This is a genomic window from Rhizobium sp. P28RR-XV, from assembly GCF_012641385.1.
Classification (GTDB): Bacteria; Pseudomonadota; Alphaproteobacteria; order Rhizobiales; family Rhizobiaceae; genus Rhizobium.
Window position 1 is genome coordinate 173,015 of sequence record NZ_JABAIG010000006.1, and the last position, 57,671, is coordinate 230,685.

General features: G+C 60.9%; 50 protein-coding genes (1 of these 50 cut by a window edge). 27 read left to right on the forward strand and 23 right to left on the reverse strand.

Annotation, left to right across the window (positions count from 1 at the left end):
• Positions 1-68 precede the first annotated feature (68 nt).
• From HGP12_RS14575 to HGP12_RS14585, 3 genes are all read right to left on the reverse strand, one after another.
• Complete coding sequence (locus HGP12_RS14575) at positions 69-902, reverse strand: alpha/beta fold hydrolase (RefSeq protein WP_205926465.1); 834 nt, start codon at positions 900-902, stop codon at positions 69-71.
• Between the two features lie 359 nt (positions 903-1,261).
• Positions 1,262-2,194 carry an alpha/beta hydrolase gene (locus HGP12_RS14580; RefSeq protein ID WP_246703409.1) on the reverse strand — a complete coding sequence of 311 codons (933 nt, stop codon included), beginning with the start codon at positions 2,192-2,194 and terminating at the stop codon, positions 1,262-1,264.
• Positions 2,195-2,517: 323 nt separating this feature from the next.
• Complete coding sequence (locus tag HGP12_RS14585) at positions 2,518-3,207, reverse strand: DJ-1/PfpI family protein (RefSeq protein WP_168879143.1); 690 nt, start codon at positions 3,205-3,207, stop codon at positions 2,518-2,520.
• A gap of 85 nt (positions 3,208-3,292) precedes the next feature.
• Between HGP12_RS14585 and HGP12_RS14590 the strand changes: the two genes are divergently transcribed.
• Both HGP12_RS14590 and HGP12_RS14595 read left to right on the forward strand, forming a co-directional pair.
• The gene (locus tag HGP12_RS14590; protein WP_168842210.1) at positions 3,293-4,243 is read left to right on the forward strand and encodes a GlxA family transcriptional regulator; all 951 of its coding nucleotides are present in this window, start codon (positions 3,293-3,295) and stop codon (positions 4,241-4,243) included.
• A gap of 139 nt (positions 4,244-4,382) precedes the next feature.
• Positions 4,383-5,294 carry an acetamidase/formamidase family protein gene (locus HGP12_RS14595; RefSeq protein WP_168842209.1) on the forward strand — a complete coding sequence of 304 codons (912 nt, stop codon included), beginning with the start codon at positions 4,383-4,385 and terminating at the stop codon, positions 5,292-5,294.
• A gap of 4 nt (positions 5,295-5,298) precedes the next feature.
• Here the strand turns inward: HGP12_RS14595 and HGP12_RS14600 are convergent, their stop codons facing one another.
• Complete coding sequence (locus HGP12_RS14600; RefSeq protein WP_168842208.1) at positions 5,299-7,041, reverse strand: cation:proton antiporter; 1,743 nt, start codon at positions 7,039-7,041, stop codon at positions 5,299-5,301.
• A gap of 172 nt (positions 7,042-7,213) precedes the next feature.
• Entirely contained in the window at positions 7,214-8,260 is a 1,047-nt protein-coding gene (locus HGP12_RS14605) for an NAD(P)-dependent alcohol dehydrogenase (RefSeq protein WP_168842207.1), read from the reverse strand.
• 249 nt (positions 8,261-8,509) lie between these two features.
• Here HGP12_RS14605 and HGP12_RS14610 point away from each other — a divergent pair, with 249 nt between their 5' ends.
• Positions 8,510-8,650, forward strand: coding sequence for a hypothetical protein (locus tag HGP12_RS14610; RefSeq protein WP_168842206.1), 141 nt, complete (start codon positions 8,510-8,512; stop codon positions 8,648-8,650).
• 21 nt (positions 8,651-8,671) lie between these two features.
• Here HGP12_RS14610 and HGP12_RS14615 read toward each other — a convergent pair whose 3' ends face one another.
• Complete coding sequence (locus tag HGP12_RS14615; protein WP_205926466.1) at positions 8,672-10,135, reverse strand: DHA2 family efflux MFS transporter permease subunit; 1,464 nt, start codon at positions 10,133-10,135, stop codon at positions 8,672-8,674.
• Between the two features lie 418 nt (positions 10,136-10,553).
• Between HGP12_RS14615 and HGP12_RS14620 the strand changes: the two genes are divergently transcribed.
• Entirely contained in the window at positions 10,554-11,348 is a 795-nt protein-coding gene (locus HGP12_RS14620; RefSeq protein ID WP_168842205.1) for a FadR/GntR family transcriptional regulator, read from the forward strand.
• 137 nt (positions 11,349-11,485) lie between these two features.
• Here HGP12_RS14620 and HGP12_RS14625 read toward each other — a convergent pair whose 3' ends face one another.
• Complete coding sequence (locus HGP12_RS14625; protein WP_168879144.1) at positions 11,486-12,985, reverse strand: MDR family MFS transporter; 1,500 nt, start codon at positions 12,983-12,985, stop codon at positions 11,486-11,488.
• Positions 12,986-13,380: 395 nt separating this feature from the next.
• Between HGP12_RS14625 and HGP12_RS14630 the strand changes: the two genes are divergently transcribed.
• The 11 genes from HGP12_RS14630 (at position 13,381) to HGP12_RS14680 (ending at position 26,726) form a co-directional block, all read left to right on the forward strand.
• Positions 13,381-14,514: an ROK family protein gene (locus tag HGP12_RS14630; protein WP_168841831.1), complete on the forward strand. Its 1,134-nt coding sequence runs from the start codon at positions 13,381-13,383 to the stop codon at positions 14,512-14,514.
• A 7-nt stretch (positions 14,515-14,521) separates the two neighbouring features.
• Positions 14,522-15,964: a M81 family metallopeptidase gene (locus HGP12_RS14635; protein WP_168841830.1), complete on the forward strand. Its 1,443-nt coding sequence runs from the start codon at positions 14,522-14,524 to the stop codon at positions 15,962-15,964.
• A 190-nt stretch (positions 15,965-16,154) separates the two neighbouring features.
• A complete protein-coding gene (locus HGP12_RS14640; RefSeq protein WP_168841829.1) occupies positions 16,155-16,892 on the forward strand; it encodes a FadR/GntR family transcriptional regulator in 738 nt (245 codons plus the stop codon).
• An 83-nt stretch (positions 16,893-16,975) separates the two neighbouring features.
• On the forward strand, positions 16,976-18,484 hold the full coding sequence (locus tag HGP12_RS14645; protein WP_168841828.1) for an ABC transporter substrate-binding protein: 1,509 nt from the start codon (positions 16,976-16,978) through the stop codon (positions 18,482-18,484).
• A 70-nt stretch (positions 18,485-18,554) separates the two neighbouring features.
• Positions 18,555-19,502: an ABC transporter permease gene (locus HGP12_RS14650; RefSeq protein WP_168841827.1), complete on the forward strand. Its 948-nt coding sequence runs from the start codon at positions 18,555-18,557 to the stop codon at positions 19,500-19,502.
• Positions 19,499-20,377: an ABC transporter permease gene (locus HGP12_RS14655; RefSeq protein WP_168841826.1), complete on the forward strand. Its 879-nt coding sequence runs from the start codon at positions 19,499-19,501 to the stop codon at positions 20,375-20,377. The genes HGP12_RS14650 and HGP12_RS14655 overlap by 4 nt, the downstream gene beginning before the upstream one ends.
• 22 nt (positions 20,378-20,399) lie before the next feature.
• The gene (locus tag HGP12_RS14660; RefSeq protein ID WP_168841825.1) at positions 20,400-22,187 is read left to right on the forward strand and encodes a gamma-glutamyltransferase family protein; all 1,788 of its coding nucleotides are present in this window, start codon (positions 20,400-20,402) and stop codon (positions 22,185-22,187) included.
• 4 nt (positions 22,188-22,191) lie between these two features.
• On the forward strand, positions 22,192-22,950 hold the full coding sequence (locus tag HGP12_RS14665; protein ID WP_168841824.1) for a DUF1028 domain-containing protein: 759 nt from the start codon (positions 22,192-22,194) through the stop codon (positions 22,948-22,950).
• 50 nt (positions 22,951-23,000) lie between these two features.
• Entirely contained in the window at positions 23,001-24,851 is a 1,851-nt protein-coding gene (locus HGP12_RS14670) for an ABC transporter ATP-binding protein (RefSeq protein WP_168841823.1), read from the forward strand.
• 80 nt (positions 24,852-24,931) lie between these two features.
• Positions 24,932-25,483, forward strand: a complete 552-nt coding sequence (locus HGP12_RS14675; RefSeq protein ID WP_168841822.1) for a glutathione peroxidase — start codon at positions 24,932-24,934, stop codon at positions 25,481-25,483.
• A gap of 181 nt (positions 25,484-25,664) precedes the next feature.
• The gene (locus HGP12_RS14680; protein ID WP_168841821.1) at positions 25,665-26,726 is read left to right on the forward strand and encodes a class I SAM-dependent methyltransferase; all 1,062 of its coding nucleotides are present in this window, start codon (positions 25,665-25,667) and stop codon (positions 26,724-26,726) included.
• A gap of 41 nt (positions 26,727-26,767) precedes the next feature.
• Here HGP12_RS14680 and HGP12_RS14685 read toward each other — a convergent pair whose 3' ends face one another.
• The 8 genes from HGP12_RS14685 to HGP12_RS14720 form a co-directional block, all read right to left on the reverse strand.
• Positions 26,768-27,853, reverse strand: a complete 1,086-nt coding sequence (locus HGP12_RS14685; RefSeq protein WP_168841820.1) for an ABC transporter ATP-binding protein — start codon at positions 27,851-27,853, stop codon at positions 26,768-26,770.
• A 3-nt stretch (positions 27,854-27,856) separates the two neighbouring features.
• On the reverse strand, positions 27,857-28,765 hold the full coding sequence (locus HGP12_RS14690; protein ID WP_168841819.1) for a carbohydrate ABC transporter permease: 909 nt from the start codon (positions 28,763-28,765) through the stop codon (positions 27,857-27,859).
• On the reverse strand, positions 28,765-29,631 hold the full coding sequence (locus HGP12_RS14695; protein ID WP_246703410.1) for a carbohydrate ABC transporter permease: 867 nt from the start codon (positions 29,629-29,631) through the stop codon (positions 28,765-28,767). The genes HGP12_RS14690 and HGP12_RS14695 overlap by 1 nt, the downstream gene beginning before the upstream one ends.
• A 147-nt stretch (positions 29,632-29,778) precedes the next feature.
• Positions 29,779-31,026 (reverse strand): ABC transporter substrate-binding protein, encoded by a 1,248-nt coding sequence (locus HGP12_RS14700; RefSeq protein ID WP_246703387.1) that lies wholly within the window; start codon positions 31,024-31,026, stop codon positions 29,779-29,781.
• A 204-nt stretch (positions 31,027-31,230) separates the two neighbouring features.
• Positions 31,231-32,352 carry a Gfo/Idh/MocA family protein gene (locus HGP12_RS14705; RefSeq protein WP_168841817.1) on the reverse strand — a complete coding sequence of 374 codons (1,122 nt, stop codon included), beginning with the start codon at positions 32,350-32,352 and terminating at the stop codon, positions 31,231-31,233.
• 11 nt (positions 32,353-32,363) lie between these two features.
• The gene (locus tag HGP12_RS14710) at positions 32,364-33,293 is read right to left on the reverse strand and encodes a sugar phosphate isomerase/epimerase family protein (protein WP_168841816.1); all 930 of its coding nucleotides are present in this window, start codon (positions 33,291-33,293) and stop codon (positions 32,364-32,366) included.
• A gap of 241 nt (positions 33,294-33,534) precedes the next feature.
• Positions 33,535-34,596, reverse strand: coding sequence for a LacI family transcriptional regulator (locus HGP12_RS14715; protein WP_246703411.1), 1,062 nt, complete (start codon positions 34,594-34,596; stop codon positions 33,535-33,537).
• A 488-nt stretch (positions 34,597-35,084) separates the two neighbouring features.
• A complete protein-coding gene (locus HGP12_RS14720) occupies positions 35,085-35,876 on the reverse strand; it encodes an HpcH/HpaI aldolase family protein (RefSeq protein ID WP_168841814.1) in 792 nt (263 codons plus the stop codon).
• A gap of 395 nt (positions 35,877-36,271) precedes the next feature.
• Here HGP12_RS14720 and ggt point away from each other — a divergent pair, with 395 nt between their 5' ends.
• Positions 36,272-37,861, forward strand: coding sequence for a gamma-glutamyltransferase (gene ggt, locus HGP12_RS14725; protein WP_168879169.1), 1,590 nt, complete (start codon positions 36,272-36,274; stop codon positions 37,859-37,861).
• Between the two features lie 58 nt (positions 37,862-37,919).
• Here the strand turns inward: ggt and rhaI are convergent, their stop codons facing one another.
• Together rhaI and HGP12_RS14735 are read right to left on the reverse strand one after the other, a co-directional pair.
• Positions 37,920-39,212 carry an L-rhamnose catabolism isomerase gene (gene rhaI / locus HGP12_RS14730; protein ID WP_168841813.1) on the reverse strand — a complete coding sequence of 431 codons (1,293 nt, stop codon included), beginning with the start codon at positions 39,210-39,212 and terminating at the stop codon, positions 37,920-37,922.
• 219 nt (positions 39,213-39,431) lie between these two features.
• Positions 39,432-41,528, reverse strand: a complete 2,097-nt coding sequence (locus HGP12_RS14735) for a bifunctional rhamnulose-1-phosphate aldolase/short-chain dehydrogenase (protein WP_168841812.1) — start codon at positions 41,526-41,528, stop codon at positions 39,432-39,434.
• 221 nt (positions 41,529-41,749) lie between these two features.
• Here HGP12_RS14735 and HGP12_RS14740 point away from each other — a divergent pair, with 221 nt between their 5' ends.
• From HGP12_RS14740 to HGP12_RS14770, 7 genes are all read left to right on the forward strand, one after another.
• Positions 41,750-42,562, forward strand: a complete 813-nt coding sequence (locus HGP12_RS14740; RefSeq protein WP_168841811.1) for a DeoR/GlpR family DNA-binding transcription regulator — start codon at positions 41,750-41,752, stop codon at positions 42,560-42,562.
• Between the two features lie 54 nt (positions 42,563-42,616).
• Positions 42,617-43,612 (forward strand): rhamnose ABC transporter substrate-binding protein, encoded by a 996-nt coding sequence (gene rhaS / locus HGP12_RS14745; RefSeq protein WP_112342357.1) that lies wholly within the window; start codon positions 42,617-42,619, stop codon positions 43,610-43,612.
• Between the two features lie 70 nt (positions 43,613-43,682).
• Positions 43,683-45,218 (forward strand): sugar ABC transporter ATP-binding protein, encoded by a 1,536-nt coding sequence (locus HGP12_RS14750; protein WP_168841810.1) that lies wholly within the window; start codon positions 43,683-43,685, stop codon positions 45,216-45,218.
• A 112-nt stretch (positions 45,219-45,330) separates the two neighbouring features.
• Positions 45,331-46,335, forward strand: coding sequence for an ABC transporter permease (locus HGP12_RS14755; RefSeq protein ID WP_168841809.1), 1,005 nt, complete (start codon positions 45,331-45,333; stop codon positions 46,333-46,335).
• Positions 46,332-47,348, forward strand: coding sequence for an ABC transporter permease (locus HGP12_RS14760; RefSeq protein WP_168841808.1), 1,017 nt, complete (start codon positions 46,332-46,334; stop codon positions 47,346-47,348). The genes HGP12_RS14755 and HGP12_RS14760 overlap by 4 nt, the downstream gene beginning before the upstream one ends.
• Positions 47,345-47,671: an L-rhamnose mutarotase gene (gene rhaM / locus HGP12_RS14765; RefSeq protein ID WP_168841807.1), complete on the forward strand. Its 327-nt coding sequence runs from the start codon at positions 47,345-47,347 to the stop codon at positions 47,669-47,671. Before HGP12_RS14760 ends, rhaM begins: the two co-directional genes overlap by 4 nt.
• Positions 47,668-49,050: an FGGY-family carbohydrate kinase gene (locus HGP12_RS14770; protein WP_168841806.1), complete on the forward strand. Its 1,383-nt coding sequence runs from the start codon at positions 47,668-47,670 to the stop codon at positions 49,048-49,050. Before rhaM ends, HGP12_RS14770 begins: the two co-directional genes overlap by 4 nt.
• On the opposite strand, the gene HGP12_RS14775 is transcribed toward HGP12_RS14770, so the two are convergent.
• Both HGP12_RS14775 and HGP12_RS14780 read right to left on the reverse strand, forming a co-directional pair.
• Positions 49,047-49,871 carry an aminoglycoside phosphotransferase family protein gene (locus HGP12_RS14775; protein WP_168841805.1) on the reverse strand — a complete coding sequence of 275 codons (825 nt, stop codon included), beginning with the start codon at positions 49,869-49,871 and terminating at the stop codon, positions 49,047-49,049. The genes HGP12_RS14770 and HGP12_RS14775 overlap by 4 nt on opposite strands.
• Before the next feature lie 104 nt (positions 49,872-49,975).
• Positions 49,976-50,245: a hypothetical protein gene (locus HGP12_RS14780; RefSeq protein ID WP_168879145.1), complete on the reverse strand. Its 270-nt coding sequence runs from the start codon at positions 50,243-50,245 to the stop codon at positions 49,976-49,978.
• Between the two features lie 34 nt (positions 50,246-50,279).
• Between HGP12_RS14780 and HGP12_RS14785 the strand changes: the two genes are divergently transcribed.
• The 3 genes from HGP12_RS14785 to HGP12_RS14795 all read left to right on the forward strand — a co-directional run bounded on the left by HGP12_RS14785 (position 50,280) and on the right by HGP12_RS14795 (position 52,341).
• Positions 50,280-51,386 carry a branched-chain amino acid ABC transporter substrate-binding protein gene (locus HGP12_RS14785; RefSeq protein WP_168841804.1) on the forward strand — a complete coding sequence of 369 codons (1,107 nt, stop codon included), beginning with the start codon at positions 50,280-50,282 and terminating at the stop codon, positions 51,384-51,386.
• Between the two features lie 212 nt (positions 51,387-51,598).
• Complete coding sequence (locus HGP12_RS14790; protein ID WP_168841803.1) at positions 51,599-51,892, forward strand: type II toxin-antitoxin system Phd/YefM family antitoxin; 294 nt, start codon at positions 51,599-51,601, stop codon at positions 51,890-51,892.
• 167 nt (positions 51,893-52,059) lie between these two features.
• Complete coding sequence (locus HGP12_RS14795; protein WP_168841802.1) at positions 52,060-52,341, forward strand: hypothetical protein; 282 nt, start codon at positions 52,060-52,062, stop codon at positions 52,339-52,341.
• Positions 52,342-52,470: 129 nt separating this feature from the next.
• Here HGP12_RS14795 and HGP12_RS14800 read toward each other — a convergent pair whose 3' ends face one another.
• The 4 genes from HGP12_RS14800 to HGP12_RS14815 all read right to left on the reverse strand — a co-directional run bounded on the left by HGP12_RS14800 (position 52,471) and on the right by HGP12_RS14815 (position 56,605).
• Positions 52,471-53,295, reverse strand: coding sequence for a sugar phosphate isomerase/epimerase (locus tag HGP12_RS14800; RefSeq protein ID WP_168841801.1), 825 nt, complete (start codon positions 53,293-53,295; stop codon positions 52,471-52,473).
• A gap of 131 nt (positions 53,296-53,426) precedes the next feature.
• Positions 53,427-54,602, reverse strand: a complete 1,176-nt coding sequence (locus HGP12_RS14805) for a dihydrodipicolinate synthase family protein (RefSeq protein WP_168841800.1) — start codon at positions 54,600-54,602, stop codon at positions 53,427-53,429.
• Between the two features lie 12 nt (positions 54,603-54,614).
• Complete coding sequence (locus HGP12_RS14810; RefSeq protein WP_168841799.1) at positions 54,615-55,769, reverse strand: Gfo/Idh/MocA family protein; 1,155 nt, start codon at positions 55,767-55,769, stop codon at positions 54,615-54,617.
• Positions 55,770-55,897: 128 nt separating this feature from the next.
• Positions 55,898-56,605, reverse strand: a complete 708-nt coding sequence (locus HGP12_RS14815) for a TetR/AcrR family transcriptional regulator (protein WP_168841798.1) — start codon at positions 56,603-56,605, stop codon at positions 55,898-55,900.
• A gap of 289 nt (positions 56,606-56,894) precedes the next feature.
• Here HGP12_RS14815 and HGP12_RS14820 point away from each other — a divergent pair, with 289 nt between their 5' ends.
• Positions 56,895-57,671 carry the 5' portion of a TIGR03862 family flavoprotein gene (locus tag HGP12_RS14820; protein WP_168841797.1) on the forward strand. Its footprint extends 435 nt past the window's final position, so 777 of the gene's 1,212 nt are visible here — the first part of the coding sequence; it begins with the start codon at positions 56,895-56,897; its stop codon lies beyond the right edge, outside the window.

The window sequence follows — 57,671 nt, forward strand, 5'->3', positions numbered from 1 at the left end:
CAGCACTCGGCAGGCTGTGAAGCGCCCGCCTTTTGGCGGGCGCTCTGTTTTCAAGTTTCAAGACTGCATCAGGCCTTGAAGAAGGCCAGCAAGTCCGCATTGATGACATCCGCATGGGTGGTGGCCATGCCGTGCGGGAAGCCCTTGTAAACCTTCAGCGTGCCGTTCTTCAGCAGCTTCGAGGAAAGAAGGGCCGAATCTGCGATCGGCACGATCTGGTCGTCGTCGCCATGCATGACGAGCGTCGGCACTTCGATCTTCTTCAGATCTTCGGTGAAATCGGTTTCCGAGAAGGCCTTGATGCAATCATAATGGGCCTTTGTGCCGCCCATCATGCCCTGACGCCACCAATTGTCGATAATGCCCTGCGACACAACGGCGCCGGGACGGTTGAAGCCATAGAACGGTCCCGCGGGAACATCGCGGAAGAACTGAGCGCGATTGGCTGCAAGTGCCGCACGGAAGCCATCGAAAACTTCCAGCGGCAAGCCGCCGGGGTTCTTCTCGGACTTGACCATGATCGGCGGCACGGCTCCGATCAGCACAGCCTTCGAAACGCGGCCATGACCGCCATACTGCGCCACATAGCGGGCAACTTCGCCGCCGCCCGTGGAATGGCCGACATGGATGCCGCCCTTGAGGTCGAGATGCTCGGTAAGCGCGGCCACGTCGGCGGCGTAGGTATCCATCTCGTTGCCGGTTTCCGTCTGGCTGGAGCGGCCATGGCCGCGACGGTCATGGGCGATGACGCGGTAGCCCTGATGGAGGAAGAAGAGCATCTGGGCGTCCCAATCGTCGGAGCTCAAGGGCCATCCGTGATGGAAGACGATCGGCTGGCCTGTTCCCCAATCCTTGTAGAAGATCTGCGTGCCGTCCTTGGTGGTAATCGTGCTGCTGCTCATTGTGTCCTTACCTTTCGAAGTTGGTTGCTTTGTAGAGGCTTGTGCAGGTTGAGCGAAGGGAGCGACGGCTGCAGCGGCGGCAAGGCCGAGCCCGGCTGTCATAACGCCCCGACGAGTAGCTTGAGGGATCGACTGGCTCATTTCAATCTCCATAAAAAGTTATTATGCGATTTATTATCGCGATAAGCATCTGCATAAAACCTTTCGTTCGTTTTGTCTACCCAAAAAACTGCTCCACAATCATTTATCGCGATAAACAAATGACACAGTGATGACAGCACAAGGACAGGCAAAAGCAAACACTCGCCGTTCCTCGATCTCAGACGGATCAAGGCTTGGCATGTCCTTGCGCATGAAAACTATTGCACCGGCTTGTCAGCGAAATGCGATATCGCGAATTCCGCAACTCTCGCATTCGACTTTCTTGCGTCATCGAGCCAGAAGGGGAAAATCTGCCATTGATGGATCATGCCCGGCCAGATTTCCAGATTCACGCTACCGCCTGCCTGACGCACCTTGTCCGCCAGCCTCGTACTGTCGTCGAGCAGCGCCTCGCGCGAGCCGACCTGGATCAGCAGCGGCGGAAAGCCGGAGAAATTGCCATAGAGCGGCGATATGTCCGGATCGTCGGGGGATCGATCCCGAACGAATGCATTGCGGATGAGGCTCAGCTCGTCCTTGCCCATGAACGGATCCTCGGATGCATTGGCCGCCAGCGAGGCACCCGTTGCCGCAAAATCGGTGACGGGGCTCATTGCGACGACTGCCGCGGGAAGCGCGCCCCTCAGATGGAGCTGGTTGAGGACGATCTCGATAGCCAAGGTTGCGCCGACCGATTCGCCGGCAACGACGATATTGCCAGGCTTGTATCCCGACGTCAGAAGCCAGCGATAGGCGGCAACTGCATCGTCTCTTTGCGCGGGAAAGCTATTTTCCGGTGCGAGGCGATAATCGATCAGCAAGACATCGGCCGACGCCGCCTTGGCGAGCGCGCCGGCGATGTTGATATGCGTTCTGAGCGAGCCGCTGTAAAAGCCGCCGCCATGCAGGTAGAGAATGGCGCGCCGGCCGATCGGATGATGCAATCGCGCCGGCCAGATCAGATCACCATCCACACCATTGGCATCGACGCGCCGTATCTGCACGCGCGACGGATCCGGCGTCGACGCCATGAGCCTCTCGAAACCGGCACGCCGCTGACCAAGATCCGGGCCTGACATGGCATTGCTGTCACGCAATGTGCCGATGAGTTTTTCCACCTGTTCGCTCGAAGCCTTGGTCTGCGGCGCCATCTCGGACGCCTCGGCAGCCGTCGCCGGCGGTATCGAGCAAAGGCCTGCACTGATCAGGATTGTCAGCGCTTTGAGGAAGCGTGACACGCAGTGAAATGATCGGAATTCGTTCATCAAATGAGCCTTTTCCCAGTAAGGCCGGGGACGCTGTCATGATCCCACGGTCGCAGAAAAGCTATTTGTGTCAAGCATGATGGGCGACGTGAAACTGGAATTCCATTCTTCCGCCTGCCCATCACCACCTCGACATGATCAATCGACGATCGCCTCCCTATCGGCGCTCCATTTCATCGAGGTGACAGTGCCGGTGGACAAACCGGTGCTCACCCGGGCTCGTGTCCGGCAGCCGCAAGACGAGCCATGATCGCCTGCCGCGCCGTCCTCGAGCCGGCAAGGCGTGCCTTGGTTCTGGCCAACACCTCGGCGCTGGCCTTCTCGGGTAATCCGGAATGAAACGGCGGCTCCGGCGCATATTCCAGCGACAACTGGATCCCTTCGGCTTCCTCCCGGTCACGCAAGGCGGCAACGATCGTCAGTCCGAAATCGATGCCGGCAGTCACGCCGCCCGCCGTGAAGACATTGCCATCCCGCACGACGCGCCCCGGCGTGGCGATAGCGCCGAAATTCTCGAGGAAATCGCACGCATTCCAATGGGTCGTCGCCTTCTTGCCCTTGAGCAGGCCAGCCGCGCCGAGGACGAGGGAGCCTGTGCATACCGATGTCACGAAGCGGGCTTGGGCTGCCTGCTTCCGGATAAAACTGAGGACCGCGTCATCCTCCAGCAGCGCATTGACGCCGCCGCCGCCAGGCACGCAGATCACATCGAGCGGCGGGCATTCGGCAAAGGTCGTCGTCGGTTGCAGCACCAGCTTCGTTGCCGAAACGATGGGCGAGAGATCCTTCCAGACGAGATGCACCTCGGCATCATCCATGGAGGCGAATACCTCATAGGGTGCGGTCAGATCGAGTTGCTGGATACCTGGAAAGGCAAGCAGGCCGAAGCGAATGGTCATGATATGTCTCCGATGGTTGACTTTTGCGAGCTTATGCGACAACGATCTGGCACATTTGCCAAACCACCGTCATTTCTTGCCAATCATGCGCCGCATCGAAATTCTCGCCTTTGACAATGCGCAGCTGCTTGACATCACCGGCCCGCTGCAGGTTTTCACCAGCGCCAACGAGGCAGCGCTCGAGCTCGATCGGCCGAAACCCTACGAGGCCGTCGTGGTCGCGGAACACACTCAGACCCGAACGAGCTCGGGTCTCGCGCTCATGACCGCGCCGCTTGTCGATACCGATCATCCGCTCGACACATTGATCATCGCCGGCGGCTGGGGTGTCAATAAAGCCTGCGACAATCTCGGCCTGATCGAATGGGTGCGCCGGCGAGCCGCGAGTGCCCGGCGAATAGCCTCCGTCTGCAGCGGCGCCTTTCTGCTTGCGGAAGCCGGTCTTTTGGACGGGCGCCGGGCGGCGACCCATTGGAACCGTTGCGAAGAATTCGCCAAGCGCTTTCCGCATGTGAAGCTCGAGCCCGATCCGATCTTCGTTCAGGACGGGCAGATCTGGAGTTCTGCGGGCGTGACTGCCGGTATCGATCTTTCCCTCGCCTTGGTCGAGGCCGATCTTGGCCGCACCCTGGCGCTTTCAGTTGCCCGCGCACTCGTCGTCTTCCTGAAGCGGCCAGGCGGCCAGGCGCAATTCAGTGCGGCGCTTAGGCTTCAGGACGGTGGCGAACGCTTCGACCGCCTGCACGGCTGGATCATGGACAATCTGCGCGCCGATCTTTCCCTGCCGGCGCTCGCCGGGCAGGCGAATATGAGCGCGCGCAGCTTTTCGCGCCATTATCTGAAAGCAACCGGGCGGACACCGGCGCGAGCCGTCGAAGAAATCCGCATCGAGGCAGCCCGCCACATGCTGCAAGAAGGCCTGACCGTTCATCAGGCGCGCATGCGCTGCGGCTTCAGTTCGGAAGAAACCATGCGGCGTAATTTCATGCGGAAATTCGGCACCACGCCGCAGGCATTTCGCGATCATTTCGCTTGAGGCGAGCCTGCAATGGCGGGTACTTGCTCGCGTCCCGAGCGAGGTGGCCATCGCACAAATATCGTCGCGGCGCTCTTTCCTAGACGCGCGGAGTCGTCATAGGCTGCCGCAACAGGATTCGACACAAGGCTTAAGCAAAATGGCAACGCACCGTTTCGACCCCACCCATTATCACAATGTCATCGGTTCGCTGCCGCCGGCCCTGCATGTCGCCGACGGCGATACGGTTATCACCGAAACGCTCGACGCCGCCGGCTACGACAAGGACGACATCAATCGCATCTCTGGCCCCAATCCGATGAACGGGCCGATCTTCGTCGAGGGCGCGGAGCCGGGCGATTCCCTCAAAGTCGATATCCTGACCATGGTGCCGACGCGCGATACCGGCTTCACCCGCAGCGTGGTCGCGAGCAATGTCGTCGACCCGCACGACGTCCGCTCCCTGCCCGCGAGCGAAAAGGTGATATGGCGGATCGATCGTGAAGCTCTGACAGCGCGGCTGGCCGAACCCGTCGCCGGTCTCGAAAGCCTTACTCTGCCGTTGTCGCCGATGATCGGCTGCTTCGGGGTCGCGCCGTCGCTTGGCCAGGCCATATCGACCGCGACCAGCGGTGAGTTCGGCGGCAATATGGATTATCGCCTGCTCGGGCCGGGCACGACCATCTGGTTTCCGGTATCAGCACCCGGCGCGCTCTTTTTTCTGGGCGACTGTCATGCGGTGCAAGGCGACGGCGAGATCGTCGGTACGGGCATCGAAACCACCTTCGAGGTGACGGTGCGCCTGAGCGTGGAGAAGAAAAAGACGATCGTCTGGCCGCGCGGCGAGACGGTAGAGGATATCTTCACCATCGGCAATGCCCGGCCGCTCGACCAGGCGCTGCAGCATGCCACCAGCGAAATGCTGCGCTGGCTCGGCGCCGATTACGGCCTCGACAAGACGGCGGCGAGCCACCTGCTCGGCCAGGTCGTGCGCTATGATGTCGGCAACATCTTCGATCCTGCCTATACCATGGCCTGCCGCGTCTCGAAATCCTGGCTGAAGCGTCGCTAGGGATTCAGCCTGCATCCTGCGACAGGTCGCGCCGCTGGCGCGACACGTTGCTCTCCTGTCGCTCCCGCGCCATGCGGCTGACGGCGGCGCGCAATTGCGGATGCCGCGACATGAAGAGATTGAAGTCGCGGCGGTCCAGCACGAAGAGCTGACAGAAATCGACGGCGACGACATCGGCCGTGCGGCGTGCGCCCGTCAACAGTGCCATTTCACCAAAGAAGGCGCCGGCGCCGAGCCGGATCTCGTCATCCTCCACCTGCACCTCGACGGCACCGGAGGCGATGAAGAACATGCTGTCGCCGCGATCCCCGATACGAATGACGCGGTCGCCCGGCGAGGCCGATCGTGGCCGGAAGAGCAACAGCAGCTCCTCATGCTCGTTATCATCGAGTTCGGCAAACATCGGGAAGGTTTCGATGAGCTGCTCGATCTCGAGATGGTGCTGGCGATCCCGCTCCTCGCGCTGCTTGTTGATCGCGGTCAATTGACGACGCAGGCCGTCCTGCTTGGCCATGCCGTATTTGTTCGCCAGGAACGGCCAGCGGGCAAAGGTCCACTTCTCCAGCCTCTCCGTGGCGTAGAAGGCCAGCGGATTGAGCGTGATCGAGAGGATCGCGCCGGCAAGAATGAGATCCTGCCCTTCCCGCGTTAGGAGGCCCAGCGAAACGCCAAGCCCGGCCAGAATGAAGGAGAATTCGCCGATCTGCGCAAGACCAGCCGCAACCGCAAAGCCGATGCTGGCGGGATAGCGCAGCAACAGCACGACGCCGAAGGCAATCAGCGACTTGCCCAGCATGATCAGCGCCAGCACGCCGATGATCATCAGCGGTTCGCGGATCAGTACCGACGGATCGAAAAGCATGCCGACGGACACGAAGAACAGCACCGAAAAGGCATTCTGCAATGGCAGGGAGTCGGCTGCTGCCCTGTGGCTGAGATGCGATTCACTCATCACGAGGCCGGCAAAGAAGGCGCCGAGCGCAAAAGATACGCCGAAGATTTCCGCCGCGCCAAAGGCGATGCCGAGCGCGATCGCCAGAACCGACAGCGTGAACAGCTCGCGCGAGCCCGTGCGGGCGACCGAGGTCAAGAGCCAGGGCACGACGCGCGGGCCGATGAAGATCGCAACGGCTGTGAAGGCAGCCACCTTGACGAGGGTCATGCCGATCGTCAGCCAGATCGAGCCGGAAACGGCATGCTCGCCGGCATCCGCATGACCGCCTAAGACACCGGCAAAGGCGGGCAGAAGGACGAGTGCGAGCACCATGGCCAGATCCTCGACGATCAGCCAACCGACGGCGACGCGGCCATTGGTTGAGCTCACGAGGTTGCGCTCTTCTAGCGCCTTCAACAGCACGACGGTACTGGCAACGGCAAGGCTCAAGCCGAAAACCACGCCGGCGCCGACACTCCAGCCCCATAGCGATGTTAACCCGACACCCAGGAGAGTTGCGATTGCGATCTGTCCGATGGCGCCGGGAATGGCGACGCCGCGCACCGCCAAAAGGTCGGCGGCGGAAAAATGCAGGCCGACGCCGAACATCAGCAGGATGACGCCGATCTCAGCCAATTGCGATGCCAGCGAAACGTCGGCGACAAAGCCCGGTGTCGACGAGCCGATAATGACGCCAGCCACCAGATAGCCGACCAGCGGCGGCAGGTGCAGCCTGTCGGCCAGATAGCCGAAAATGGCCGCGAACACGAAGCCCGCGGCAATCAATGCGATCAATGCAACGTCGTGCGGCACGGCGATCCTTCCCGTTTCACGGCGTTAAAGCCTATTCCCTCTGTTGAAGGCTACCTAGCATCGCTTTTGCCGGGCCGTCTACCGGATCGTGTGCAACTCAGGAAAAACATCGCCTTGCCGATACACGGGGCTGGATATCAGCCTCAAGGCAAGGCGAAGTTGCAATTAGAGCTTACTGATCCAGAACGATCTGCAGCTTGACGTCAGTCGGCCGGGCTTCGACCGCACGATCGAAAGCCTTGATCGACTCCTCGAAGGCGAAGGTCTCTGAGATCAACGGCTTCAGATCGACGCGGCCGGACGCGATCAGTGCGATGGAACGCTCATACTGATGGGCATAGCGGAAGATCGTCTCGATGCGGATTTCCTTGGTCGATGCCGTGGAAACATCGAAGCCGACCGGATTGACCGGCAGGCCGACGGCAACGATGACGCCGCCGGGACGCGGCAGCGTCATGACGGTTTCCCAGGCCTTCGGCGAACCCGAGCATTCGAAGACGACATCCGCACCCCAGCCGTCCGTGAGCCGATTGACCTCTTCCACCAGGTCCCTTTCACGAATGTTGACCGGGATGACACCCTGATACTGGACGGCGATATCGAGCTTTGGCTGGGCCAGATCGGCAACGATCGCCCGCGCGCAGCCGCCGGCAAGGGCTGCAACCGCCACCATGATGCCGATCGGGCCGGCACCAAGAACGACGGCGGTGTCGCCGGGCGTTATCCGGGCCTTGGTCGCGGCCTGCATGCCGACAGCGAAGGGCTCGACCATGGCGCCCTCAGCAAAGCTGACATTATCAGGCAGCTTGAAGGTATAATTGGCCGGATGAACGACGAAGGGCGTTAGCACGCCATGGATCGGCGGCGTTGCCCAGAAGGCGACGGCGGGATCGACATTGTACATGCCGAGGCGGCTCGCCTTGGAGTTGGCATCGGGGATGCCGGGCTCCATACAGACCCGGTCGCCAACCTTCAGATGCGTCACGCCGGCGCCGACTTCGACCACCGTGCCGGCAGCCTCGTGGCCGAGCACCATCGGCGCGTTGACGACGAAGGGGCCGATCTTGCCATGCGTATAGTAATGCACGTCGGATCCGCAGACGCCGACGGTATGGATCTTGATCCTGACCTCGCCCGGCCCAACCTCCTGCGGCAGATCGATATCACGGATCGACAGTTCATGCTGACGCTCCAAAACCAGGGCACGCATCTTGCTCATCGCCTCTTCCTCTTTCCAAGCAACCAACGCCCCGCTGACACAGGGACGAAATCTTTATCCGTTATAACGTGTGAGCCGGCGTCACAAAACGATCTTTACGCGATGCCGATGAAGTCCGCATTCTTGCAGTCAACCGCTCATTATTGGCGCCAATATTAGACATTTCTTATTAGTTAGCTCCCTATTGCCAATATTGACTGGAGTTCCATTTCTTGCCTTCTAATAATTAAAGAGAAGGAGGGGCTCATTATGACAGTATATGATTGGACCGGTCAGCGCGCCCGCCGGATGAAGATGTTGCGTGCGGCAAGCTTCGCAATGCTTCTGATCATCCTGATGGCGATACCCGCGATATTGCTGCACTACAACATCATCGAATACCCGCACTGACCACCTCGCAATACATGATCGTTACGCCGCCTTCCTAGCGCCCAGCTTCGGCTTGCGCGAGACGTTATCGCCTGCCCTACGGTCCAGCGGCAGGCAGTCCAGCACGGCAAACAGCGCAATGATGCCCAGCATCACGAAGGCCAAACGAAATTCGATGGCAACGATGCCGCTTGCACCGAGCGGCGCACTGATCGCCTGGCCGATGCGGATGCCGATGGCGCCGACGGCGATACCCATACCCATGGTCAGCTGAAAAACCGTGCTGAACAGCGTATTGGCGCCCGTCATCTGCTGGGGCGGAATATCGGCAAAAGCGATCGTATTCAGCGCAGTGAAATGCATCGACCGGCACATGCCGCCGATGAACAGCACCGGCAAGATAAACCAGAGAGGGGTGTCGGGCGAAAACAGCGCGCAGGCCGCGATGAAGATGGCGTTGAGGATGCCGTTGACGATCAGCACCGGCTTGAAGCCGAAGCGGCGCAGGATGGGCGTCGTCGCCGGCTTCATCGCCAGATTGCCGGCAAAAACGGCTAAGGTCAGCATGCCCGCGTGAAAGGCGCTGAGCCCGAAGCCGACCTGGAACATCAGCGGCAGGAGGAAGGGCACGGCGCCAATGGCCGTGCGGAACAACGACCCGCCGGAAATGGTGATGGCGAAGGTCGGCAGCCTTAGCCCGGAGAGATCGATGAGCGGATGCTCCGTCCGCAGAAAATGAAACACGGCAACGGCAAGCAGGATGAAGCCGGCGATCACATAGGCCCATGCTTGCAGCCATGCGGGATCGGGGCGTCCGATCAGCTCCAACCCATACATCAGGCTCGCCAGGCCGATGCCGCTGATGGCGAAGCCGAGCCAATCGAAAGGGGGACGCGCCGTGCTCTTGGTTTCGGGAATGAGCGTGAGCGAGAAGACGAAGGCCAGAATGCCGAGCGGCAGATTGAGGAAGAAGATCCAGCGCCAGCTTGCGTGATCGGTGATGAAGCCGCCGAGCGGCGGCCCGAGGATCGGCGCCACCAGCGCCGGCCAGGTGATCGTTGCGATCGCCGAAATCAGCTTATCCTTCGGCGTGTTGTTCAAGACGACCAATCTGCCCACCGGCACCATCATCGCCCCGCCGATGCCCTGCAGAATGCGCATGGCAACGAAGGAACCGACGCCGTTGGCAAAGCCGCACAGGACCGAAGCCAGCGTAAAGATGACGACCGCCGTGGTGAAGACCAGACGGGCGCCGAAGCGATCGCTGATCCAGCCGCTGATGGGAATGAAAACACCAAGCGTCAGCAGATAGGCGCTCATGCCGATATTGAGATCGACCGGGCGGGCACCGAAGGAAACGGCCATCTGCGGCAAGGCGGTCGCGATGACAGTGCCATCCAGGTTTTCCATGAAGAAGGCGCCGGCCACGAGCAGTGCTATCAACAGCGAGCGGGAGCCAGCCTCCCGCGCTTCCTCCCGCTGCCCGGGCCTGGACATGTCATTCATCGATCAGCAACTCCGAATCCTCCTCGCATCCCGCATGCATTTAACCGGTTCGGTAACGTTTACGATAGTCGAAATCGTCCCATCAATCGATTAAGCGATCACGTTTCGCGAGGCGGACGGTGCGCAATTTGATCGGTAAGCCGAGTGCTTTCTCGATCCAAACGCGCTCCGCGCAAAGCGCCTCGGCAGGTTCATGTTGGTGAACAAAGCGATAAATCGGCCGCTAGTAGGCATGCATGCGCAAGACATGCTAGGGTTTTTCGTCGGAAGAATGCCGCAGGAAGAACAACAGGACCGACGCCATAACAATATGGAACAGCCCCAAACCAGCCGAGACACCGGCTTGAAGTCTCGAAATGCAGTGTAAGCTGACGAGTGTCTTCGCGACGGCGCATCAATAAGGAACAAGAGCCGCATAATGAAACATGGCCACGACGCATTGACCATCCCGGCCACGCCGGAGTCGAAACTGATCGTAACGCAATCGCCCTTCGACGCCTTTGTGCGAAAATACGGTACGATCCCGCGGCGCGGCGTCTTCGGTTATTTCGTCCATGAACTCGGCCGACGTATCATCCGCGGCGACTATCCCGTCGGCACGACACTGCCGAACGAACCGGATCTCGTCGAACAGTTCGGCATCAGCCGCACCGTCATTCGCGAAGCGATGAAGTGCCTTGCCGGCAAGGGGCTGGTGGAGATCAAGACCCGCGTCGGCACGCGCGTCAAGGAGCGCGCCAACTGGCATCACCTCGATACGGATGTCATGGTATGGTACTACGAAACAGGCCCGTCGGTCGAAATCATGCGTTCGATCAAGGACTTGCGGCTGGCGCTCGAACCGGAAGCCACGGCGCGCGCGGCTCTGCGCCGCAGCGAGAGCGACATTGCCGCAATGAACTCCGCTTATGCGGAAATGGTTTCCACCATCGGCGACGTCGACAGCAATGCCGACGCCGACCTGCGCTTTCATACGGCGATCTTCGCCGCCACGCACAACATGATCTATTCGCAGCTGATCGACCTGATCGCCGTCGGGATCTACGCCAATCGCACGCTTTCCGGCCAGGAAGACATAGCCGAGGGCCAAAAGCGGGCGCTGCCCCTTCACAAGGCCATCCTCGACGCCATCATCGCGCAGGATACGGACGCTGCAATCAAGGCATCGCGAAATCTGCTGGATGCGTGGCTTGCCCGCGACTACGGCTTCTGAGGCACCGCAACTTGCCCTTGCGGGCTAGAGCGTGATGCCGAAAAGTGTAGGCGATTTTCGGACGACATCACGCCCTACTTCTTTGATTCTAGAGCGGATTCAGATTTTAGGTCGAACAGACCTAAAATCATCCGGCTCTAGTGAGTCATCGCGTCCTGGGCATCCGTCTTGGGCATGGGCGCTCTGCGACCAGCGTCACGCGTGACCGGGATAAGCCAGATCGTCGCGCAGGTGGTCAAGGCGACGATGACGACACCCCAGAAGCTCCAGTGCAATGCGGCATTGAAGACGCCCCGAATCGCCGGATCGCCGACGAGATCGGAAAGGCCGGTCGGCTGGCTGAGGATATCGTGAAGCCTCGCTGCCAGTTCGCCGCTGCCATAATGCGCGATACCGACATTCATGATCGCGCCGAGCGCGGTTGCGCCAAGGGTATTGCCGAGGCTGCGCGAAAAGATGATCGACGCGGTGGCGCTGCCGCGCATCGACCATTCGACGCTTTCCTGTACCAGCACGACGCTGGTGAGGCTGATGAGACCCATGCCGAAGCCCATCAGGAACGAACCAATGCCGGCAATCACCGGGCTGCTCTCCGGCGTCAGGAACAGGAGGAAGAGCGAGCCGAAGGGAAACATGAGGCCGCCGGCGCGGAGAGTCCTGCGGATGCCGAAGGTGCGGAAGAACCGGCTTGCAAGCATGACGGCAAGCGGCCAGCCGACGATCAGCATCGTGAGCGTGAAGCCGGCCTCGAGCGGCGATCGGCCAAGCACGCCCTGTACGTAGATCGGCAGGACCGTCGTCAGGCCGATGAGCGCCATGCCGGCAAGCAGCGTGGCGGCATTGCTGGTCGCGATCAGCCGCCGGCTCCAAAGAGCGATCGAGATGATCGGCTCCGCCGCCCGCCGCTCCTGCCACAGGAACAGGATGCCGGAAACAACGAAGACGATCGCCAGGGGAAAGAGAACCGCAAAGCCTGCATCGGTCTCCGTCAGGATGACGAGCAGCGATACGATCGATATCGAAAACAGGATCGTGCCGAGATAGTCGATCTTCGCCTCGCGCGGGGTGACGGACTCATGCAGGAAGAGGATGAAACCGGCGATGGAGAGCACTCCGACCGGCAGGTTGATCCAGAAAATCCAGGCCCAGGAAAGATTATCGACGATGATGCCGCCGGCAAGCGGGCCGATGACGGCGGATACGGCCCAGACGCTGGCCAGCGCGCCCTGCACTTTCGCCCGTTCTTCCAGCTTATAGAGATCGCCGACAACCGTCATCGTGACAGGTTGAATGGCGCCGGCTCCAAGCCCCTGCAGCAGCCTGAAGGCAATGAGCGAAGCCATCGACCAGGCAAAGCCCGCAAGCGTCGAGCCTACCAGGAAGATGAGAATCCCGCAGATGAGCATGGGCTTGCGTCCGAAAATGTCGGAAAGCTTGCCGTAGATGACGGTTGTCGTGGACTGCGCCAGAAGAAAGGCCGAAAAGACCCAGCTGTAATAGGTGAAGCCGCCGAGCTGACCGACGATGCGCGGCATGGCGGTTGCGACGATGGTCGCTTCCACGGCGACCATGAAGGTCGCCAGCATGATCGAAACGATGACCAACGGGCGTTTCGAGCGATCGACCGTGCTGGACATGGCATTCCTTTCTGACTGCTGCACCCGATGTCGAAGACGCACAGGCTACGATTAAGGCCATGGTCGAGCGCTTAGCTGCTGGGATCAAAGGCTTGGGATCAAAGTCTAGGGACGAGACGATTGGAGGGCGGATGCCTGCGGAATCGTTATAATAAGCTTTGCATATTGGTGCCGGTCGATGTCAACTGTTTAAACGCGAGCACGCTTTGCTTCTCGACGGACGCTTCGGCCTGAAATCTCGGAACAACGGGTCCGGATCCAAGGGCTCGACCGCGGTCCTCAAGCCCATTGACGATATCATATATTTTCGCCTTAATGAATTAACTTCCGCATCTTTGTTCATTTTCTGAACTTAACTGAAGCGGAACCAACCGGAATTCCAGCGGAGCGCCGAATTGCTCACCTCGTCCCAGCAGCAGCTCTTGCGGGTCATCAGCCAGTCAGGCCCCTCGAGCCGCACGGTTCTGGCAGCGTCCATGGGCTTAAGCAAGGCCGCCATGAGCGGAATTGCGCGCGATCTGATTTCCCTTGGCGTCTTGCGGGAGACGGAGACGATATACGGTCAGGGCCGCCCATCGATCTTGCTGGATCTGCATCCGGAGGGCGCCTTCTTCGTCGGCATTTCGCTGCTGGAAGACCCCGCACCCCTGGTGCTCAGCGATTTCAACGGCAACATCGTCGCACGCCAGACCATGCCGCTGTCGCGCGATCCCGATGTCATCGCCGAGATGATCGCCGATACCCTGCCGAAACTGCTTGCCGAACAAGAAAGTGCCGATGGCAAGCTTTCAGGTCTCGGGGTCGCACTTTCCGGCTTCGTCGATGAAAAGCAGGCAAGCTGCGTCAAATCCACCCTGCTCGGATGGCAGGACGTGCCGCTTGCCGGCATCATCAGGCAGAAGACCGGCATCGATACCTTCATCGAGAACGACGCCAAGGCGGTTGCCGTCAGCGAGAAACTGTTCGGCAGCGCCCGCGACGTGCGGAATTTCAGCGTCGTTTCCTTCGGCAACGGCATTGGCTGCGCCCATTTCGTCGGCGGAAAGCTCTATCGCGGCAACCATGGCGGTGCCGGCGAGATTGCCCATTGCACCATAGAGCCCAATGGTTCGCCCTGCCGCTGCGGCAAGCGCGGCTGCCTCGACACCGTGGCTTCGCTAAAGGCAATCAAGGAAATGGCGAAGGCTGAAGGCCTTGCCTGCCAATCCCTCAACGACTTGGAGACGGAAGCATCGCTCGGCAATGCCGTAGCGATCCGCATCCTGCATCGGGCCGGCAGCGCGCTCGGTTTGGCGATTGCCCATCTTATCCAGTTCAACGATCCAGGCCTGATCCTGATCACCCATGTCGAAGGGCGGTTCGATGGCCTGTTCGGTACCGTGATGCGGCAGGCAGCCGAGGCGAACGTCTTGCCGCGCTATGCCGGCCAGACACCAATCCGCACGCAGCGCGTCGATACTGATGTCTGGGCGCGCGGTGCGGCCAGCATCGCCGCCCACAATTTCCTGATTGGTCCCAACCCGAATTGAGGTTCCCATGCGCATCGCCGTCGGAGGCATTCACATCGAATGCAGCACCTATAATCCCGTCTTGAACGAAGAGAAGGATTTTCGCGTCCTGCGTGGCGCGGCGCTGACCGACGCGCCCTACTTCGCTTTTCTGAAGGACTATGACGGCGAGTTCCTGCCGACCATCCATGCCAGAGCGATCGCCGGCGGTCCTGTCGCGCGCCACACCTACGAGGCCTTCAAGGCGGAATTCCTGGAGGGGCTGAAGGCATTGCTCCCGCTTGACGGGCTTTATCTCGCCATGCACGGCGCCATGTATGTCGAGGGCATGGAAGATGCCGAAGGCGACTGGATCAGCGCGGCCCGCGCCGTCGTCGGCGACGACTGCATGGTCTCGGCCAGCTACGACCTGCATGGCAATGTTACCCAGCGCATCATCGATGCGCTCGACATGTATTCCACCTATCGCACGGCGCCGCATATCGATGTCGAGGAAACCATGCGCCGCGCCGTCAAGATGCTGACGGAAAGCCTGAAGACCGGCGTCAAGCCGCTCCTGCTCTGGGCGCCGATCCCCGTGGTGCTGCCAGGCGAACGCACCAGCACGGTCGACGAGCCAGCCAAGAGCCTTTACGACATGCTGCCCGGAATCGATGCCCTCGACGGCGTCTGGGACGCTTCCTTGATGGTCGGCTATGTCTGGGCCGACGAACCGCGCGCCACGGCGGCCGCCATCATGACCGGCACGGATCGCGCCGTTCTCGAGCGCGAAGCAAAACGCATCGCGCAGGCCTATTGGGACGCGCGCAAGGATTTCGTTTTCGGCTCCGAAACCGGCTCGATCGAAGAATGTATCGCCAAGGCAATCGCCAGCACGACTGCGCCCGTGGTTCTGGCGGAATCCGGCGACAATCCGACCGGCGGTGGCGTCGGCGACCGTGCCGAAGTCCTAGCGGAACTCATTGTCAAGGAAGCGCAAGGCGTCATCTTCGCCGGCATTGCCGACAAGGCCGCCACCCAAGCCTGCTACGTCGCCGGCCTCGGCGCCACCCTTGATCTTTCCGTCGGCGCATCGCTCGACACCAAGGGAAGCAAGCCGGTAAAGGGCAGCTTCATCGTCAAATTCCTGCTCGAGGTCGCGGATGCGAGCGATGCGCAAGCCGTCGTTTCGATCGGCGGCATCGACCTCGTCCTGTCGGCCAAGCGCCGCCCCTATCACAACATCGCCGATTTCACCCGCCTCGGGCTTGATCCGCACAAGGCGAAGATCATCGTCGTCAAATCCGGCTATCTCTCACCGGAGCTGGCGCCGATCGCCAATCCGAACCTGATGGCGCTGTCACCGGGCGTCGTCGACCAGTTCGTCGAGCGCCTGCCGCGTCTGCGCAAGCAGAAGCAAACATACCCCTTCGACAAGGATTTCGACTTCACGCCCGAGACGGCGATTTCTGCGCGCGCCGTCGGTCGCTGAGGCTCCTGCCGGGGAGCCATTAGACCGAACATCATCATTTCGCATCTGAAGAAGGCGACCCGTTTTTGCGGGTCGCCTTTCGCATTTCGCACAAATATTGTGCATTGCCAAAATTGCACAAAAAAGCGCTTGACGATGCGGTCGAGTTGAACTTCTATTGAACCAATCTCAAATTGGTTCACCCTTCATCATGACAACCAGCAGCCTCCCGGAAAATTCGGTTCACGCCCTGGAAAGGCTGCGAGGGCTTTTGAAATCGGCCGATCTGCCGGCGGACGGAAAGCTGCCGACGGAGCGGGCGCTGTCGGAGGCACTTGGCGTCAGCCGGCGCGCGATCCGCCGGGCGCTTGAAGTATTGGAAGCAGAAGGCCACGTCTGGCGTCGCCAAGGCTCGGGAACGTATGTCGGGCAACGCCCCGACAACTGGAGCCAGCATGTCAGCACGCTTGTTGCCGGCACGGATCTCATGGAGGTGATGGAAGTCCGCCTGCGTATCGAGCCGCAACTGGCTCAGCTCGCCGCCATGCGCGCCAAGCCCGACGACATCGACCGCATGTATGAACTGGCAAAGAAGATCACCGCCAGCGACGATGCCGACAGCCGCGAACTTTGGGACGGCGCATTGCACCGGCTGATCGCGCAAAGCGCCGGCAACCAGTTCTTCCTGACCATTTTCGATGTGATCAACCACGTGCGACAGGACGAAGCCTGGCAAACCATTCGCGAATTGGCCCGCAGCGTCAACAAGACGCGCCCGGTCTCCTATGCGCAGCATAGAACGATCATCGATGCGATTGCGGCGCGCAACCCGATGAAGGCGGCCGAAGCCATGCGCGAGCATCTCTTGATGCTTCAGGAAAGCCTGATCCGCATCACTTCCCTTGATGCGCGCCAGGCGGAAGAGCCGCTGACTGAAGAGGTGGGCTGACCGAAGCCAGGCCTGCCAGACTACGACCGGAGAGGAAACCGATCGAGACTGCAAAAAACGAAAACGATAAACAGGAGAACGAAATGAAGATCGCCAAATTCCTGACATCGCTTGCCGCCGGCGCTTTGATTGCGCTGCCGTCCCTCGCTGTCGAGCTCAAGATCGGCCTGCAGGACGACGCCGACGCGCTGGACCCCGCCCAATCCCGCACTTTCGTCGGTCGCATCGTCTATACCGCGCTCTGCGACAAGCTTGTCGATGTCACCCCCGACCTGCAGTTCGTACCGCAGCTCGCCACCTCCTGGAAGTGGTCGGCGGATGGCAAGCAGCTGATCATGGAGCTGCGCCAGGGCGTCAAGTTCCAGGACGAGACGCCGTTCAACGCCCAGGCCGTGGTCGATAATATCCAGCGCTACCAGACCATGCCGGAATCGCGCCGCAAGAGCGAGCTTTCCTCCGTCGCCAAGGTTGAAGCATCTGGCGAATACCAAGTCACCTTCACCCTGAAGGCGCCCGACGTCACGCTGCTGGCCCAGCTCTCCGACCGTTCCGGCATGATGGTCTCGCCGACGGCGGCAAAGGCTGCCGGCGCAAAATTCGGCGATCATCCCGTCTGCTCCGGTCCGTTCAAATTCGTCGAGCGCGTACAGCAGGACCGCATCGTGCTCGAAAAATTCCAGGATTACTGGAACAAGGACAAGATCTTCATCGACAAGGTCACTTATCTGCCGATCCCCGACACGACGGTTCGCCTCGCGAATCTGCGTTCCGGCGATCTCGACATGATCGAGCGCGTCGCCGCATCCGATGCAGGAACGGTCAAGGGCGATTCCAATCTCGTCTATGCCGATGCTGTCGGCACCGGCTGGCTCGGCGTCTATGCCAATATCGGCAACGGTCCGCGCGCCGACAATCCGATCGGCAAGGATAAACGGCTGCGCCAGGCATTCTCGCTCGCGATCGACCGCGAAGCCGCCATGCAGATCGTCTTCGACAACACCGGACTTGCCGGCAACCAGCCTTTTGCGCCGAACAGCCCCTGGTTCAACAAGGATATTCCTGTGCCGGCCCGCGACGTCGACAAGGCCAAGGCACTGGTCAAGGCTGCGGGGTTCGATCGCATCCCCGTCGAGCTTGCGGTCGCCAACAACCCAGTGTCCATGCAGATGATGCAGATCGTCCAGTCGATGGTCGCCGAAGCAGGTTTCGACGTGACGCTGAAGACGACCGAATTCGCAACCCTGCTTGATGCGCAATCGAGTGGCAACTACCAGCTCAGCCGCTCCGATTGGTCCGGCCGCTCCGATCCCGACGGCAATATCCAGCAGTTTGTGACAACGGGCGCCGGCCTCAACGATTCCAAATACAGCAATCCGCAGGTCGACACGTTACTGCTGGAGGCACGCCGGTCGCAGGACAATACGCTACGCAAGCAGAAATACGATGCGGCAGAAGCCATCCTGAACGAGGACCTGCCGATCATCTTCCTCGGGCATCAGGCCTGGATCTGGGCTTACAACAAGAAGGTATCCGGCTTTACTCCGTCTCCGGACGGAATGATCCGCCTCGTCGGCGTGAAGAAGAGCAATTGAGCCGGAGATGCCATGCGGGTCTTCTCCCGCATGGCACTCTCGCATTCGACATCGCGGCGAGGATCTGCCCATGTATAGCTATATCGGAAAGAGGCTGCTCGTCGCCATACCGACGCTGCTGATCATTTCGATCTTCGTCTTCTCCCTGCAGAAGCTTCTGCCGGGCGATCCGGTGCTCGCCATGGCAGGCGAAGAGCGCGATCCGCAGGTTCTCGAACTGCTTCGCGAGAAATATCGCCTGAATGACCCCGTCATCTATCAGTATGGCTACTGGCTGCAGGGCATCGCAAAGGGCGACCTTGGCGTCTCGCTGCGCACCAATCAGCCGGTGCTCACGCTCGTCGCCGAAAAGCTGCCGGTCACCATCCAGCTCGCGGTCATGTCGATGATCTTCGCTTTCGCGATCGGCATCCCCATGGGCATCCTCGCCGCCGTCAAAAAGAATACGATCATCGATTTTCTCGCCAATATCGTTGCGCTTTTCGGGCTTTCCGTGCCGAACTTCTGGCTCGGTATCATGCTGATCCTGCTGGTTTCGGTGAAGCTCCACTGGCTTCCCGCCTCCGGCTATCAGCCCTTCTTCGATGACCCCTTGCGCTCGATTCAGACGATGCTCATGCCGTCCTTCGTGCTCGGCAACGCGCTGGCCGCCACGCTCATGCGCCATACGCGCTCCTCGATGTTGAGCGTGCTCAGCAGCGATTATATCCGAACTGCACGTGCCAAGGGCCTGCCGGAGATGGCCGTCGTCCTGCAGCACAGTTTTCGCAACGCCATCCTGCCCATCGTTACCGTCAGTGCCCTGCTCTTCGGCGAGCTTCTGGCCGGCGCCGTTTTGACCGAGCAGATCTTCACCATCCCCGGCTTCGGCAAGCTGATCGTCGATGCGGTCTTCAACCGGGATTATGCGGTCGTGCAGGGCGTGGTGCTTTGCACCGCCGCCGGCTTCATCGCGATGAACCTCATTGCCGACATTCTCTATGTCCTCCTCAACCCGCGCATGAGGGCAGCTCTATGAGCACGATCGTCCAGACGACCGCGGCAGCTCCCTCCGCCAAGCGCGCGCCCAATCGGGCCTGGCGAAAGCTGAGGGCCAACAAGGGAGCCCTGGTCGGGCTTGCCGTTATCCTGTTCTTTACCGCGATCGCCGCGCTGGCACCGCTCCTGCCGATTCCCGATCCGGTTGCCACAAGCTGGTCGGCGATCCGCAAGGCGCCATCGGCCGCCCATTGGCTTGGCACCGACGATCTCGGAAGGGACATTCTCTCCCGCATGATCTGGGGCGCACAGGCGTCACTCATGGCCGGCATCTTCTCGGTCGCCATCGCCGTTGCGATCGGGGTGCCTTTCGGCCTGATCTCCGGCTATTACGGCGGCTGGATCGACCAGATCATCTCGCGCATCACCGAAGCCTTTCTGGCGATGCCTTTCCTGATCACCGCCATTGCGCTTGCCGCCTTCCTCGGCCCGAGCCTCACCAATGCGATGATCGCGATCGGATTGTCGGCAACGCCGGTCTTCGTGCGGCTGACGCGCGGCCAGGTATTGGCGGTCAAGACGGAGGATTACGTCGAGGGCGCCCGATCGATCGGCCTGCGCCACACCAGCATTATCATGCGCTACATCCTGCCCAATGTCTTCGCGCCCATCCTCGTCCAGGCGACGCTCACCATCGCAACCGCGATCATCGCGGAAGCGAGCCTCTCCTTCCTCGGGCTCGGCCAACAGGCACCGTCCCCGAGCTGGGGCTCCATGCTCAATGTCGCCAAGAATTATCTCGAACAGGCGCCCTGGATGGCCATGTGGCCGGGTACCGCCATCTTCCTCGTCGTGATCGGCTTCAACCTCCTCGGCGACGGCATGCGCGATGCGCTCGACCCGCGCGAAGCATGAATAAACTGAAAGGGTGCACACAATGACCGCATTCACCACACGCCCCGAAATCCTCGGAACCTTCGGCGTCGTCACGTCAACGCACTGGATCGCCTCTGCCGTCGGCATGAGCATTCTCGAGAAGGGCGGCAACGCCTTCGATGCGGCTGTGGCGACCGGCTTCGTGCTGCAGATCGTCGAGCCGCATCTCTGCGGGCCGGGCGGCGACATGCCCGCCATCCTCTATTCAAAAAAGAAGGACAAGGTCGAGGTCATCTGCGCCCAGGGACCAGCGCCGGCAGGCGCAACGATCGAGCATTACACACGCGAGGGATTGAAGCTGATCCCCGGCGATGGCCTGCTTGCGACCGTCATCCCCGGCGCCTTCGACGGCTGGATGCTGATGCTGCGCGATTATGGCAGGCTGACCGTGCGCGATGTTCTCGAGCCGGCGATCCATTATGCAGAGAAGGGTCATCCGGTCCTGCCGCGCGTCTCCGCCACCATTGCTGGGCTTGCCGATTTCTACCGCAAGGAATGGCCGACCTCCTTTGAAACCTGGCTTCCTGGCGGCTCCGTTCCCGAACCCTGGTCCAATTTCAAGAACCCGGTTCTCGCGGAAACCTGGAAGCGTGTCGTTGCCGAGGCGGAAAGCAAGAGCGATCGTGACGCGCAGATCGAAGCGGCGCGCAATGCTTTTTATCGCGGCTTTGTCGCCGAAGCGATCGACACCTATGTCAGCAAGGCTGAAGTCATGGATGCAAGCGGCGAGCGCCACAAGGGCGTTCTATCAGCCGACGACATGGCCAACTGGCGGGCGACGATCGAGGCGCCGCAGACCTACGATTATCACGGCTGGACGGTCGCCAAGATCGGCCCGTGGGGTCAGGGGCCGGTCTTCCTGCAGGCGCTGTCACTGCTCAAGGGCTTCGATCTGGCCGGCGTGGATCCTGCCGGAGCCGATTTCGTCCACACCGTTACCGAGGCGATGAAACTCGCCTTTGCCGATCGCGAGGTCTATTACGGCGATCCGAACTTCACCACCATACCGCTTGAGACCCTGCTATCCGACGCCTATGCCGAGGAGCGCCGCCGGCTGATTTCGCCGGAAGCGTCGCTCACCCTGCGCCCGGGCAAGCTCGCCGGCTTCGAAAACCAGTACGATCTAACCATGCGAATGCTCGACGCGCCGGAAGCCAAGGGCGGCGCGGTCTATGAGCCGACAATGTCGCATTTGACCGAGAAGCGCGGTGATACCGTGCATATCGACGTCATCGACCGCGAGGGCAACATGGTGTCGGTGACGCCTTCCGGCGGATGGCTGCAATCCTCGCCGACCATTCCAGGCCTCGGCTTCTGCCTGAATTCCCGCGCGCAGATGTTCTGGCTGCAACCTGGCCTGCCCTCCTCGCTCGCTCCAGGCAAGCGGCCACGCACGACGCTGACCCCGACGATCGCCTTGCATGAGGGACGCCCGACGCTTGCCTTCGGCACCCCCGGCGGCGACCAGCAGGAGCAGTGGCAGCTCTCCTTCTTCCTGCGCTATGTCCATCACCGATTGAACCTGCAGGAAGCGATCGACAAACCGTTGTTCCACAGCACCCATTTCCCAAGCTCCTTCTATCCGCGCACCAGCGAACCGGGCGGCCTGACGGCGGAGGCAAATTTCAGCGCCGAGGTGCTCGATGCACTTCGCGGCAAAGGCCACAAGCTGACTGTCGCGCCGGAATGGACGGTCGGCCGGTTGACCGCAGCACGCCGCGATGCCGATGGCCTCCTGCGCGCTGCAGCCACACCGCGTTTGATGCAAGCCTACGCGATCGGGAGATAGGCCGATGACCTGGTCCATCGTAGCCCGCGAGCCGGAAACCGGACATCTCGCCATCGCCGTCGCCACACGCTTCTTTGCCGTCGGCAGCATCGTGCCCCATATTCGCGGCGGCATCGGTGCTGTTGCGACGCAGGCCTTCGCCAACCCGCTTTACGGCATCGACGGACTTGCGATGCTGGCAACCGGCCGTGCGCCAGCCGAGATCGTCGAGGCGCTGAGTGTCCGTGACGACGGCCGCGAACAGCGCCAGTTCCATCTGATAGACAGCAAGGGCAACAACGCTGCTTACACCGGTCAAAAGTGCATTGATTGGGCCGGCCATCTGATCGACGATAACGTCTCGGTCGCCGGCAATATGCTGGCGGGGCCGCAAGTGATCGCCGAGACGCTTGCGACCTTCAGGAAAACCAAGGGAAAACCGCTTGCCGAGCGTCTGCTCGAAGCGATGCGAGCGGGCGAAGATGCCGGCGGTGACAAACGTGGCAAGCAATCGGCCGCGCTCGTCATCCACCGTGACCAGGATTATGCCTGGCTGAACATTCGCGTCGATGACAGTGCCGATCCGCTTGCCGAACTCGAACGTCTCTATGCGGTTGCGCAGGAACGCTATCTGCATGTCGCCGAAACCATGCCGACACGGCAGAACCCGAGCGGCATGAGCGACCGGCGCGAAATCGACGAAAAGATCGCCGCCCTCGAAGCCGCAAGGATTGCGGGGGACCGCCCTTCGGCATCAAGGGCGACGACGACGCAACCATCGTGAACGACGTCGACCAATGCCCGAACGGTCAGCAAAATCATAAGGGGAACTCCATGGCAACCATTGCCGCGCAGACGATCAATGCAGATGCACAGCCCGTTCTTTCCGTCTCCAATCTGACGACATCGTTTCTTGTCGACGGCGAATGGCGCCAGGTGGTCAAGGACATCTCCTTCGACGTCATGCCGGGTGAAACGGTCGCCATCGTCGGCGAAAGCGGCTCCGGCAAAAGCGTGACATCGCTTTCGATCATGCGGCTGCTCGCCAGGACCAGCAGCCGTATCGAAGGCTCCATCAGCCTCAACGGCCGGGATATTCTCAGCCTGCCGGAGGCCGAGATGCGCAAGGTCAGAGGCAAGGACATCGCCATGATCTTTCAAGAGCCAATGACATCACTCAATCCGATCTTCACCATCGGCCGGCAGATTTCCGAGGCGCTGACTTGCCACGGCAACATCTCGAAGACAGAGGCAAAAGCCGAAACGATCCGCCTGCTGGAAAAGGTGCGCATCCCCAATGCGTCCTCGCGCTTCGACGAATATCCGCACCAGTTTTCCGGCGGCATGCGCCAGCGCGTGATGATCGCCATGGCGCTTGCCAGCCGTCCGAAACTGCTGATCGCCGACGAGCCGACGACCGCCCTCGACGTGACCATTCAAGGGCAGATTCTCGATCTCATCAAGGTGCTGCAGGAAGAGGAAGGCATGTCCGTTCTCTTCATCACCCACGACATGGGCGTCGTCGCCGAAATCTCCGACCGCACCATCGTCATGTATCGCGGCGAGGCCGTGGAGACCGGCAGGACCGACGACATCTTCCATCGCGGCCGGCATCCCTATACCCGCGCGCTGCTGTCGGCCGTGCCGCGGCTCGGTTCGATGAAGGACCAGCCGCAGCCGCTGCGCTTTCCGATCGTCGATGTCGGCACCGGCGAACGCAGCGAACCGAAGGCGCTCGAAGACACCGTCGATCACCGCAAGACGCCGGTGCTGGAGGTGAAAAACCTCGTCACCCGTTTCGATCTTCGCGGCGGGCTGCTCGCCCGTCCCACAGGTGCGATCCACGCGGTCGAAAACGTCTCCTTCGATCTCGCCCAGGGAGAGACATTGTCGCTGGTCGGAGAATCCGGCTGCGGCAAGTCGACGACGGGCCGCTCCATCATGCGCCTCATCAACCCCAATTCCGGTGAAGTGCGTCTCGATGGCTATGACGTGATGAAGCTCGGCGCGCTCGACCTGCGCCGGATGCGCCGCAGCATCCAGATGATCTTCCAGGACCCGTTCGCAAGCCTCAATCCGCGCATGACGATCGGCGCGGCGGTTGCCGAACCGTTTATCGAGCACCGCCTCGGTTCGCGCGCCGAAGCCCGCGAGAAGGCGGCCGACCTTTTGGAACGCGTCGGACTGAAAGCGGATATGATGGGCCGCTACCCGCACGAATTCTCGGGCGGCCAGCGCCAACGCATCTGCATCGCCCGTGCGCTCGCGCTTGATCCGAAGGTGATTGTCGCCGACGAAAGCGTCTCGGCGCTCGACGTGTCGATCAAGGCGCAGGTATGCAATCTGCTGATGGACCTGCAGCAAAGTCTTAACCTGTCCTATCTCTTCATCTCGCACGACATGGCCGTGGTCGAGCGTGTCAGCCATCGCGTCGCCGTCATGTATCTCGGTGAGATCGTCGAGATCGGCCCCCGCGCGTCGGTGTTCGAAAATCCGCAGCATCCCTATACCAGGAAGCTGATGGCGGCCGTGCCGGTGCCGGACCCGGCGCGGCGCGGCATCCGGCGTAATCTTGCCGTCGACGAGCTGAAGAGCCCGGTGCGCCCGGTCGGATATGTGACGCCGGTCCGGCAATATCGCGAAGTGTCCAGCGGCCATCTGGTTCGGATGGAAGAAGCCGCCTAAGCCTGTTTCCGGCCTTGACGAAGTCGAAATCCGGGCAAATATCGACATTCTGTTTTCCATCTCATCTGGAGTTGAATCAAATGACCGATAGCGTGCTCGATATTCCGGTAAAAAGGATCGACGGCAGCGAAACGACGCTTGCCGACTATCGTGGCAAGGTCATCATGGTCGTCAACGTCGCGTCCAAATGCGGCCTGACGGTGCAATACGAAGGATTGGAAAAGCTTTACGAAGACAAGCGTGACGAGGGCTTTGTCATTGCCGGCTTCCCCGCCAATGACTTCAAGGGCCAGGAGCCGGGCACCGACGACGAAATATTGAGCTTCTGCACCCTGACCTACGACGTGCAGTTCCCGATGTTCTCCAAGATCGCCGTCACCGGCGAAGAACGCCATCCGCTCTATGACGGCCTGATCGGTTCCGGCGTCGAGACGATCGGGGACGGCCCCATGCGCGAACGGCTGGCGAAACACGGTCTTGAAACCGGACAAGACGGCGGCATCGTCTGGAATTTCGAAAAATTCCTCATCGGCCGCGACGGCAAGGTTGCCGCTCGTTTTGCTCCGGATATAACTGCGGATGATCCGCGTTTTACTTCCGTTTTGGAAAAAGAACTGGCGCGCGCCGGCTGAAAAATCGCGGCAGCTTCGATAAGAAATCCCAATTAATTCAAAATAATAATTTATATCATCGTCGGTGGGGCAAGTATTACTTTGCCCCGCCATATCATTGCTTACTTTCCCGCCCAGGAGTATTTTGAAGTTTCCGAATATATCGGACGGAACGCTACATCAATTCTGGGAGGAGGATGTCATGCGCGAACCTGATATGCAGAAACTCGATGCCTTGGTCGGGCGCCTGATCGGCGATGTCGGCGCGGCGGTTTCGGGTGTGCTGGTGACGCTCGGCGACCATTTGGGTCTGTTCAAGGCCATGGCGGACGGAACGCCGATGACGTCGGCGGAGCTTTCCGACAAGGTTGGTGTCAAGGAGCGCTATGTGCGTGAATGGCTGTCGGCTCAGGCGGCGGCCGATTATGTCAGTTATGACGATGAGACCGAGCGCTTTTACCTGACGCCGGAACAGGCCATGGTGTTTGCGGAGGAAAACAGTCCCGCCTTCTTCAACGGCGCCTTCGACGTGGTTCAATCCATGTGGCTGGATGAGCCGAAGATTGCCAATGCCTTCAAGACCGGCAGCGGGCTCGGCTGGCACGAGCACAGCGCCTGCTTGTTCCGCGGCACGGAGCGGTTCTTCCGGCCGGGCTACAACAGCCATCTCGTGACGGAATGGATACCGGCGCTGGAGGGAGTGCATGAAAAGCTTCAGGCCGGCGCCGCCGTTGCCGATGTCGGCTGTGGCCATGGCGCATCGACCATCCTGATGGCGCAGGCCTATCCGAACTCGACCTTCTTTGGCTTCGACTATCATCTGCCCTCGATCGAACGGGCGCAAGCTGCCGCGAAGGAAGCGGGCGTCGACGGCCGCATCACGTTCGAGCAGGCGAGTGCCAAGGACTTCCCGGCTGCCGGCTACGATCTCGTGGCGATGTTCGATTGCCTGCATGACATGGGTGACCCGGTCGGCGCCGGCAAACATGTCAAGGAAAGCCTCGCCGACGACGGCACCTGGATGATCGTCGAGCCCTTTGCGCATGATTGCCTGAAGGACAACCTCAACCCGATCGGCCGCGTCTTCTACGGCGCGTCGACGATGATCTGCACGCCGGCCTCGCTGTCGCAGGAAGTCGGGCTGGGTCTGGGCGCGCAAGCCGGCGAGTTGAAACTGCGCAAGGTTGCCATGGATGCGGGCTATTCGCATTTCCGCAAGGCGACCGAAACGCCGTTCAACATGGTCTTCGAAGTCAGGGCCTGAAAATCGTGCCGCGCGCTTCGTCGAACGCGCGGCACAGTGTTTTACAGACGCTGCCCGTCTTCGCCGAACAGCGACGCGAGCGTCGGCTGGAAATAGACCGGCTGCTCTCGGTCGAGCGCGACATCCTCGTCGGCATCGATACGCACCGACAGCGTCTCGCTGCCGACCTGGCCCCAGATCAGATTGTCCGAGCCCATGGGCTCGACGATGGTGAAGGTTGCCGGCAGGCTCGCGGCCCGACCGCCCGCGGGCTGGAACTGCATCTGCTCGGGCCGGACGCCGAGCGTCGCCTTGCGGCCCTCGCCGGGCGTGCCGGAGAACTCGTAACCGTTGAGATCGATCTTGCGGCCGTCGGACAATGCGAAGGCCGGTGTGCCGCCATTGCTCGTCACCTGCCCGGACAGGAAATTCATCGACGGCGAACCGACGAAGCCGGCAACGAAGCGATTGACCGGACGCCGGTAGATTTCCTTCGGCGTCGCGAATTGCTGGATGACCCCGCCGCTCATGACCGCGATGCGATCGGCAAGCGTCAGCGCCTCAATCTGGTCGTGCGTCACATAGATCATGGTGGAGCCAAGGCCGCTGTGCAGCCGCTTCAGCTCGACACGCAGTTCGGTTCGAAGCTTGGCATCGAGATTGGAGAGCGGCTCGTCGAACAGGAAGACATCGACGTCGCGCACCAGGGCGCGGCCGATGGCGACGCGCTGGCGCTGACCGCCGGACAGTTCGCCGGGCCGCCGCTTGCGCAAGGGATCGATCTGCAGGATCTGCACGGCGCGGTCGACACGCTGGGCGATCTCGTCCTTTGCCATGCCGGCGATGCGCAGCCCGAAGGACAGATTTCCCTCCACCGTCATCGTCGGATAGAGCGCATAGGACTGGAACACCATGCCGATGCCGCGATCCTTCGGCTCTTCCCAGGTGACGTTCTTGTCGCCGATCCAGATCTGCCCGTCGGTGATGTCGGTCAGCCCGGCAATCGCATTGAGCAAGGTCGACTTGCCGCAGCCGGACGGGCCGAGCAGCACGATGAACTCGCCGGATTGTATCTCGAGATTGAGCGATTTCAGGACACTGACGCTGCCGAAATCGATTGCTAGTTCGCGAATGGAAACATTGGCCATGAACTATCCCTTGACTGCGCCGGCGGTGATGCCGCGCACGAACCAGCGGCCCGAGCCGAAATAGACGATCAGCGGCACCAGGGCAGTGAGAATGGTCGCCGCCATGTTGACGTTGTAGAGCTTCTCGCCCTGGGTGGAGTTGACGATGTTGTTGAGCTGAACCGTCATGGGGAAGTTTTCCCGGCCGGCGAAAACGACACCGAAGAGGAAATCGTTCCAGATGCCGGTCACCTGCAGGATCGCCGCCACCACCAGGATCGGGATCGACATCGGGATCATCAGCCGGAAGAAGATCTGCCAAAGCCCGGCGCCGTCGATACGGGCCGCCTTGAAGAGCTCCGTCGGCAGACTGGAATAATAGTTGCGGAACAGCAGCGTCAGAACCGGCAGGCCGAAGACCGTGTGGGTGATGATGATGCAGGGCAGCGTCGAATAGATGCCGATATCGCGATAGATCAGCACCAGCGGATAGATGAACACCTGATAGGGGATGAAGGCGCCGAGCAGCAGGATGGCAAAGAGAACGTTTGCACCCTTGACCCGCCAGAAGGATAGCGCGTAACCGGTCAGCGACGAGATGAAGATCGACAGGATCATGCTCGGGATCAGGATCTTCACCGAATTCCAGAAGCCGACGCTGATGCCGCCGCATTCAAGGCCGGTGCAGGCCGTACTCCAAGCCTGCACCCAGGCATCGGCCGTCCACATCTGCGGAAAGGCGAAAATATTGCCCTGCCGGATCTCCGGCATGGATTTGAATGAAGTCACAAGCATCACGTAGAGCGGCAGCAGAAAGAACAGCGCAGCCATCACGAGAAAAGCGTAGAGGCCGATGCGTCCTGGGGTCAGATGCTGCGGCTTGCGCCCGGTCGGACCCTGCATGGCACCAGTGACGGAAGATGGCGTCGTCATCAGTTCCCCCTCGGCTTTTCGCGGAAATATTCATAATAGAGCCACGGCGTGACCAGGACGACCACCGTGATGAACATCACGGTCGATGCCCCGGTCGCAAGGCCGATATTGCCGCGGCCGAACAGGTAATCCATGATGAATTTCCCGGGCACTTCGGTCGATATGCCCGGACCGCCGCCCGTGGTCGCCAGAACCAGCTCGTAGACCCTGACGACCGCAATCGCCAGAAGCACGCTGGCCGTGATAATCGTCGGCCTGAGGATCGGGATGACGATGTGCAGATAGACGCGCCAGCTCGGTATGCCGTCAATGCGCGTCGCCTTCCACAATTCACGGTCGACGCCGCGCAGGCCCGCCAGCATGATCGCCATGACGAGGCCGGAGGATTGCCAGATACCGGCAAGCACGATGACGTAGAGTGCAAGATCGCTCTGGACGATCCAGTCGAAGCGGAACCAGGTAAAGCCGATGCTATCGGCAACCTTCTGCAGGCCGAGCGTCGGGTTCATGATCCATTGCCAGACCAACCCGGTCACGATGAAGGACATGGCGAAGGGATAGAGAAAGATCGTCCGGAAGGTATTTTCGAAGCGCACCTTCTGATCGAGCGCGACGGCGAGTAGAAAGCCGAGGATCAGGCAGCCGGCAATAAACAGAATGCCGAAGACGACGACGTTTTGCAGCGACAGCAGCCAGCGCGCCGTCGAAAACAGCCGCTCATACTGCTTCGTGCCGACGAAGATGTTGACCGGCAGCACCTTGCTGTCCGTGAACGATATCCAGATGTTCCAGACGACGGTGACGACATAGGCCAGAAGCACGATGGCAAAAGCCGGGAACAGCGCCACATAGGGCGAAAAATGCATCTTCCTGCGGCTGACGCTCGCAGGCGCAGCGGCCGCTTGCACAGTGGCGGCACTCGTGTCTGGGGTGCTCATGGGCGCGCTCCTCCTCAGCATTCATGGAAGCCGGCGGCAGGGGATGCCTGCCGCCGCATGGATGTCGATCGAAGCTTACTTCGCCTGCTCAATCACCTGTGCAAACTGCTCGGCGAACTGGTCGGCCGTCATACTGGGCGTCGTCCAGTATTGGGCGACCAGATCCTGTTCCGTCTGGACGATGTCCTGAGCCGTGAGCACATCCGGCGCGAGGATCTGGCGGCTCGGATCCTTGAGCGCAGTCAAGCCTTTCTGGGCGCAAGCATCGAGCTTCGAGGTATCGACGTCGAGACGCACGGGCACGGAACCCTTCTTCGAGTTGAAGGCAAGCTGGCCTTCCTTCGACATGATGACTGTCGCCAGCAGCGTCTGGGCGTCGGTCGCGGTCTTGTCCTTCAGAACCGGGAACACGAAGATGTCGCCGCCCATCATGAAGTTGGATTCGCCCGGTCCGAGGATACAGCCGAAATCCTTGTCGGCGACGAGGCCGGCATGGATGAACTCGCCCTTGGCCCAGTCGCCCATGAACTGAATACCAGCCTTGCCGTCGATCAGCATGCCGGTCGCAACGTTCCAGTCACGGTTCGGGCTGCCCGGATCCTGATAATTGCGCAGCTTGGCGAAGACTTCCGCCACGTGCTTGAACTTGTCTGATTTGACGGCATCCGTATCGAGATCCTTCCAGACCTTGGCGTAGAGCTCCTTGCCGCCTTCGCCGAGAAGGATGGCATTGAACATCGACTGCAGCTGCCAGGGCTGGCCGCCAACAGCGACCGGGATCAGGCCGGCAGCCTTGATCTTGTCGAGCGCGGCAAACATTTCATCCCAGGTCTTCGGCTCTTGCGTGACGCCGGCCTTTGTGAAGACGGCCTTGGAATAGAAGACCCAGTTCTGGCCGTGGTCATTGATCGGCGCGCCGTAGATATGGTCCTGGAATTGGATGGCCTGATAGAAGGACGGCGTCAGGACCGATTTCCAATCCTGCTCCTTGGCGAGATCGTCGAGCGGACGTAGCAGGCCTTGCTGGGCCAGTTCGTTCATCTGGGTGCCGGTGTTGAACTGCATGGCCGTCGGCGGGTTGCCGCCGATGATGCGGTTGATGCCGATCGGGCGGGCGGTCGAGCCGGAGCCGGCAATTGCGGTATCCACCCATTCGCCGCCGGCGGCGTTGAAGGCCTTGGCCAGTTCCTTGACGGCGGCGGCTTCGCCGCCGGACGTCCACCAATGCAGGACTTCAGCTTTCTTGCCTTCGGCGAGAGCGCCGGTCACGCTCGCCGCAACCAGCGCCGTGGCGCCGACCAATGCCATCATCAATTTGCGCATGCGTTCCTCCTCCTTTGATAGTGTTCTCCCAACGCCCGGCCACCGCCGTCCACAGACGTCGGATGCCGAATTCAACGATCCTCCAAAACCGCGCCGCCGGGCCTCCGCTCCCAGCCGCAAGTGGCCAATGCTTCCTCGGGCATTGCCCCTTCGTCAAGCCTGCAGTCCGAAAGGACCGCATTTTCCTGAATTCTATAGCGCAGCCTAAGCGAAACGTCCCTCATTAATTGTGCATGCTATCGGATCCGGGCGGCCGCAGCTGCTATGAATCGCAATGACGCCGCGTGACTGGGAGGAGCGCTCGAACGCCGTCATGACCTCCAAAGCGTGGAAGGCGAGCTCCGACGATACCCGATGCTGCCGTCCCGAGCGAAGGGAATCCACCATTTCGGCCGCGCCCAATCCGCGCAGCCCGAGATGCCCGGGCACGCCCTCCCTATAGGGATGGTCGACCGGGATCTCTTCCCAGGCCTCGCCGCCGTCGCGGAATATCTCGACCTTGCCGCTGAAGTTGTTGGGATCCGGCGTCACCATGGTGCCCTCGGAACCGTAAAGCTCGATCTGATTGTGCTTGTGCCTGATGACATCGAAGCTGGTGGCGATTGTGACGGTTGCGCCGCTATGGAATTCCATCACGCCAGTCAGATGCGTCGGCACCAGAACCTTGATCGTCTCGCCGCGGCGCGGGTCCGTCTTCACCGTGCGTTCGATGCGGGTGATCTTCGCCGTGCCGAAGACCTCGCGCACGGGGCCAAGCAGCGCAATCAGGTTCGTGACGTAATAGGGGCCGACATCGAGCATCGGCCCGCCGCCACGGCCGTAGAAGAAGGCCGGATTGGGATGCCAGTGTTCATGACCGGGCAAAAGCAGCATGGCGGTCGCCGAGATCGTCTTGCCGATGCGCCCTTCATCCAGCAGCCGCCGTGTCAGCTGATGGCCGCCGCCGAGGAAGGTGTCGGGCGCGCAGCCGAGCCGCAGATCCCCTGCCCGGGCGATCGCCATCAGCTCCTCCGCCTCGGCCATGGAGACACCAAGCGGCTTTTCCGAATAGACGTGCTTGCCGGCAAGAAGTGCTTTCTTGCTGATGGCATGATGCGAGACCGGCGTCGTCAGGTTGATGATCAGGCCGATTTCCGGATCGGAGAGCATCGTATCGAGCGCTACGGCTTCGATGCCGAACTGCTCGGCGAGTTTGCGCGCCGAGACGTCATAGAGATCGTAGACCGATTTCACGCGAATGAAATCGAACATATGCAGGGTCGCGACATAGGTGGCGCTGATATTGCCGGCGCCGACGATGCCGACTTTCATGGGCTCGTTGCTCATTGGGTTGCCTCTTACGAAACAGTGATATCAAGCTCGGCGGCAGCGGCGCGCAGATAGCTCATGCCGCGCCGCATCTCGTCGTCGAATTCCGGCGTCGCTTCGCGAAAATGCGTCCAATGCGAGGCTCCCGGCGCATCTTCCAGCTCCAGCGTGATCGGGCCGGAATAGCCGACGGCCCGAAGTGCCGCGAAGATCGCCTTCCAGTCGATCTTGCCGCGTCCCGGCCGCCAATGCGCATTGGTATGGCCCTCATTGTCGGAAAAATGCGTATTGAAGATGCGATTGCCGAGCGCCAGCACGACATAATGCGGCATGTCGCCGGCCGGAAAGAGATGGCTCGGATCGAAATTCAGGCCGAGGTTGGCAGCGCCGGTGCGCTCGATGAGGCGTAGCATGCCCTGTCCGGAACTGACCCAGCGATAGGGATGCGGCTCGATCGCGACCCTGAGATCGGCGGAGGCGGCAATCTCGCAAGCTCGAGCGAAACCGTCGACCACGGCTTCGTATTCGCCCGTCCAGTCCCATTGCGGCTCGACCGCCGCACCCCATTCCTGTGAAATCGGCCGCTGCAGGATCGGCTTGACGTCGGACTGAAACGGATAGGGCGTCATGCTTGTCACGATCGGCGTACCGATTGCGACAGCCACATCCATGCCGCGCTTGTAGCCATCGAGATCGACTGTGGACATGGCGGCGTTCGCGGCACGGCTGAATGGCAAGTTGAAGAAGAAGTTGGTGAGAACCAGTCCCTCGCCATCGGCGATTGCCTTTAGTTCGCCAATGGTTTCCGGCGTGTAGTAGCTCAGCATGTCCACCGACCATGCGGTCAGCTCGAAACCCTTGCAGCCGGTGCGGGCGAGCCGCTTGAGCGGCGCCTGATAGGGCGGATTCCAATTGAAAGTCCAAATTGGCGATCCGAAAAAAAGCGAGCCGTCGCTCATGTCATCCTCCCTTGGGATGCGGTCACCTGTCCACGTAGCTCCGCGGCAACGCCGAAATGACTTGCCGGCGAGCCTCCCAGCTCCAATTTTTGGCGATTCGTAACGTTACGATCTCGGAAAATGAAACATCTGTCAACTTCATATTTTGCGGGTTACTTCCGCAAATTCTGGACAAAATCGAAATTCGTAACGTTACGAATACCTTCCAGAAATCTACGCTCGTTGCGAGCTGCATTATCGTTCAGGCGTGACGGGTCTGGCTTTGATGATCGACGAAGGCGGCGCGGACGACTTCGTGAAGGTCGGCCGGATCTTCGCCGGCGATCGCCCGGTGCAGAAAGGCGGCCAAACGCTCGCCTATGGCATGGTTCGAATAATGGAACGTGCTGAGCGGCGGATTGAAGAAATCCGGCAGCGCTGTGCCGCCATAGGTAATCAGGGCGAAATCCTTGCCGACCTGTCGTCCGGCATCGCGCAAGCCGGCGAGGAAGCCGAGCGCCGCCTCCTCGCTCGCCACGAAGGCAGCGGTCGCTTCGGGCTTCAGCGCGGCTATGCGCTTTGCCATCTCGCGACCATTATCGGGCGTCGCGGTGGTGAAATGGATGCAATCGTCCGGAACGTTCAGATGGCGTTCGGCAAAGGCTCGGCGCCAGCCACGAACGAATTGCAGGCTGTAGGTGAATTGATGGCTGGGCGCGATCAGCAACGGCATATCATGCCCGGCATCCAGAAGCAGGCGCGCGGCTTCCGCGCCGATTACTTCATGGTCGAGATCGATGCTCGGATGAACGCTCAAAAGTTCGGTCCGCCCGAAGGTGACAAAGGGCATACCGACCTCGAGAAGATATTTGACGCGATCGTCCTGCGGGGTCGTATGCGTGATGACGATGCCGTCGACCGAACCCTCCTCGACGATGTCGCGCACCGTCGCCAAGGGATCATCTGCCTGCAATTGCGGTACGATCGTGGTCCGGTAGCCCCGCGCCTTCATGTAGCGCGACGCCCCCTCGATCAGCGAGGCGACGACGATGTTCATCTCGCCCTCGCGCCCGAATGGCAGCACGATGCCGATGGCGTGGGTCTTGCCGGTACGAAGATTGATGCCGCCGAGATTGGGACGATAGCCGAGCTCGCTTGCCGCCCGCTTGACCAGCTCGATCGTCTCGCGGTTGACCTCGGGGCCTTCCTTCAAGGCGCGGCTGACCGTCGTAACCGAAAGGCCGAGCGCTGCCGCAACCGTCCGCAAGGTCACGCGCTGTCCTGCTTCGCGCCGCAAGCCGCGTCCTACTGACAATCCCTGCATCTTCGACAAATCATTCCGCTCCGCCATCTTGGCGCGAGAATGCCCGCAGGCGGGTGGCGATGCAAGCATGCAGCCGGGCTCGCCGCGACAGAAAAGCCGATGCATCCCATCGGCGCATGGGTTCGGCAGCGAATTGCTCAGTGCAACTAATGGGAATTTACTTTTATAAAAGCAATTTTAAAGTGCGACCCATTGCTTGCTACGTTTGAAAGAATAGCTCATGGACAAATATACCAAAACTGTTTTGACAATCATTGCCTTCGCGCTTGTGGCGATCGCCCTCCAAAACACGATCACGCCGGCAAAGGCCGTTGGTGGCGGTTGCGGCTTAGAGACGTACAGGCCCTGCTACGTAAAGCTCGTAAACTAGCGAAACCCATCGCTCTCTAATCGGAATCTTCGGATCCGAAACTGCTGATCGAGATCACGGACGATATATCGGCACGCCCGGAAGTGCTTCCGGGCGGCTTCTTCGCTGAACAAAGCCGTTATGAACCGGCGATCTGGCGGGCAGTCTGAATGGCCGTGCGGGCGCCTGCCCGCAGCTGTGCCGTTTCCGTGCCGGCGATGACCAGATCGAGGCCGAGCTTCAGATATTGCCCGGCGCGATCACCGTCGCCACCGAAGGCGCAGATGACCTTGCCATGGGCGCGGCAGCGTGCAAGCGCTGTCGCAAGCGCCTGATCGATCGCGGCGCTCTCGGGCGCAAGGCGGGCACCGTTCGAAAGTGCGATAGAAAGATCCGACGGGCCGATGAAGATGCCGTCGATACCATCAACCGCAAGGATCTCGTCGATCGCATCGAGCGCCGTCCGGGTTTCGACCATTGCGATGGTGACGGTCAGGCTATTGGCGCTCTGCAGATAGTCTTCGGCGGAATTGCCGAAATGATTGAGAGCAAGCGAAGGCCCCCAGCTGCGCTCGCCGAGCGGCGGATATTTTGTCGCCTTCACCAGGGCGCGGGCGTCATCTCCGGAATTGATCATCGGCGCGATGATGGCGGAGGCGCCGGCGTCCAGAAGCCGCGATGCCGACGCGAAGTCGCCGACCGGAATACGGGCAATCGCGGGCTTGCCGGCAAGCCGGACATGCGCAATGCCGCTTGCAGCCGAAGCCATGTCCCACATGCCGTGCTGCATATCCAGTACGACGGTATCGAAATCCTCCTGCGCCAGATGGTTGACGAGCATCGCGTCGGGAATACCGACCCAGCCGGAGATCATGCCGCCATTTTCGCGGCGCTTCAGGCGTCCGGCAAAACCGTTAATGTCAGTCGTCATCGTCTTTCCTCACCTATCCGGAACAGGCTCTGTCCTTCGAGACATCAGCCGATCATCAAATCATGAATCAACGGCATCAACGCCCTCGACAATACTCAATTCCAGCTGCCGGACCACTCGAAAGTGATCCCCTGCCGCGTGCGAATCAGGAGCGCGAGATTTTCACAATTCCGATCACTCAACCCAAGTTCGATCGTCAATGTGCCAGACCAACATGACAAGCATCCAGATATTTTCGTCGTTCGACCATTCGGCTTCACCTCGCAATTGCCGCGGGATCCCGAAAATCATGATCCGGCGAGTTCGTCTCTTCCATGACCGCCAAAACACCGTAAAACATTACGGTACCGCATTGCACGCGGATGAGAGCCGGACACATGGAGAGCAGCGAGACCATGCAGCAGCGAGATTTTTTCAAGCCGGGCCGATCGGTCGCCATTTCCGACAAGGGCATGGCCGCGACCTCGCATCCACTGGCAACGCTTGCCGCCGTCGACATTCTGCGTGCCGGCGGCAACGCCGTGGATGCTGCCGTTGCCGCGGTTGCGCTGCAGTCCGTGATTGACCCGCACATGACGGGGATCGGCGGCGATTGCTTCGCACTCTACAGTGCAGCCGGCGGCACGCCGGTCGGACTGAACGGCTCCGGCCGCGCCCCGAAGAAGGCAAATCTCGGCTATTTCCTCGATAAAGGCTTTACCGCCATCCCCGACGACAGCCCGCATGCCGTGACCATTCCCGGCGCGATCGATGCATGGTGCCGGCTGATCGGCTCCTATGGCCGGCTGGGCATGGATCGTGTGCTGGCTCCGGCGATCGCAGCCGCGCAAGAGGGTTATTGCATCACGCCGCGCGTCGAACTCGATTGGCACCGCTACAGCGACCGTGTCGCCAAATATCCGCAATCGGCCGCCTATTTCCTGCCGGACGGCAAGGCGCCGCGCACCGGTGACCGTGTTACCAACCCCGCGCTTGCCGCCACTCTGAAGGCTGTTGCCCGAGATGGCCGCGACGCCTTCTACCGCGGTCCGGTGGCTGAGGAGATCACCACGCTTCTTCAATCGCTCGGCGGTCTGCACGAGGAAAGCGACTTCGCGGACTACGAGGCTTTCGACACGAAGCCGATTTCCGGCAAGTTCCGTGGCCGGGATCTGCTGGAATGCCCGCCGAACGGCCAGGGCCTGGCGGCGCTGCTGATCACCCGCATTCTCGACGGCTTTGATCTTCGCGATCCCAAGCTCTCCGAAGCCGACCGCATTCACCTGCACGCCGAAGCGACCAAGGCTGGTTACGCCATGCGCGACCAGCTGATCTGCGATCCCGACCATGTGACATTCGATATAGAGGAGTTGCTATCAGATCGCTCGATCGCTGCCATGCGGACGAAGATCAGCCTCGAGCGTGCCGGCGATACCAAAATCTGGGATGCGCCGGCACATCGCGATACGGTCTATGTCTCCGTTGTCGATCGGGATGGCAACGCTATTTCTCTGATCAATTCCGTGTTCATGGCTTTCGGCAGCGGCATCTATGCGCCGCGCTCGGGCGTATTGCTGCAGAACCGCGGCGCCGGCTTCGTTGTCAAACAAGGCCATCCGAACGCCATCGGCCCCGGCAAACTGCCTTTCCATACGATCATTCCGGCCATGCTGATGGAAGATGGCAAGGTGCGCATGAGTTTCGGCGTCATGGGCGGGCAATATCAGGCAGCCGGTCATGCCCATATGCTCACCCAGATCCTCGATCGCGATCTCGATCCGCAGCAGGCGAGCGACCAACCGCGCAGCTTCTGTTTCGGCGGCAAGCTCTCGCTCGAGCCGACCATATCGGAGGAAACCAGGCGGGATCTGGAGCGACGCGGCCATGTCGTCGAATGGGCGGATGAACCGATCGGCGGCGCGCAAGCGATCATGATCGATCACGAGCGCGGCATCCTGCTCGGCGCATCCGACCATCGAAAGGATGGCATGGCGCTCGGCTATTGACCAAGGCACTTTCGGCGGAGGGGCGTGCGTTCGCCCATCCGCCGGATCTACAGGGTCCTCAGATGATCCCGCCACCGCCGGCAACAGACGCCGGACGTTCGCCGGCAACCTTGCGGCGGTAGCCACTCGCCCTGTAGGTCGCGACCGGATCGACCGCACCGCCGGTGCGGCGACGGGCCTCGGCCAGGATCGGCTCGACATCGGCGCGATAGGCGCGCTTTAGCGTTTCCGATGCCATCAGTGCGTCATTCGCTTCCTGATAGCCATCCAATGCCTTCCGGTCGACGATCAGCGCCTGCGCATAGGCGCGGCGGATCTCGTTGGCGCTGGAAATCAGGCTCTCGATCGGGTCCGTGACATTGTGCGACTGGTCGATCATATGCGCCGGATTGAAGTCGTTGACCCCACGCCGTTCCGCTTCGACCAGCTCATTGAAGACGAGGAACAGGCGATAGGGCTCGATAGCCCCGGCATCGAGATCGTCGTCGCCATATTTGGAATCGTTGAAGTGGAAGCCGCCGAGCTTGCCGAACTGGATCAGGCGCGCGACGATCATCTCGATATTGGTATTCGGCGCGTGGTGGCCGAGATCGACGAGGCAATGGGCTTTTGGACCGAGCGTCTGCGCGATCAGGTAGTTGGTGCCCCAGTCCTGAACGACCGTGGAATAGAAGGCCGGCTCATACATCTTGTGCTCGGAAAACAGCCGCCAGTCGTCGGGAAGCGCCTTGTAGATATCGGCCATGGCGGCGAGATAGCGCTCGAACGCCTTGGTGAAATTGGTCTGGCCCGGGAAGTTCGAGCCATCGCCGATCCACACCGTCAGTGCCTTCGAGCCGATCGCCTTGCCGATCTCGATGCATTCGATGTTGTGCTCGACGGCCTGGGCGCGCGTTGCTGCGTCGACATGGCTGAGCGAGCCGAACTTGTAGGAATGCGCCTGGCCCGGCGCATCGGAGAATGTGTTGGAGTTCATGGCGTCGAAGCCGAGGCCGAGCGCATCGCCCTTCGCCCTGAGCTCGCGCGGATCCGCCTTGTCCCATGGAATGTGCAGCGAGACATTCGGCGTCGCCCGCGTCAGCTGATGGATCACGGCGCAATCGTCAAGCTTGTCGAAGATGCCGCGTGGCTCGCCGGTGCCCGGAAAGCGGGCAAAGCGCGTGCCGCCGGTGCCGACACCCCAGGACGGGACCGCGACGAAAAATTCGGAAACCTTTTTGGTGGCGGCTTCGATATCGACGCCGCGGCGGGCGAGCGTGGCGCCAAGCGCCTCATAATCTGATTTCAGCGCAGCGGCGCGCTTGTCGTTTTCTGCAGCAACCAGATCGGGCGCAATTCTAAACTCGGCCATTCTTTCCTCCCATGTACGTCATTCGAATATTGAGGCATCCCGCCCTTCTTCTCCCCAGCGGGGAGAAGATGCCCAACCGGCAGATGAGGGGGAGTGAGGAGCATAGCGACTCACATCTTGAGCGTAAGCGAAAGATAGAACCGCATTTGCAGCGCCGCCCCCTCATTCGACCCTTCGGGCTACCTTCTCCCCACTGGGGAGAAGGTAAAATATAGCCGACTAGCGCGTAAAGCTCTGCGCGTTGCCGGCGTCGACGTTGATGATATTGCCGGTCGACTTGGCGGAAAGATCCGACGCCAGGAAGTAGATCGCTTCGGCAATATCCTCAGGAAAGACATTGAGCTTCAGCATCGAGCGCTTGCGGTAATGTTCCTCCAGCTCGTCCACCTCGATCTTCGAGGAGGCTGCGCGCTGTTCACGCCATTCGCCGTTCCAGATCTTCGAGCCGCGAAGGACGGCATCGGGATTGACCGTGTTCACGCGGATGCCGGCTTCGGCACCTTCCAGCGCCAGGCAACGGGCCAGATGGATTTCGGCAGCCTTTGCCGTGCAATATGCGGCGGCGTTCGGCGAGGATGCGAGACCGTTCTTGGAAGCGACGAATACGACGTTGCCGCCGAGATTCTGGCGCCGGAACAGCCGGAAGGCTTCGCGCGAAACCAGAAAATAGCCGGTCGCGAGAATATCGATATTGCGGTTCCACATCGAAAGCTCGGTGCTTTCGATCGGCGCGGACGACGCGATGCCGGCGTTGGACACCAGAATGTCGACGCCGCCGAATTCGACGCAGGCCTCGGCGAAGGTGGAAATGACGGCGTCTTCCTTGGTGACGTCGAGCTTGACGCTGCGCACCGCATCCGCGCCATATCTCTTGGCGAAATCCGCCTGTGTGCTGTCAAGCGCTGCCTGGTCGATATCCGCCAGAACCACGCAGGCACCCTCGCCGACCAGGCGCGCCGCCGTGGCGCGGCCGATGCCGCCGGCGCCGCCGGTAACGAAGGCGACCTTGCCGGCAAGGCTTTTCGGCTTCGGCATGCGCTGCAGCTTCGCCTCTTCCAGCAACCAGTATTCGATATCGAAGGCTTCCTGCTCCGGCAGGCCCTGATATTCGGAGACGGTGGACGCGCCACGCATGACGTTGATGGCGTTGACGTAGAACTCGCCGGCAATGCGGGCCGTCGCCTTGTCGCGGGCGAAGGAAAGCATGCCGACGCCGGGAACGAGGAAGATCACCGGGTTCGGATCGCGCATCGCAGGCGAGTTGTCATGCTTGCAATCATTGTAGTAGCGCGCGTAGTCGGCGCGATAGTCTTCCAGCGCCTTGTCGAGACCGGCAATGACGGCATCGACATCGGGCTTGGCCGGATCGAAATCGACGATCAACGGCCGGATCTTGGTGCGCAGGAAGTGATCCGGGCAGCTCGTGCCGAGTGCACCGAGCGGACGAAGGCTCCTCGAGTTGACGAATTCGAGCACGGCATCCTGATCGTCGAAGTCACCGAGCTTGCGCTCTGCCTTGCCGATGCGACCGCGGATCTCAGGCATCAACCGGGCGGCGATGGCACGGCGCTCCGCCTGCGGCAGGCTCTGAGCAACGGCACCACCGAAAATGGTCCTGCCTTCCGTCTTGGCGGCGAACCATTCGATCGCCTTGTTGATGATCTGAAGTGTCAGCTCGTAGCAGGCCTTGGCATCGTCGGCCCAGGTGAACAGGCCATGGCTTTCCAGCACGACGCCCTTGGCATTCGGGTGCGCCTTGACGAAGGCTTCGAGATCGAGGCCGAGCTGGAAGCCGGGGCGGCGCCAGGGCAGCCAGCCGATGTCGTCGCCGAAGATTTCGCGCGTCAGTTCGCGCGAGTTCTTCGAGGCGGCAATGGCGATAATGGCATCGGGATGCATGTGATCGACATGGGTGAACGGCACGAAACCGTGCAGCGGCGTGTCGATCGAAGCGGCGCGCGCATTGAGATTGAAGGTGCAATGCGGCAGGAAGCCGACCATGCGATCCTCGTCGGCGACGCCCTGATAGATGTTTTTCAGGCTGTCGAGCTTGTCCTGGTAGAGCGTCGCGAAACCGTCGAGCTTGATGGTGCCGACATCGCCGCCTGAGCCCTTGACCCAGAGCACCTTGACCTTTTCGCCGGAGAGCGGATCGGTTTCCATGACCTTGGCCGATGTGTTGCCGCCGCCGTAGTTGGTGATACGCTTGTCGGCACCGAGCAGATTCGACCGATAAAGCAGCTTGCCCGGCTCATCCAAGCCGGCCGCATATGCATCATCCCAACGGTTCTTCAGAAGCTGAACGCCAGCCGCCATGTCATCCTCCCTTGAAATCAAGTTCTTCACATCAAGTCTTGCGGGCGGACCGGATCATGATGGAACCACCCTTTGTGAGCAGGGTATCGCTCACGCATAGTCACCTTGTCAATCGAAAACGATCAAATTCGATAATGTTGCGATGCAATATGAAAGTTTATGATCGTTTGTGATTGACACGTTGTCATATTTGCGAAATAACCGCCAACAAGGAGGAGCCGATGCACGAACGTGAACGCCATCGCATTATTCTGAGCGCCGTACAGGAAAAGTCTGTCGTGACGATTCAGGATATTTCCGAGCTGACCGAAGCTTCGGAAGCGACGATACGCCGTGATATCGCCGCCCTGCATGTGCAGGGAAAAATCCGGCGCGTGCGCGGTGGCGCGGAATCGATCCATCCCCCTCAGCTCGGCAATCTGGCGGCGCGGCCCTTTCGCGTATCCGAAGCCGTCAATATCGATAGGAAGCGTGCAATTGCGCGCAAGGCGGCTGAACTCTGCAATCCCGGCGACGCCATCATCATCAATGGCGGCACGACCACATTCCAGCTCGTGCACTATATTTCGGCCTTCCGGCTGCAGGTGATGACCAATTCCTTCGCCATTGCCGAACATCTGATCAAGCATTCGAAGAATACGGTGACGGTGCCTGGCGGCGCGATCTATCGAGAGCAGAGCCTGATCCTCTCGCCCTTCGACAACGATACCATCCGGAATTTCTACGCGCGGCGCATGTTCATCGGCGCGCAGGGCGTCGGCCCGCTTGGCGTCATGGAAGCCGACGCGCTGGTCATCCAGAGCGAGCAGAAACTCATGCGTCAGGCCGACGAGCTTGTCGTCATGGTCGATTCCAGCAAGTTCCGTCAGCGCTCCAGCCTGATCCTCTGTCCGCTTGAACAGGTCTCGACCATCATCACCGATGACGGCGTCACCGCCGAGACGGTGCGCATGATCGAGGATGCGGGCATCTCGCTTGTCATCGCAAATATTTCGGCTCAGGCCGAGGAGGAAGATTCCCCGTCGGTCGCATAAAAGACATGGCTCAGACGGGGTGAGCATAGCCTATCAACCTTGGGAGGAACTGACATGAATATAGCAAAGAAACTGGCGATCGGCGTTGCGCTCGCCGCCACGCTTTTCGCCGGCGCGGCCAGTGCAAAGGACGTCAAGATCGGTCTCGTGGTGAAGTCGCTGGGCAACGGCTTCTTCGAGGCCGCCAACAAGGGCGCACAGGAAGCAGCCAAGGATCTCGGCGGCGTGCAGGTGATCTACACCGGCCCGACCTCGACCACGGCCGAAGGCCAGATCGAAGTGATCAACTCGCTGATCGCGCAGGGCGTCGATGCCATCGCGATTTCCGCGAACGATCCCGATGCGGTCGTCCCAGCCCTCAAGAAGGCGACGCAGCGCGGCATCAAGGTGATCTCCTGGGATTCCGGCGTCGCAAAGGCCGGCCGCATCCTGCAGCTGAACCCTTCGTCCAACGAGCTGATCGGCAAGATGTGCCTGACGCTCGCCAAGGATCATCTCGACGGCGGCAAGGGCAATTTCGCCATCCTGTCGGCAACGACCACATCGACGAACCAGAACATCTGGATCGGCGAGATGAAGAAGCAGCTCAAGGATTTTCCGGGCCTCAATCTCGTGACGACCGTCTACGGCGACGACCTCTCGGACAAGAGCTATCGTGAAGCCCAGGGCCTCCTGACCTCGCATCCGGAAGTCAAGGTCATCGTCGCCCCGACGACGGTCGGCGTGCTTGCCGCTTCGCAGGCCGTCAAGGATGCCGGCAAGATCGGCCAGGTCTATGTCACCGGTCTCGGCCTGCCGTCCGAAATGGCCGGCGCGATCAAGTCGGGCGCCACGAAGGAATTCGCGATCTGGAATCCGATCGATCTCGGCTACTCCGCAACGCAGATCGCCTATCGCCTCGTCAAGGGCGAGACCGACGGCAAGCCGGGCAGCGAGATCAATGCCGGCCGCATGGGCAAGATCAAGGTCGGCGAAAATGGCGAGGCCGCCATGGCCGATCCGTTCGTCTACAACGCTTCGAACATCGATCAGTTCTCCAAGGTTTTCTGATCGATAGCCTTCGCAGCTCTCCGGCGGCGTCAGCCGCCGGACCCAATTTCACTATTCCGGTACATTGCTGATGACCACAGTCCTTCAACGATCCCTAGCGGACGCACCAGCCGCGAACAATCAGGCCATCCTGGAAATGCGCGGCATTTCCCAGATCTTTCCCGGCGTCAAGGCGCTGGATGGCGTCAGCATTTCGCTTTATCCCGGCAAGGTGACCGCCCTGATCGGCGAAAACGGCGCGGGAAAATCGACGCTCGTCAAGATTCTCACCGGCATCTACCGTCCGAACGAGGGTGAAATCCTCGTCGATGGCAGGCCTGTGGCCTTCGCCCATGCACAGGCCGCCATCGATGCCGGCGTCACGGCCATTCACCAGGAAACCGTGCTCTTCGACGAACTGACCGTCGCCGAAAACATCTTCCTCGGCCATGCGCCGCGCACGTCCTGGCGCACCATCGACTGGAAAACGATGAACAGCCGGTCGAAAGAACTCCTCGAATCGCTGGAAAGCGCGATCGATCCCGCAATCCGATTGAAAGACCTCTCCATTGCGCAGCGCCATCTCGTCGCGATCGCGCGCGCTTTGTCGATCGAGGCCCGCATCGTCATCATGGACGAGCCCACTGCCGCCCTGTCACGCAAGGAGATCGACGATCTCTTCCGCATCGTCGAAGGGTTGAAGGCAAAGGGCAAGGCTGTCCTGTTCATCAGCCATAAGTTCGATGAGCTCTATGAAATCGCCGACAATTTCGTCGTCTTCCGCGACGGCCGCGCCGTTGGCCATGGCGAGCTGAAGGCGACGCCGCAGGACGAGATCGTCCGCATGATGGTCGGACGCGACGTCAAGGACGCTTTCCCGAAAGTGCCCGTCACCATCGGTGACACCGTTCTCGAGGTCGACAAATACTGTCACCGCACCGAATTCCGCGACATCTCCTTCAAGCTGCGGCGCGGTGAGATTCTCGGCGTTTACGGCCTGATCGGCGCCGGACGCTCCGAGCTTTGCCAATCGCTCTTCGGCATCACCAAGCCGCTGTCCGGGCGACTGACGCTTGACGGACTGGAAATCCATGTGCGCTCGCCGCAAGACGCCATTCGCGCCGGCATCGTCTACGTGCCGGAAGAGCGTGGCCGCCACGGCCTGGCGCTGCCGATGCCGATCTATCAAAACATATCGCTGCCCTCGCTCGGACGCACCTCGCGCAAGGGTTTCCTGAAGGCGGCCAATGAATTCGCCCTCGCACGCAAATATGCCGAACGGCTTGATCTGCGTGCCGCCGCCCTTTCCGTGCCGGTCGGCACGCTCTCCGGCGGCAACCAGCAGAAGGTCGTCATCGGCAAGTGGCTCGCGACACAGCCGAAGATCATCATTCTGGACGAGCCCACCAAGGGGATCGATATCGGCTCCAAGGCAGCCGTCCATGGTTTCATCAGCGAATTGGCGGCCGAAGGCCTCAGCATCATCATGATCTCCTCGGAACTGCCCGAGATCCTCGGCATGGCGGATCGCGTGCTGGTCATGAAGGAAGGCCTGTCCGCGGGCCTGTTCGAGCGCGAGGGGCTGACGCCGGAAACCTTGGTGCGCGCCGCCACGGGCAACGCATAGAGCGGCATGGCTTTTCTTCGATCAGCCAGAACGCTCTCTCTGTTTGTTTTTGCCGCATTTGTGCGGCGCCAGGTGAGGACACCTGGCTGCAAAATGCTTTAGGGAGGACGGGATGCCACGCATCCTCAAAAAGCGCGAAACACTGCTCGCCATCATCATCATCGTGATGATCGCCGGCTTCGCAACGCGTGCGGCCGGCTTTGCCGAGCCCGCCAATCTCGCCAATATCTTCAACGATACCTCGATCCTCATCATCCTGGCGCTCGCCCAGATGACGGTCATCCTGACGAAATCGATCGACCTCTCCGTCGCCGCCAACCTGGCGCTGACGGGCATGGCGGTCGCGATGCTGAACGCGGCCTATCCCGACATTCCGCTGATCGCGCTCGTCATCATGGCGATCCTGATGGGCGCGGCTCTTGGCGCCATCAACGGCTATCTCGTCTGGGCTCTGGAAATCCCGCCGATCGTCGTGACGCTGGGAACCTTGACGATCTATCGTGGCATGGCTTTCGTGCTGTCGGGCGGCGCCTGGGTCAATGCCCATCAGTTCACGCCGATCTTCCTGAACGTACCGCGCGCACAGCTTCTCGGCCTGCCGGTGCTCGCCTGGATCGGCATCGCAATCGTGCTGATGATGTTTCTGGTGCTGCGCTATACGCAATTCGGCCGCTCAGCCTATGCCAGCGGCGGCAATCCGGTTGCGGCCGTCTATGCCGGCATCGACGTCGGCTGGACGCGGTTCCTCGCCTTCGTTCTGTCCGGCGTGCTCGCCGGCCTCAGCGGCTATCTCTGGGTTTCGCGCTACGCCGTCGCCTATGTCGATATCGCCAACGGTTTCGAGCTTGATAGTGTGGCGGCCTGTGTCATCGGCGGCATTTCGATCGCCGGCGGTGTCGGTTCCGTCGCCGGCGCCGTCCTGGGCGCGCTCTTTCTCGGCGTCATCAAGAACGCCCTTCCGGTCATCGGTATCTCGCCGTTCACGCAGATGGCGATATCAGGCACCGTCATCATCCTTGCCGTCGTCTTCAACGCCCGGCGCGAACGCAACCGCGGCCGCATCATCTTGCGCGATCAGGCAGCAAAGGACACCGCCAACCAGGGAGCAGGCGCATGAGCAACGGTTCGCAAGCGGCAACGGCGGAAAAACGCGCTATTCCGAATCGCCTCGGCACGCCCTTCAAGCGCATCATGGCAAGCTGGGAAACGCTGCTCCTTGGGGTCGCGGTCGCGATCTTCATCTTCAATTCGCTGGCCTCGCCCTATTTCCTCGATCCCTACAACCTCTCCGACGCGACATTCAACTTTACCGAAAAGGCGATGATCGCCTTTGCCATGGCGCTGCTCGTCATTGCGGGCGAGATCGACCTTTCGGTCGCAGCCATCATCGCGCTCGCCTCGACGGCCATGGGCGGCGCCGCCCAGCTTGGCATCGACACGCCCGGCCTTGTCGCCATCGGCCTGGGTGTCGGCCTGATCTGCGGGCTTTTTAACGGCTTCCTTGTCTCGGTGCTGAAGTTGCCGTCGATCGTCGTCACCATCGGTACGATGAGCCTGTTTCGCGGCATCTCCTATATCGTGCTTGGCGATCAGGCCTATGGCAACTATCCGGATAGTTTCGCCTATTTCGGCCAGGGTTATGTCGTCTGGGTCTTCTCGTTCGAATTCGTGCTGTTCATCGTGCTGGCGATCGCCTTCGCGATCCTGCTGCATGCTACGAATTTCGGCCGGCAGGTCTATACGATCGGCAACAATGACTTTGCCGCGCGCTTCTCCGGCATTCCGGTCGAGCGGGTCAAATTCATCCTGTTTCTCCTGACCGGCCTGATGAGCGGCATTGCCGCCGTCTGCCTCACCTCGCGGCTCGGCTCGACGCGCCCGTCGATCGCGCTCGGCTGGGAGCTGGAGGTCGTGACCATGGTGGTGCTTGGCGGCGTGTCGATCCTCGGCGGGTGGGGGACGATCGGTGGGGTCGTCATCGCGGCCTTTGTCATGGGCCTCGTCACCTTCGGCCTCGGCCTGCTCAATGTTCCGGGCATCGTCATGTCGATCTTCATCGGCCTCCTCCTCATCATCACCATCGCGCTGCCGATCGTCGCCAGGCGCCTCAAGACCATGAGCGCCAAATGACATCCGCTCTCGAACGCCACGCCTTCAAGATGACGCTCAATCCCGGCATGGAGGCCGAATACCGGAAGCGCCACGACGAGATCTGGCCCGAACTCATAGAGCTGCTGCATCAGGCTGGCGTCAGCGATTATTCGATCCATCTCGACCGCGACACGAACACGCTCTTCGGCGTGCTGACGCGGCCGAAGGATCATTCCATGGCGAGCCTGCCGGAGCATCCCGTCATGAAGAAATGGTGGGCGCACATGGCCGACATCATGGCGACCAATCCCGATAATTCGCCTGTCCAGAGCGATCTCGTCACGGTCTTCCATCTGCCATGAGCAACGAAACAGCCTATCGCCATATCGCCGTGATCGACATCGGCAAGACCAACGCCAAGGTCGTCGTGCTCGATGCGGAGACGGGTGCCGAGCTCGTCGCGGTCAAGACCGCGAACAGCGTTCTGAAATCAGGCCCCTACCCGCACTACGATATTGAGGGGCTGTGGGATTTCATCGTCTCGGCCCTCAAGGGCTTTGCCAGCACACCGGGATTCGACGCCATTTCGATCACCACGCACGGCGCATCCGCTGTGATGCTGGCGGCCGACGGCAACCTTGCCATGCCGGTTCTCGACTACGAGCACGACTATCCCCAAGCCCTTCAGGATGCCTACGCGCGATTGCGACCGGACTTCAGCGAGACGTTTTCGCCCGGACTGTCGGTCGGGCTCAATGTCGGCGCACAGATCCATTATCTGAAAAGCATCTTTCCCGCCGATTTCGCCCATGTCGCCACGATCGTGACCTATCCGCAATATTGGGCGCTCCGCCTGAGCGGCATCGCGGCCAACGAGGTGACGTCGCTCGGCTGCCACACCGATCTCTGGAACCCGACCACGCAAAGCTACTCCTCTCTGGTCGACACACTTGGCATCCGCACGCTGATGGCGCCCATACACTCGGCATTCGATGCACTCGGGCCAGTGCTGCCGACGCTTGCCGCGGATATCGGTCTGGCGCAGGCCGTGCCCGTCTATTGCGGCATTCACGATTCCAACGCCTCGCTTCTGCCGCATCTGGTGGAGAACGAAGCCCCCTTTGCGGTCGTCTCGACGGGGACATGGGTGATCAGCTTCGGCGTTGGCGGCGATCTCGCCCATCTCGATCCCGAGCGCGACGCGCTGGCCAACGTCGACGCCTATGGTCGCGCCGTCCCGTCCGCCCGTTTCATGGGTGGCCGCGAGTTCGAGATTCTGGCAGCCGAAATCGGCACCGCACCGACCGCCGCCGTCGAGGGCGCTCTTGAAACGGTGATCGAGAAAGGTCTGATGCTGTTGCCCAATGTGGTCGAGGGATCCGGCCCGTTCCCGGGCAGAAAAATGCAATGGGTCGGCAATGCGACGGATACCGCCGAACGGCTCGCAGCCGTCAGCCTTTACCTTGCGCTGATGACGGAAGCCTGCCTCGATCTGATCGGTGCCAAAGGGCCGATCTTCGTCGAGGGTCCGTTTGCTCTCAATCGTGCCTATCTCGTCGCGCTGGCCGCGGTGACGTCCAGCGATGTCATCGCCTTGCCAGGTTCGACCGGAACCAGCCAGGGCGCCGCACTGCTGACGGGAATTCGTCCAGCTGCCGTCGCGGAAAATGCGCCTGTCCGTGCTGAACTGCGGGGATTGCAACGCTACCAGCAGGTCTGGCGGGATGCTTTGGCCGATTAAAGGCTCATCCTGTCCAGTTCAGCCGCCGCAATATCCGCGACGCGAAGAGTTGGCCGAACGTGCTCGTCCTCGCCATCCTCGATCAGCCATGCCGCCGAAAGGCCCGCCCAGGCAACAATCCATTGCAACAAGCGCTGACGCTCGAGCCGTGCGGCTTCAGCAACAATGCCCACCTGCCGCGCAAGGCGGCCGGGCGCGGTTGCGACGGAGTTGTCCGGATTGCAGAAGAGGTTGGCATAGTCGAACCCGCGTTCACCCACCAACCCCTTCGGATCGATCGCGAGCCAGCCCCGCTCCGCAAAGTCCAGAATATTGCCGTGATGAATATCGCCGTGCAGGGTCACGACATCCCGCGGTTCCGATAGCAGCGTACAGGCGGTCGCTGCGGAGCGCACGAAGACGCCGCCTTCACGCCGCGCCGCAGCTTCGAGCGAACGAAACCGATCGAAGAGCGGGATCAATTGCGGCAAGGATATTCCACGCGGGGCATGAAGCCCGGCGACCGCCTCGCAGATGATGCGGCTTGCCTCATCATCTTGACCATTCCGCGCCATCTCGGCGAGGGAGCGGCTGCCTGTCGCTCGCTCGAGCAGAACGGCATCGTCCTTGTGCTGGAGGACATGCGCGGCACCGACCCCGTTCCACCAGACCATGAGCTCGGCGCCCGATTTCTCTTCCGGCGCGTCGGCGATCTTGAGCATGGCCGGCACGCCATCCCGCCGCACGGGAAAAAGCCGGCTGGAATGCGTGACGATCGGGGCGCCATCAGGGATCAGCCGCCAGAGGTCGAAATAAACTCCGGAATTGTCATTCTCGCTCATGCGGCATCCGGCTCCTTAAGCACACGTCAGATAACAACAAGCGGCATCGCTGCCGCGGTCCATGCGACGTTAAAGGCAACGATTTCCATTTTTGGATCCACCCGTCATACAGCCATATCACTTAGGCTTTGGCAGTGAAGATACAACAACCATCCCTCGTCAAAACGAAACGAAAAATCGTCAAAATTGTCTTTGATACGGTTATTTTCTTGCGGAATCGTCACAATATTCCTACAGAAAATACCCTTATGGGCGCTTTCGAGATCAAAAAATGTCCGAAGGCGATCATCGGCTTCGATATCAGCCCTGTCTTCTTGAAAAGAACGCCTCACGGCAGTTTGCGCGTCGAGACAGGCGATTGCAGACGGGTTCAAAGGGCGCTGCCGCGCCTATCCAAGGAGAGCTAACATGAGTCTGAAGACATTGACGGCCGCGACCTTCGTCGCTTCGCTGGCCTTCGCACCTCTCGCGCATGCGGATATCACCATCGGCCTCATCGCGCCGCTGACCGGCCCGGTCGCGGCCTATGGCGAACAGGTGAAGAACGGCGCGCAGACCGCCGTGGACGAAATCAACAAGAGTGGTGGCGTTCTCGGCCAGAAGCTCGTTCTGAAGCTCGGCGACGACGCCGGCGACCCGAAGCAGGGCGTATCCGTCGCCAACGGCTTCGTCGGCGAGAGCATCCGCTTCGTCGTCGGCCCGGTCACGTCGGGTGTCGCCATTCCGGTTTCCGACGCGCTTGCCGAAAACGGCATCCTGATGGTCACGCCGACCGCGACGGCTCCGGACCTGACCAATCGCGGCCTCACCAACATCCTGCGCACCTGCGGTCGTGACGACCAGCAGGCAACCGTCGCCGCCGAGTATGTGGTGAAGAACTTCAAGGACAAGAAGATCGCCATCCTCAACGACAAGGGCGCCTACGGCAAGGGCCTGGCAGAGGCCTTCAAGGCGACCCTCAACAAGGGTGGCGTCACCGAGGTCGTCAACGACTCGCTGACCCCCGGCGAAAAGGACTACAGCGCTCTGACGACGAAGCTGAAGCAGGCCGGCGTCGAGGTGATCTACTTCGGCGGTTATCACCCGGAAGCGGGCCTCCTTGCCCGCCAGCTGCACGACATCGCCGTCAAGGCGCAGATCATCGGCGGTGACGGCCTGTCCAACACCGAATATTGGGCGATCGCCAACGATTCCGCAGCCGGCACGCTCTTCACCAATGCATCCGACGCCCTGAAGAACCCGGCCTCGCAGAGCGCCGTTGCCGCCCTGAAGGCACGCAACATTCCGGCCGAAGCCTTCACGCTCAACGCCTATGCCGCCGTGGAAGTGCTGAAGGCTGGCATCGAGAAGGCTGGCAAGGCAGATGATGCCGAAGCCGTCGGTGCTGTGCTGAAGAAGGGCGAGCCGGTCGACACCGCCATCGGCAAGGTCACTTACGGCGAAGCCGGCGACCTGACCTCGCAGAGCTTCTCGCTCTACAAGTGGGAAGGCGGCAAGATCGTGTCGGCTGAATAGGCCGTCGTATCTGCGCTTTGAAATAGAGCCGGGCCATTTCTTGGCCCGGCTTTTTTTGCGAAATTTGGGCGCAACCGCCGGCGGGTTTCTCAGATCCGCCAAACCAATAAAATCGCTGCGATCTGAAAGGGAGGCTGTGCCGCAAGAAGCCCGCCTTGAAATTCCGACCACTTTTGTGTGAGTTGTGCATGTTACGGAAAATGGAGGTCAGTATGGCCAGTGTACCTGCTTCAGAATTCCAAAAGAATTTTGGCGAATGGCACGAAAAGATGCACCAGGCTCCCGTCGAGATCACGAAATATGGCAGACCAACAGCATACTTAGTGTCGGCGGGAATGTTTCATCAGCTTTGGCAGAGATTTAGAGTTTCTCTCCCTGTAGGGGCCTTGTCGGAAAGTGATGTGAGCCGAATTATGGAGGCTCGCGTGGAGACCGATACTCCTTACAATCTGGACGACATCCCGGATATCGACGAAAGCCTCGAGCCATTTCCATTGAAGCGTTGACCTAATGAAAATACCCGCTCTGCAGCCCATTGGCCACGTCGTCGCCTATGAGTACTTATGGTCGAGCAAAGCCAAGAAGCGGCAGGATGGTGAAAAGGTTTATCCCACCGCGCTGATACTGTCCACGCGGGATGAACTCGGATCAATATTGGCGTGGTATCTCTCATATGCGTCCGCCGGAGGGTCGTAGAGCTATTGAAGTCCCGCCGCAATTACGCCGATACATCGGCTTGGATGCCGAACCGCAATGGATTTACACCGATGAAGTCAATGCCTTCGTCTGGCCTGGTCCAGATCTGCGTCCGGCACAGTGGATATCTCAGCGCCCAATTGTTGAAAACACGTGTGTGCTCGGCGCATTGCCAGAAGACTGGTTCAATTTGGTCAAAAACCATTTTCTGGAAAGCTATAAACTTGATCGCATGAGACTCACTAAAAGAACCTCATAGCTAAGGAAGCATGCGAAGCACACGCTCATCGCGCATTTCAGTTGACGCTACCCACCCAAAAGGGGCGTTAGCGGCACTTGCCATCCAATAGCGCTTTTTATTGCCGATCTTTGCCTGAACGGCCGCCTCTTAGCACACGGTGCGGAAGCGCTCGGCGCAGGTGGACAAAACCTCCTCGCCCGGCCGCTTCCACCAATTGTTCTCAGAGAAGATCTCGACTTCCTGCTGGCCGAAAAAGCCCGCTTTTTCGATCTCGGCGCGGATGCGCTTGAGATCGATGACGCCGTCACCCATCATGCCGCGATCAAGCAGCAGATCCGTGGTCGGCACGAGCCAGTCGCAGATATGATGCGCCAGGATGCGGCCACCAGCGCCGGCGCGCGCGATCTGCTCATAGAGCTTCGGATCCCACCAGACATGATAGACATCGATGGCGACACCGATGCCTTCGCCGAGAAGATCGCAGATATCGAGTGCCTGCTCCAGCGTGTTCACGCAGGCGCGGTCGCCGGCATACATCGGATGCAGGGGCTCGATCGCCAAGGGTATTCCGGCGCTGCGGGCATGCGGCAGGATCGCGGCAATGCCGTCCGCCACCATCTCGCGGGCATGGGCGATATCCTTCGATCCCGGCGGCAACCCACCGACGACGAGAACGAGGCAATCGGCATTCAACGCCGCCGCTTCGTCGATCGCGCGTTTGTTGTCGTCGATCGCCGCCGCCCTGCCCTCGGCATCGGCGGCAGGAAACATGCCGCCGCGGCAAAGGCCAGTGACCTTGAGCCTGTTGTCGGCAACGATGCGAGCGGCTTCGGAAAGCCCGATCTTGTGCACCTGATCGCGCCAGGGCGCGATGGCGACGATATCCTGCTTCAGGCAGGCTTCGACCGCCTGTCGCATGTCATATTGCTGGCGCACGGTCGCCAGGTTGATGGACAGACCCTCTACGGCCATTGCGATGATCCTCCCCAATCCTCTTATTCGCTAGACCCGAATGACTTCCATTCCACACGTCATCGCGCTCCAGCTATTTGATATTGCATGATCTTATCCAAAAACCGCTTCGCACTTTCTGGGATCATGCCTTAGTCGATGCCGGCCGTAGCAAGGATCGCCTTCATCCGGTAAACGGCCAGATCCGGATCGCGCAGCACCCGCGCCGTATCCGCCAGGCGGAACAGCTCCGAAAGATGCTGGATCGAACGGGTGCTCTGCTGGCCGCCGAGCATCTGGAAGTGATCCTGGAAGCCGTTGAGATAGGCGAGGAAGACAACGCCGGTCTTGTAGAAGCGCGTCGGCGCCTTGAAGATGTGGCGCGATAGCGGAACGGTCGGCGCCAGGATCGAATGGAAGGCGTCGAGGTCGTTCTCGGCAAGCCTTGCCAAAGCGGCGCTCGCGGCCGGCGCGATGGCATCGAAGATGCCGAGCAATGCATGCGAATAGCCCTGTTCGTCCCCGGCGATGAGTTCGGCATAGTTGAAGTCGTCGCCGGTATACATCTTGACCGACGGATCCAGCCGACGGCGCATGACGATTTCCTTCTCCGCGGAAAGCAGCGATATCTTCACGCCATCGACCTTGGCCGCGTTCTGATTGATGATCGCGACCGCCGTCTCCATGGCCCGCATATCGTCAGCCGATCCCCAATAGCCCGAAAGCGCCGGATCGAACATCGAGCCGAGCCAGTGGATGATAACGGGCTCCTTCACCTGCCCGAGGATGCGGTCGTAGACACTTATATAATCGTCCGGGCTCCTGGCGGCGGCGGCAAGCGCCCGGCTCGCCATCAGAATGACCCGGCCGCCCTGCCCTTCGACATAGGCGATCTGTTCCTCGTAGGCGCGGATGACGTCATCGATCGTGACATCGGGACCGGGCTGCAGGTGATCGGTGCCGGCGCCATAGGCGATCACGGCATCCGGCCGGCCGCGGGCCGCCGACTGCGCATGCGCAATCAGCTCCTTCGCGCCGGCCCAGTCGAGGCCCATGCCGCGCTGCGCGGTATCCATCGCTTCCGCAACGCCGAGGCCGAGGCCCCAAAGATATTCACGGAAGGCGATGGTACGTTCCCAATCGATGTTTCGGTCGAGCCAGGGATCGTTGTCAGCAAGCGCGTCGACCACGACATGCGCGGCGGCATAGGCGACGCGATTGAAATGATGACCGCCCGCGGGCTTCACAGGCGCAATCAGGGGCTCGTTGGCGGGAGTGAACGCGGCAAGAGCGCCGCCCACCACCGGCAAGCGAAGGCTTCTCGTCATGATGCGACCCTCCTAGGCTGAAAGCGAGGGCACGCCGATCCAACGACGCTCCGCCCAGCTCTTTTGCGCAAGCTCCGCCAGTTGCACGCCCTTGGCACCCTCGCGAAGCGTGAACTTCCACGGCGCATCCTCGGCAACATGGCACAGGAACTGCTCCCACTGCGCCTTGAAGCCATTGTCGAAAGCTTGGGTATCCGGCACCTCTTCCCAGGTGTCGAAGAAATTGATCGGCTGCGGCTGATCCGGGTTCCAGACCGGCTTCGGCGTGTTGACCCGATGCTGCGTCCAGCAGCGCATCAGGCCGCAGACGGCCGAACCGTGCGTGCCGTCGACCTGGAAGGTGACGAGATCGTCCCGACGAACCCTGACCGCCCAGGAGGAATTGATATGGGCGATGACGCCGCCTTCGAGCTCGAACGTGGCATAGGCGGCATCGTCGGCATCGGCGGCATAGGTGTTGCCGTTCTCGTCGACGCGGCTCGGAATATGGGTAGCGCCGAGGCAGCTGACGGACTTGACCTCACCGAACAGATTGTCGAGCACATAGCGCCAATGCGGCAGCATATCGAGGATCATGCCGCCGCCGTCTTGTCTACGGTAGTTCCAGGAGGGACGCTGCGCCTTGACGCCCCAGTCGCCTTCGAACACCCAGTAGCCGAACTCCCCGCGCACCGAGAGGATCTTGCCGAAGAAGCCGCTGTCGCGCAGCATGGCGATCTTGCGCAGGCCCGGCAGGAACAGCTTGTCCTGGACAACGCCGTTCTTGACACCGCGCCGCTCTGCCGAAGCGGCAACCGACAAAGCCTCCCCTAGCGTCTCGGAGATTGGCTTTTCGCAATAGACATGCTTGCCGGCGGCAATCGCACGCTCCAGCAGATCGACGCGCATCTGCGTCGAACCGGCATCGAAGAAGATCGTGTTGGAAGGATCGGCCAGAGCTGCGTCGAGATCGGTCGTCGTCTTCGACAGGCCGTGCTTGCGGGCGATGGCCTCGATCTTTTCGGCATTGCGGCCGACGAGCACCGGCTCCGGCATCAACCTATCGCCATTTGCCAACAGGACCCCGCCCTGTTCGCGAATCGCCAGGATGGAGCGCACGAGATGCTGGTTATACCCCATGCGGCCGGTAATGCCGTGCATGATGATGCCGATCGGCTTCGCTGCCATAAGTCATTCCTCCCGCAAATAACTATATAGTTACATAACTGACACGCCGAGGCGATGCTGTCAACGGCCATCGACAACGGCCGCGGCGGCCGTCATCCGCAGTTGCTGACGTTGTCGCCTTAGTAATTCTACGGGCGCAGATAGGCGAAAATGACGTCGACGATATGCTCGCCCCACCGATCGATTTCGCCCTTTTCGGAGAGGTTGCGGCGGAAGATCGTCGAGAGCGTCCAGCGGTTCGTCAGGAAGAACGAGCCGAGTGCCGCAATGCTCATATAGATCTTCACCGGGTCGCAATCGCTGCGGAAGACGCCGGCTGCGGCGCCGCGGTCGAGCAAGCCGGAGATTTCAGCGACAAGCGGCGAATGCAGCTCGAAAATGCGTGCCGAGCGCTTCAGGAAGCGTGCCTTGTGCATGTTTTCCGTGCTGAGAATCCCGAGGAATTCGGGATGATCCAGAAAATACTGCCAGGTGAAAACGACGAGGTCCCGCATGCCGTCCTCGGGCGAACGATGCGAGAGATCGAGCCGCGCCTCCGCCGAGCGGATGGCGATATAGCTGCCCTCCAGAACGGCGACATAGAGCGCATCCTTGCCGCCGAAATAGTGGTAGAGCATTCGCTTGTTGATCTTGGCCCGCTCGGCGATGGAATCGACGCGCGCGCCGCCATAACCGCGCTCGGCAAACTCCTTGGTTGCGGCGGCAAGGATTGCCTTGCTGGTGCGTTCCGCATCCCTGAGGCGGGGCCGTTCCGAAGCTGCGCGCGCGGTCGTTTTTTCTGCATTCGCAAGGTCTTCGCTCTTTGCGCTGCGCTTCACGGTTTTGGCTTCCGACATCGTGGCTCCCGGCGGCATTTCATAGGGCTCATGCGGCCTTTCCTGACGCCGATAAGTAACCGATCATCGCATAAGTTGACAGTCCCTGGCCAATCGAGGGGCATAGTAACCATATGGTTATATCTATTTAAATGCGGACATGGCGGCGAAAGCCGCCGAAAACGAGGGGTTCGCGTTTTCGCCGGAGCCGAGTGGCCCGGCACGCCAAATGAGCCGGAAAGCCGCAACGACCTTGCTTTCGGACCCGGTCCGGCCCAAGAGAGCAATAGGCAAGCGGCACCGGACGACCATGACTGAAAAGCAAATCGCAATCATAGGCGGCGGCCCCGCGGGGTTGATGGCGGCGGAGACCTTGTCCCCGCTCGGCCATCATATCGTGGTCTACGACGGCATGCCGACGGTCGCGCGCAAGTTTCTGCTGGCGGGGAAATCCGGCCTCAACATCACGCATTCGGAAGATTACAGCCGTTTTGCCGACCGCTTCGGCGCAGCTTCGACCCGATTGCGCGCGGCACTCGACGAATTCGGGCCTGATGATGTCAGGACCTGGGCGGAGGGCCTGGGAACGGAAACCTTCGTCGGCTCGTCCGGACGCGTCTTCCCGAAAGTCATGAAGGCATCCCCGCTCCTGCGCGCCTGGCTTACGAGGCTGGAGGCGCGAGGCGTCAGCATCCTGACACGGCATCGCTGGTGCGGCTTCGAGGATAGTGGCCTTGCATTCGAAACGCCGCGGGGACGCGAGGCTGTCCGGCATGACGCCGTTCTGCTCGCGCTCGGCGGTGCGAGCTATGCCCGGCTGGGTTCGGACGCGGCTTGGGTCAGCTGGCTTCGCGACAAGGGGATCGATGTCGCCACCTTCCAGCCGGCCAATTGCGGTTTCGACGTGACCTGGAGCGCGCCGTTCGGCGAACGCTTTGCCGGAGAACCCCTCAAGGCCGTCACGGCAACATCGGAAGCCGGAACCTTGCCCGGCGAGTTCGTCATTTCGAAAACCGGGATCGAGGGCAGCCTCGTTTATGCGCACGGCGCCTCGCTGCGCGATCGTTTGGCGAAAAAGGGGGACGCA

Bases quoted from the DNA above. Each gene is read 5' to 3' on its own strand.
- HGP12_RS14575 (WP_205926465.1), bottom strand. From the start codon at position 902: ATGAGCAGCAGCACGATTACCACCAAGGACGGCACGCAGATCTTCTAC.
- HGP12_RS14580 (WP_246703409.1), bottom strand. From the start codon at position 2,194: ATGGCGCCGCAGACCAAGGCTTCGAGCGAACAGGTGGAAAAACTCATC.
- HGP12_RS14585 (WP_168879143.1), bottom strand. From the start codon at position 3,207: ATGACCATTCGCTTCGGCCTGCTTGCCTTTCCAGGTATCCAGCAACTC.
- HGP12_RS14590 (WP_168842210.1), top strand. From the start codon at position 3,293: ATGCGCCGCATCGAAATTCTCGCCTTTGACAATGCGCAGCTGCTTGAC.
- HGP12_RS14595 (WP_168842209.1), top strand. From the start codon at position 4,383: ATGGCAACGCACCGTTTCGACCCCACCCATTATCACAATGTCATCGGT.
- HGP12_RS14605 (WP_168842207.1), bottom strand. From the start codon at position 8,260: ATGAGCAAGATGCGTGCCCTGGTTTTGGAGCGTCAGCATGAACTGTCG.
- HGP12_RS14610 (WP_168842206.1), top strand. From the start codon at position 8,510: ATGACAGTATATGATTGGACCGGTCAGCGCGCCCGCCGGATGAAGATG.
- HGP12_RS14615 (WP_205926466.1), bottom strand. From the start codon at position 10,135: ATGAATGACATGTCCAGGCCCGGGCAGCGGGAGGAAGCGCGGGAGGCT.
- HGP12_RS14620 (WP_168842205.1), top strand. From the start codon at position 10,554: ATGAAACATGGCCACGACGCATTGACCATCCCGGCCACGCCGGAGTCG.
- HGP12_RS14625 (WP_168879144.1), bottom strand. From the start codon at position 12,985: ATGTCCAGCACGGTCGATCGCTCGAAACGCCCGTTGGTCATCGTTTCG.
- HGP12_RS14635 (WP_168841830.1), top strand. From the start codon at position 14,522: ATGCGCATCGCCGTCGGAGGCATTCACATCGAATGCAGCACCTATAAT.
- HGP12_RS14640 (WP_168841829.1), top strand. From the start codon at position 16,155: ATGACAACCAGCAGCCTCCCGGAAAATTCGGTTCACGCCCTGGAAAGG.
- HGP12_RS14645 (WP_168841828.1), top strand. From the start codon at position 16,976: ATGAAGATCGCCAAATTCCTGACATCGCTTGCCGCCGGCGCTTTGATT.
- HGP12_RS14650 (WP_168841827.1), top strand. From the start codon at position 18,555: ATGTATAGCTATATCGGAAAGAGGCTGCTCGTCGCCATACCGACGCTG.
- HGP12_RS14655 (WP_168841826.1), top strand. From the start codon at position 19,499: ATGAGCACGATCGTCCAGACGACCGCGGCAGCTCCCTCCGCCAAGCGC.
- HGP12_RS14660 (WP_168841825.1), top strand. From the start codon at position 20,400: ATGACCGCATTCACCACACGCCCCGAAATCCTCGGAACCTTCGGCGTC.
- HGP12_RS14665 (WP_168841824.1), top strand. From the start codon at position 22,192: ATGACCTGGTCCATCGTAGCCCGCGAGCCGGAAACCGGACATCTCGCC.
- HGP12_RS14670 (WP_168841823.1), top strand. From the start codon at position 23,001: ATGGCAACCATTGCCGCGCAGACGATCAATGCAGATGCACAGCCCGTT.
- HGP12_RS14675 (WP_168841822.1), top strand. From the start codon at position 24,932: ATGACCGATAGCGTGCTCGATATTCCGGTAAAAAGGATCGACGGCAGC.
- HGP12_RS14680 (WP_168841821.1), top strand. From the start codon at position 25,665: ATGCGCGAACCTGATATGCAGAAACTCGATGCCTTGGTCGGGCGCCTG.
- HGP12_RS14685 (WP_168841820.1), bottom strand. From the start codon at position 27,853: ATGGCCAATGTTTCCATTCGCGAACTAGCAATCGATTTCGGCAGCGTC.
- HGP12_RS14690 (WP_168841819.1), bottom strand. From the start codon at position 28,765: ATGACGACGCCATCTTCCGTCACTGGTGCCATGCAGGGTCCGACCGGG.
- HGP12_RS14695 (WP_246703410.1), bottom strand. From the start codon at position 29,631: ATGCATTTTTCGCCCTATGTGGCGCTGTTCCCGGCTTTTGCCATCGTG.
- HGP12_RS14700 (WP_246703387.1), bottom strand. From the start codon at position 31,026: ATGCGCAAATTGATGATGGCATTGGTCGGCGCCACGGCGCTGGTTGCG.
- HGP12_RS14705 (WP_168841817.1), bottom strand. From the start codon at position 32,352: ATGAGCAACGAGCCCATGAAAGTCGGCATCGTCGGCGCCGGCAATATC.
- HGP12_RS14710 (WP_168841816.1), bottom strand. From the start codon at position 33,293: ATGAGCGACGGCTCGCTTTTTTTCGGATCGCCAATTTGGACTTTCAAT.
- HGP12_RS14715 (WP_246703411.1), bottom strand. From the start codon at position 34,596: ATGCAGGGATTGTCAGTAGGACGCGGCTTGCGGCGCGAAGCAGGACAG.
- HGP12_RS14720 (WP_168841814.1), bottom strand. From the start codon at position 35,876: ATGACGACTGACATTAACGGTTTTGCCGGACGCCTGAAGCGCCGCGAA.
- ggt (WP_168879169.1), top strand. From the start codon at position 36,272: ATGCAGCAGCGAGATTTTTTCAAGCCGGGCCGATCGGTCGCCATTTCC.
- rhaI (WP_168841813.1), bottom strand. From the start codon at position 39,212: ATGGCCGAGTTTAGAATTGCGCCCGATCTGGTTGCTGCAGAAAACGAC.
- HGP12_RS14735 (WP_168841812.1), bottom strand. From the start codon at position 41,528: ATGGCGGCTGGCGTTCAGCTTCTGAAGAACCGTTGGGATGATGCATAT.
- HGP12_RS14740 (WP_168841811.1), top strand. From the start codon at position 41,750: ATGCACGAACGTGAACGCCATCGCATTATTCTGAGCGCCGTACAGGAA.
- rhaS (WP_112342357.1), top strand. From the start codon at position 42,617: ATGAATATAGCAAAGAAACTGGCGATCGGCGTTGCGCTCGCCGCCACG.
- HGP12_RS14750 (WP_168841810.1), top strand. From the start codon at position 43,683: ATGACCACAGTCCTTCAACGATCCCTAGCGGACGCACCAGCCGCGAAC.
- HGP12_RS14755 (WP_168841809.1), top strand. From the start codon at position 45,331: ATGCCACGCATCCTCAAAAAGCGCGAAACACTGCTCGCCATCATCATC.
- HGP12_RS14760 (WP_168841808.1), top strand. From the start codon at position 46,332: ATGAGCAACGGTTCGCAAGCGGCAACGGCGGAAAAACGCGCTATTCCG.
- rhaM (WP_168841807.1), top strand. From the start codon at position 47,345: ATGACATCCGCTCTCGAACGCCACGCCTTCAAGATGACGCTCAATCCC.
- HGP12_RS14770 (WP_168841806.1), top strand. From the start codon at position 47,668: ATGAGCAACGAAACAGCCTATCGCCATATCGCCGTGATCGACATCGGC.
- HGP12_RS14775 (WP_168841805.1), bottom strand. From the start codon at position 49,871: ATGAGCGAGAATGACAATTCCGGAGTTTATTTCGACCTCTGGCGGCTG.
- HGP12_RS14785 (WP_168841804.1), top strand. From the start codon at position 50,280: ATGAGTCTGAAGACATTGACGGCCGCGACCTTCGTCGCTTCGCTGGCC.
- HGP12_RS14790 (WP_168841803.1), top strand. From the start codon at position 51,599: ATGGCCAGTGTACCTGCTTCAGAATTCCAAAAGAATTTTGGCGAATGG.
- HGP12_RS14795 (WP_168841802.1), top strand. From the start codon at position 52,060: ATGCGTCCGCCGGAGGGTCGTAGAGCTATTGAAGTCCCGCCGCAATTA.
- HGP12_RS14800 (WP_168841801.1), bottom strand. From the start codon at position 53,295: ATGGCCGTAGAGGGTCTGTCCATCAACCTGGCGACCGTGCGCCAGCAA.
- HGP12_RS14805 (WP_168841800.1), bottom strand. From the start codon at position 54,602: ATGACGAGAAGCCTTCGCTTGCCGGTGGTGGGCGGCGCTCTTGCCGCG.
- HGP12_RS14810 (WP_168841799.1), bottom strand. From the start codon at position 55,769: ATGGCAGCGAAGCCGATCGGCATCATCATGCACGGCATTACCGGCCGC.
- HGP12_RS14815 (WP_168841798.1), bottom strand. From the start codon at position 56,605: ATGTCGGAAGCCAAAACCGTGAAGCGCAGCGCAAAGAGCGAAGACCTT.